General features: G+C 70.0%; 52 protein-coding genes and 1 tRNA gene (1 of these 53 running past the window's edge). 31 read left to right on the top strand and 22 right to left on the bottom strand.

Going from position 1 to position 57671, the window contains the following annotated elements:
* Positions 1-1605: the end of a S8 family serine peptidase gene (locus ACWDA7_RS20105; protein ID WP_450605608.1), read on the top strand. It extends 1698 nt beyond the left edge of the window; only the last 1605 of its 3303 coding nucleotides appear in the window; its start codon lies off the left edge, out of view; it ends in the stop codon at positions 1603-1605.
* 62 nt (positions 1606-1667) lie between these two features.
* On the opposite strand, the gene ACWDA7_RS20100 is transcribed toward ACWDA7_RS20105, so the two are convergent.
* Entirely contained in the window at positions 1668-2498 is an 831-nt protein-coding gene (locus tag ACWDA7_RS20100; protein ID WP_450605607.1) for a hypothetical protein, read from the bottom strand.
* A gap of 1 nt (position 2499) precedes the next feature.
* A complete protein-coding gene (locus ACWDA7_RS20095; protein WP_450605606.1) occupies positions 2500-3039 on the bottom strand; it encodes a sigma-70 family RNA polymerase sigma factor in 540 nt (179 codons plus the stop codon).
* A 338-nt stretch (positions 3040-3377) separates the two neighbouring features.
* Here ACWDA7_RS20095 and ACWDA7_RS20090 point away from each other — a divergent pair, with 338 nt between their 5' ends.
* Complete coding sequence (locus ACWDA7_RS20090) at positions 3378-4394, top strand: aspartate-semialdehyde dehydrogenase (RefSeq protein WP_432927771.1); 1017 nt, start codon at positions 3378-3380, stop codon at positions 4392-4394.
* 57 nt (positions 4395-4451) lie between these two features.
* Here the strand turns inward: ACWDA7_RS20090 and ACWDA7_RS20085 are convergent, their stop codons facing one another.
* Positions 4452-4799, bottom strand: a complete 348-nt coding sequence (locus ACWDA7_RS20085; protein WP_450605605.1) for a type II toxin-antitoxin system PemK/MazF family toxin — start codon at positions 4797-4799, stop codon at positions 4452-4454.
* A complete protein-coding gene (locus ACWDA7_RS20080) occupies positions 4786-5016 on the bottom strand; it encodes a ribbon-helix-helix domain-containing protein (RefSeq protein ID WP_450605604.1) in 231 nt (76 codons plus the stop codon). Before ACWDA7_RS20080 ends, ACWDA7_RS20085 begins: the two co-directional genes overlap by 14 nt.
* Before the next feature lie 100 nt (positions 5017-5116).
* On the opposite strand from ACWDA7_RS20080, the gene pepN reads away from it, so the two are divergent.
* Positions 5117-7699: an aminopeptidase N gene (gene pepN / locus ACWDA7_RS20075; protein WP_450605603.1), complete on the top strand. Its 2583-nt coding sequence runs from the start codon at positions 5117-5119 to the stop codon at positions 7697-7699.
* On the opposite strand, the gene ACWDA7_RS20070 is transcribed toward pepN, so the two are convergent.
* A complete protein-coding gene (locus ACWDA7_RS20070; RefSeq protein WP_450605602.1) occupies positions 7662-8666 on the bottom strand; it encodes an EamA family transporter in 1005 nt (334 codons plus the stop codon). The two genes, pepN and ACWDA7_RS20070, sit on opposite strands and share 38 nt — an antisense overlap.
* 128 nt (positions 8667-8794) lie before the next feature.
* Here ACWDA7_RS20070 and ACWDA7_RS20065 point away from each other — a divergent pair, with 128 nt between their 5' ends.
* A complete protein-coding gene (locus ACWDA7_RS20065; protein WP_450605601.1) occupies positions 8795-9352 on the top strand; it encodes a MarR family winged helix-turn-helix transcriptional regulator in 558 nt (185 codons plus the stop codon).
* Between the two features lie 293 nt (positions 9353-9645).
* Here ACWDA7_RS20065 and ACWDA7_RS20060 read toward each other — a convergent pair whose 3' ends face one another.
* The 3 genes from ACWDA7_RS20060 to ACWDA7_RS20050 all read right to left on the bottom strand — a co-directional run bounded on the left by ACWDA7_RS20060 (position 9646) and on the right by ACWDA7_RS20050 (position 12310).
* Positions 9646-9885 carry a hypothetical protein gene (locus ACWDA7_RS20060; RefSeq protein WP_359400708.1) on the bottom strand — a complete coding sequence of 80 codons (240 nt, stop codon included), beginning with the start codon at positions 9883-9885 and terminating at the stop codon, positions 9646-9648.
* A gap of 103 nt (positions 9886-9988) precedes the next feature.
* On the bottom strand, positions 9989-12070 hold the full coding sequence (gene malQ, locus ACWDA7_RS20055) for a 4-alpha-glucanotransferase (protein ID WP_450605600.1): 2082 nt from the start codon (positions 12068-12070) through the stop codon (positions 9989-9991).
* The gene (locus ACWDA7_RS20050) at positions 12071-12310 is read right to left on the bottom strand and encodes a hypothetical protein (protein WP_359400702.1); all 240 of its coding nucleotides are present in this window, start codon (positions 12308-12310) and stop codon (positions 12071-12073) included.
* Between the two features lie 261 nt (positions 12311-12571).
* Between ACWDA7_RS20050 and ACWDA7_RS20045 the strand changes: the two genes are divergently transcribed.
* Complete coding sequence (locus ACWDA7_RS20045; RefSeq protein WP_450605599.1) at positions 12572-13972, top strand: RNA polymerase sigma factor; 1401 nt, start codon at positions 12572-12574, stop codon at positions 13970-13972.
* A gap of 228 nt (positions 13973-14200) precedes the next feature.
* Here ACWDA7_RS20045 and ACWDA7_RS20040 read toward each other — a convergent pair whose 3' ends face one another.
* Positions 14201-14737 (bottom strand): HNH endonuclease, encoded by a 537-nt coding sequence (locus ACWDA7_RS20040; RefSeq protein WP_331267001.1) that lies wholly within the window; start codon positions 14735-14737, stop codon positions 14201-14203.
* A gap of 331 nt (positions 14738-15068) precedes the next feature.
* Here ACWDA7_RS20040 and ACWDA7_RS20035 point away from each other — a divergent pair, with 331 nt between their 5' ends.
* From ACWDA7_RS20035 to ACWDA7_RS19960, 16 genes are all read left to right on the top strand, one after another.
* Complete coding sequence (locus tag ACWDA7_RS20035; RefSeq protein ID WP_450605598.1) at positions 15069-16163, top strand: mechanosensitive ion channel family protein; 1095 nt, start codon at positions 15069-15071, stop codon at positions 16161-16163.
* 291 nt (positions 16164-16454) lie between these two features.
* On the top strand, positions 16455-16625 hold the full coding sequence (locus tag ACWDA7_RS20030; RefSeq protein ID WP_450605597.1) for a hypothetical protein: 171 nt from the start codon (positions 16455-16457) through the stop codon (positions 16623-16625).
* Between the two features lie 271 nt (positions 16626-16896).
* The gene (locus tag ACWDA7_RS20025) at positions 16897-18105 is read left to right on the top strand and encodes an ROK family transcriptional regulator (RefSeq protein WP_450605596.1); all 1209 of its coding nucleotides are present in this window, start codon (positions 16897-16899) and stop codon (positions 18103-18105) included.
* Positions 18106-18192: 87 nt separating this feature from the next.
* Positions 18193-19524: an ABC transporter substrate-binding protein gene (locus ACWDA7_RS20020; protein ID WP_450605595.1), complete on the top strand. Its 1332-nt coding sequence runs from the start codon at positions 18193-18195 to the stop codon at positions 19522-19524.
* 2 nt (positions 19525-19526) lie between these two features.
* A complete protein-coding gene (locus ACWDA7_RS20015; protein ID WP_450605594.1) occupies positions 19527-20468 on the top strand; it encodes a carbohydrate ABC transporter permease in 942 nt (313 codons plus the stop codon).
* 2 nt (positions 20469-20470) lie between these two features.
* Positions 20471-21364: a carbohydrate ABC transporter permease gene (locus tag ACWDA7_RS20010; RefSeq protein ID WP_450605593.1), complete on the top strand. Its 894-nt coding sequence runs from the start codon at positions 20471-20473 to the stop codon at positions 21362-21364.
* A gap of 6 nt (positions 21365-21370) precedes the next feature.
* Entirely contained in the window at positions 21371-22636 is a 1266-nt protein-coding gene (locus ACWDA7_RS20005) for a 6-phospho-beta-glucosidase (protein WP_450605592.1), read from the top strand.
* Positions 22627-23601: an N-acetylglucosamine kinase gene (locus tag ACWDA7_RS20000; RefSeq protein WP_450605591.1), complete on the top strand. Its 975-nt coding sequence runs from the start codon at positions 22627-22629 to the stop codon at positions 23599-23601. The genes ACWDA7_RS20005 and ACWDA7_RS20000 overlap by 10 nt, the downstream gene beginning before the upstream one ends.
* Positions 23602-23897: 296 nt before the next feature.
* The gene (locus ACWDA7_RS19995) at positions 23898-25295 is read left to right on the top strand and encodes a hypothetical protein (protein WP_450605617.1); all 1398 of its coding nucleotides are present in this window, start codon (positions 23898-23900) and stop codon (positions 25293-25295) included.
* A 14-nt stretch (positions 25296-25309) separates the two neighbouring features.
* Positions 25310-26314 (top strand): glutamate ABC transporter substrate-binding protein, encoded by a 1005-nt coding sequence (locus tag ACWDA7_RS19990; protein ID WP_450605590.1) that lies wholly within the window; start codon positions 25310-25312, stop codon positions 26312-26314.
* Positions 26315-26400: 86 nt separating this feature from the next.
* Positions 26401-27723: a hypothetical protein gene (locus tag ACWDA7_RS19985; RefSeq protein WP_450605589.1), complete on the top strand. Its 1323-nt coding sequence runs from the start codon at positions 26401-26403 to the stop codon at positions 27721-27723.
* Entirely contained in the window at positions 27720-30329 is a 2610-nt protein-coding gene (locus ACWDA7_RS19980; protein WP_450605588.1) for a tetratricopeptide repeat protein, read from the top strand. The genes ACWDA7_RS19985 and ACWDA7_RS19980 overlap by 4 nt, the downstream gene beginning before the upstream one ends.
* Positions 30330-30332: 3 nt before the next feature.
* On the top strand, positions 30333-31670 hold the full coding sequence (locus ACWDA7_RS19975) for a protein phosphatase 2C domain-containing protein (RefSeq protein WP_450605587.1): 1338 nt from the start codon (positions 30333-30335) through the stop codon (positions 31668-31670).
* A gap of 118 nt (positions 31671-31788) precedes the next feature.
* Positions 31789-33135: a vWA domain-containing protein gene (locus ACWDA7_RS19970; RefSeq protein WP_450605586.1), complete on the top strand. Its 1347-nt coding sequence runs from the start codon at positions 31789-31791 to the stop codon at positions 33133-33135.
* Positions 33136-33228: 93 nt separating this feature from the next.
* Positions 33229-34635 (top strand): FHA domain-containing protein, encoded by a 1407-nt coding sequence (locus ACWDA7_RS19965; RefSeq protein ID WP_450605585.1) that lies wholly within the window; start codon positions 33229-33231, stop codon positions 34633-34635.
* A 499-nt stretch (positions 34636-35134) separates the two neighbouring features.
* Complete coding sequence (locus ACWDA7_RS19960; RefSeq protein ID WP_359400643.1) at positions 35135-35548, top strand: globin; 414 nt, start codon at positions 35135-35137, stop codon at positions 35546-35548.
* 72 nt (positions 35549-35620) lie between these two features.
* Here the strand turns inward: ACWDA7_RS19960 and ACWDA7_RS19955 are convergent, their stop codons facing one another.
* The 4 genes from ACWDA7_RS19955 to ACWDA7_RS19940 form a co-directional block, all read right to left on the bottom strand.
* Positions 35621-36310 carry a hypothetical protein gene (locus tag ACWDA7_RS19955; protein ID WP_450605584.1) on the bottom strand — a complete coding sequence of 230 codons (690 nt, stop codon included), beginning with the start codon at positions 36308-36310 and terminating at the stop codon, positions 35621-35623.
* Positions 36307-36717: an acyl-CoA thioesterase gene (locus tag ACWDA7_RS19950; RefSeq protein WP_450605583.1), complete on the bottom strand. Its 411-nt coding sequence runs from the start codon at positions 36715-36717 to the stop codon at positions 36307-36309. The genes ACWDA7_RS19955 and ACWDA7_RS19950 overlap by 4 nt, the downstream gene beginning before the upstream one ends.
* A 2-nt stretch (positions 36718-36719) precedes the next feature.
* Entirely contained in the window at positions 36720-38384 is a 1665-nt protein-coding gene (gene ettA, locus ACWDA7_RS19945; RefSeq protein ID WP_360999239.1) for an energy-dependent translational throttle protein EttA, read from the bottom strand.
* Between the two features lie 204 nt (positions 38385-38588).
* A complete protein-coding gene (locus tag ACWDA7_RS19940; RefSeq protein WP_450605582.1) occupies positions 38589-38888 on the bottom strand; it encodes a hypothetical protein in 300 nt (99 codons plus the stop codon).
* A gap of 980 nt (positions 38889-39868) precedes the next feature.
* Here ACWDA7_RS19940 and ACWDA7_RS19935 point away from each other — a divergent pair.
* Together ACWDA7_RS19935 and ACWDA7_RS19930 are read left to right on the top strand one after the other, a co-directional pair.
* On the top strand, positions 39869-40345 hold the full coding sequence (locus ACWDA7_RS19935) for a DUF6924 domain-containing protein (protein ID WP_450605581.1): 477 nt from the start codon (positions 39869-39871) through the stop codon (positions 40343-40345).
* A 187-nt stretch (positions 40346-40532) separates the two neighbouring features.
* On the top strand, positions 40533-40778 hold the full coding sequence (locus ACWDA7_RS19930; protein ID WP_450605580.1) for a hypothetical protein: 246 nt from the start codon (positions 40533-40535) through the stop codon (positions 40776-40778).
* A gap of 351 nt (positions 40779-41129) precedes the next feature.
* Here ACWDA7_RS19930 and ACWDA7_RS19925 read toward each other — a convergent pair whose 3' ends face one another.
* The 5 genes from ACWDA7_RS19925 to ACWDA7_RS19905 form a co-directional block, all read right to left on the bottom strand.
* Positions 41130-41396, bottom strand: coding sequence for a hypothetical protein (locus tag ACWDA7_RS19925; protein ID WP_450605579.1), 267 nt, complete (start codon positions 41394-41396; stop codon positions 41130-41132).
* Positions 41397-41550: 154 nt separating this feature from the next.
* On the bottom strand, positions 41551-42960 hold the full coding sequence (locus tag ACWDA7_RS19920; RefSeq protein ID WP_450605578.1) for a Cys-Gln thioester bond-forming surface protein: 1410 nt from the start codon (positions 42958-42960) through the stop codon (positions 41551-41553).
* Between the two features lie 290 nt (positions 42961-43250).
* Positions 43251-43739 carry a single-stranded DNA-binding protein gene (locus ACWDA7_RS19915; protein ID WP_450605577.1) on the bottom strand — a complete coding sequence of 163 codons (489 nt, stop codon included), beginning with the start codon at positions 43737-43739 and terminating at the stop codon, positions 43251-43253.
* 262 nt (positions 43740-44001) lie between these two features.
* Positions 44002-45975, bottom strand: a complete 1974-nt coding sequence (locus ACWDA7_RS19910) for a GTP-binding protein (RefSeq protein ID WP_450605616.1) — start codon at positions 45973-45975, stop codon at positions 44002-44004.
* Between the two features lie 392 nt (positions 45976-46367).
* The gene (locus tag ACWDA7_RS19905) at positions 46368-47993 is read right to left on the bottom strand and encodes a dynamin family protein (RefSeq protein WP_450605576.1); all 1626 of its coding nucleotides are present in this window, start codon (positions 47991-47993) and stop codon (positions 46368-46370) included.
* A gap of 305 nt (positions 47994-48298) precedes the next feature.
* Here ACWDA7_RS19905 and ACWDA7_RS19900 point away from each other — a divergent pair.
* Positions 48299-48374 (top strand) — tRNA-Arg (locus ACWDA7_RS19900).
* A gap of 175 nt (positions 48375-48549) precedes the next feature.
* Here ACWDA7_RS19900 and ACWDA7_RS19895 read toward each other — a convergent pair.
* Entirely contained in the window at positions 48550-49341 is a 792-nt protein-coding gene (locus ACWDA7_RS19895) for a tyrosine-type recombinase/integrase (RefSeq protein ID WP_450605575.1), read from the bottom strand.
* A 16-nt stretch (positions 49342-49357) separates the two neighbouring features.
* Here ACWDA7_RS19895 and ACWDA7_RS19890 point away from each other — a divergent pair, with 16 nt between their 5' ends.
* The gene (locus ACWDA7_RS19890) at positions 49358-49747 is read left to right on the top strand and encodes an SUKH-3 domain-containing protein (RefSeq protein WP_450605574.1); all 390 of its coding nucleotides are present in this window, start codon (positions 49358-49360) and stop codon (positions 49745-49747) included.
* Positions 49748-50668: 921 nt separating this feature from the next.
* On the opposite strand, the gene ACWDA7_RS19885 is transcribed toward ACWDA7_RS19890, so the two are convergent.
* Positions 50669-51742, bottom strand: coding sequence for an IS110 family transposase (locus ACWDA7_RS19885; protein WP_450605573.1), 1074 nt, complete (start codon positions 51740-51742; stop codon positions 50669-50671).
* Between the two features lie 408 nt (positions 51743-52150).
* On the opposite strand from ACWDA7_RS19885, the gene ACWDA7_RS19880 reads away from it, so the two are divergent.
* The 4 genes from ACWDA7_RS19880 (at position 52151) to ACWDA7_RS19865 (ending at position 54498) form a co-directional block, all read left to right on the top strand.
* The gene (locus ACWDA7_RS19880; protein ID WP_450605572.1) at positions 52151-52402 is read left to right on the top strand and encodes a hypothetical protein; all 252 of its coding nucleotides are present in this window, start codon (positions 52151-52153) and stop codon (positions 52400-52402) included.
* A gap of 539 nt (positions 52403-52941) precedes the next feature.
* On the top strand, positions 52942-53241 hold the full coding sequence (locus ACWDA7_RS19875) for a hypothetical protein (RefSeq protein WP_450605571.1): 300 nt from the start codon (positions 52942-52944) through the stop codon (positions 53239-53241).
* 374 nt (positions 53242-53615) lie between these two features.
* Positions 53616-54017: a hypothetical protein gene (locus ACWDA7_RS19870; RefSeq protein WP_450605570.1), complete on the top strand. Its 402-nt coding sequence runs from the start codon at positions 53616-53618 to the stop codon at positions 54015-54017.
* Positions 54018-54249: 232 nt separating this feature from the next.
* Positions 54250-54498, top strand: a complete 249-nt coding sequence (locus ACWDA7_RS19865) for a hypothetical protein (RefSeq protein WP_450605569.1) — start codon at positions 54250-54252, stop codon at positions 54496-54498.
* Between the two features lie 87 nt (positions 54499-54585).
* Here ACWDA7_RS19865 and ACWDA7_RS19860 read toward each other — a convergent pair whose 3' ends face one another.
* Entirely contained in the window at positions 54586-54969 is a 384-nt protein-coding gene (locus ACWDA7_RS19860; protein ID WP_450605568.1) for a hypothetical protein, read from the bottom strand.
* Positions 54970-55272: 303 nt separating this feature from the next.
* On the opposite strand from ACWDA7_RS19860, the gene ACWDA7_RS19855 reads away from it, so the two are divergent.
* Entirely contained in the window at positions 55273-55659 is a 387-nt protein-coding gene (locus ACWDA7_RS19855; RefSeq protein ID WP_450605567.1) for a hypothetical protein, read from the top strand.
* Positions 55660-55937: 278 nt separating this feature from the next.
* Here the strand turns inward: ACWDA7_RS19855 and ACWDA7_RS19850 are convergent, their stop codons facing one another.
* Positions 55938-56834 carry an RNA polymerase sigma-70 factor gene (locus ACWDA7_RS19850; protein WP_450605615.1) on the bottom strand — a complete coding sequence of 299 codons (897 nt, stop codon included), beginning with the start codon at positions 56832-56834 and terminating at the stop codon, positions 55938-55940.
* Positions 56835-57343: 509 nt separating this feature from the next.
* Here ACWDA7_RS19850 and ACWDA7_RS19845 point away from each other — a divergent pair.
* Positions 57344-57671 (top strand): PAS domain S-box protein (locus ACWDA7_RS19845; RefSeq protein ID WP_450605566.1); only part of this gene is annotated, 328 nt, incomplete at its 3' end.

Raw genomic sequence — 57671 nt, 5'->3', positions numbered from 1 at the left:
GTCGCCGAGGCGGGCTACTCGCTGCCGGCCGGCTACTCCATGCTCCAGGGCACCTCGATGGCCTCCCCGCAGGCCACGGGCGCCTCGGCGCTGCTCCTGTCGGCCGCCAAGCAGAAGGGCATCGACCTGACGCCCGCGAAGCTGCGCACGGCCCTCACCTCGACGGCCGACCACATCCCGGGTGCTCAGGCGTACGAGGAAGGCGCGGGCAGGATCAACATCGTCGACGCCTGGGACGCGATCCGCGACGACGCCACCTCGCACGACTACATGGTGAAGGCCCCGGTCGACACCGCGATCGACTTCGCGCTGAAGACCCCGGGCTTCGGCACCGGCCTGTACGACCGCGAGGGCGGCCTCAAGGCCGGTGACAAGAAGACGTACGACATCACGATCACGCGTACGTCCGGCCCGGACAAGGCGCTCCGCCACGAGCTGCACTTCGCGAACAACTACGACCGCACCTTCCGCCTGCTCGGCTCCGACGAGGTGAAGCTGCCGCTGAACCAGCCGGTGACCGTCCAGGTCCAGGCGTCGCCGACGGCCGCGGGCATCAAGAGCGCGATCCTGGAGGTCGACGACCCGAGCACCGTGGGCGTCGACAAGCAGATCCTCACCACGGTCGTGGTCTCGACCCCGGTCAAGTACACCTACTCGGCCAAGAGTTCGGTGCAGCGCAACAGCACCCGGTCCTACTTCGTGACCGTGCCCGAAGGCGCGAAGTCGCTGGAGGTCGCGATCGGCGGGCTGAAGGACAAGAGCCAGACCCGGTTCATCGCGATCCACCCGTACGGCGTTCCGGTCGACAACACCTCGACCCCGTTCTGCTACAACAACTACCTCGACGGCAACGGCTGCAAGCCCGACGTGCGCTCGTACGCGGACCCGCAGGCCGGTGTCTGGGAGATCGAGGTCGAGGCGCGCCGGACGTCCCCGCTGCTCGACAACCCGTACAAGCTCGACGTCAGCGTCCTCGGCGCGACCTTCGACCCGGAGACCGTGACCGTGCCCGAGGCCAAGGTCGGCACCCCGGCCACCGCCTCCTGGAAGGTGACGAACGGCTACGCGGCCCTCGACGGCAAGCTCAAGGGCGGCCCGCTCGGCTCCTCGAAGACGGCACGGCCGACCATCAAGGGCGGCGAGACCCAGACCAGCACCGTCGAGGTGCCCGCAGGCGCCACGTCGCTGGACGTGGCCATCGGCAATGTCTCCGACACGGCCGCCGACCTCGACCTGACGGTCTACGACGCGAGCGGCCAGCAGGTCGCCCAGTCCGCCGACGGCGACTCCGAGGAGTCGGTGCACATCGCCTCGCCCGCCGCCGGCACCTACACCATCGAGGTCGCGGGCTACTCGGTCCCGTCCGGCTCGACGGCGTACGACTACCGCGACGTGTTCTACTCCCCCTCGCTCGGCCAGGTGACGGTCGACGAGTCGGCGCCGGTGAAGCTCGGCACGGGTGACACCGCGATGGTGTCCGGCTCGGTCACGGCGGCCGCGGCCGCTCCCGAGGGCCGGGAGTTCTTCGGCCAGGTCCAGCTCGTCAACGCGCGCGGCACCGTCGCGGGCGTGGGCAACGTGAAGATCGAGAAGGTCACGCCGTAGTACATGGCACGGCGGTGAGGGCGGGCGTCCGTACGGGCGCCCGCCCTTCGTCGTCGCAGAGGTCAGGAAGGCCCGTCGGACGGCAGGCCGGAGGGGCACGCGGTGTGCAGGGAGCCGGGCAGCGCTCCGGTGATCCAGGCACGGTTCGCGGCGACGCGCTCGCCGCCCACGGCCCACAGGGTCGGCCCGTCCGCGCCCTGCGGGATGCGGATCAGCACATGCTGGCCCCGGCGCGGCTGCGGCTCGGCCCCGCGATCGAGGAGGAAGGTGACACGGGCCGGGCCGTGGTCGGGCCGGTAGTACCGCGTGACGGTCAGAACCACCCGGATCCGGGGATCGCCGAGCGGTCCCACCTCGGCCACCGTCCCCTCCACGACGAGCCGGGAGCACGCGACTTCCCGCTCGGGATCGGACGGTACCGGCCCGTCGCCGTCCGTCTTGCCGGCCGCGCCCGCGCTCTTGGAGGCGACGTCGGCACTGCCCTTGCTGTCGCTCTGCGACCCGCTGAGCGACAGGAGCCGGCCCAGCCCGACGACGACCGCCAGGGCCGCCACGGCCGCGAGCGAGCCGAAGGCGATGCGCAGGGCACGGCCCCGGCGCGCACGCCGCACCGGACGGGGGACGTGCGGGAAGTCCCGGTCGGTGACTCGCCCCGCCTCGTCCGGCGCGGCGTCCTTCCGGGAGGCCCGTACGGCGGCCGGCGACGACGCCTCGCCCGGCGGCGCCGCCAGGGCGTCGCCGATGATCCCCAACTGCTCCCGCAGCACCGCCACATCGGCCAGTGCCGCCCGGTGCCCCGCCATGAACTCGGCGTCGGCCCGCGCGGCGTCGGGCAGCGGCTCGCCCGTGATCGCGGCCATCAGCGCGTCAACGCCGTCGTACTCGGCGGCCACGTCACACCACCTCGTCCTCGTGCAGACGGTCGCGCAGCGCGCGGACCGCCGAGTGGAGCCTGCTCTTGACCGTGCCCTCGGGAATGCCGAGCTCCTCCGCGATCCCCCGGACGGGCAGATCGGCGTAGAAGCGCAGCACGAGGACCTGACGCTGGGCATCGGGCAGCTCGTCCAGGCCCTGGGCCACGGCGAGCCGGAGGAGACGGGAGTCCTCGCCCGGAGCGTGCTCCGGCTGCCGCAGGGAGGCCAGCCGCTCACCGAGCCGCTCCTGGCGGCGCTTGGCCCGGTGCCAGTCCATCGCCAGGTTCGAGGCGACCACCGCCGCCCACGCCGAGACGTCCCGCGGTGCCTCCCGGCCGCTCGCGGCCCGCTCCAGCAGCCGCAGGCGGACCTGCTGCACCCCGTCCGGCAGGTCCGCCTGCGGCACCCCGCCGAGCGCGAGCACCGCCCGCACCCGCCGTTCCTGAGCCGCGTCCAGGGGGTCGTCCACCGCATGGTCCGCCCCCGGCCCGCGGCGGGCCATTCTGCGCAGCACAGCCACCCCTCCCCTTGCGCGTTTCCCCTACGACGCCGCAGCGGGCCGAAACGTTCGGCCGGTTTCCGCGGCAGAGGGCAGAGGCGTACGTCACACCGTCGTATGGGCCCGGAGGCGGTGGGCAGGCACCCGGCGGCACAGCTTGTCGCGCGGAGCCTTCGCGGGATGAATTTCTCCAGCTCAGCGGGGGGGAGGCAGGAGGTCCGCAACCGGCGTCCGCGCCGTCACGTCCCATTCCTCGGGCACACAGCGCAAAGAATTGGACAGGCGGCCAGGGGTCGGCCGCATGATGGAGAAGCCTCGGCCGAGCAGCACACACGTAAAGACACGCAGAGGGAGTCGCCGTGAGGGTCGGAATCGTCGGAGCCACCGGTCAGGTCGGCACGGTCATGCGCAGGATCCTCGTGGAACGGAACTTCCCGGTCACAGAGCTGCGCCTGTTCGCCTCGGCCCGTTCGGCGGGGACGGTCCTCGACGGTGTGACGGTGGAGGACGCGGCGAGTGCCGACTACACCGGCCTGGACATCGTGCTGTTCTCCGCGGGCGGCGCGACCTCGAGGGCGCTGGCCGAGAAGGTCGCCTCGCAGGGCGCCGTCGTGATCGACAACTCCTCGGCCTGGCGCAAGGACCCGGACGTGCCCCTCGTGGTCTCGGAGGTGAACCCGCACGCGGCCGTGAACCGCCCCAAGGGCATCATCGCCAACCCGAACTGCACGACGATGGCCGCGATGCCCGTGCTCAAGCCGCTGCACGAGGAGGCCGGCCTGGAGGCGCTGGTCGTCGCCACCTACCAGGCGGTCTCCGGCTCGGGCCTCGCGGGCGTCGCGGAGCTGCACGGCCAGGCCCAGAAGGTGGTCGCCGACGCCGACAAGCTGACCCACGACGGCGAGGCGGTCGACTTCCCCGAGCCGCAGGTCTACAAGCGCCCGATCGCCTTCAACGTGGTGCCCTTCGCGGGCAACCTGGTCGACGACGGCCTGAACGAGACCGACGAGGAGCAGAAGCTCCGCAACGAGTCGCGCAAGATCCTGGAGATCCCCGGGCTGAAGGTCTCCGGCACCTGCGTCCGCGTCCCGGTCTTCTCCGGGCACTCCCTCCAGGTCAACGCCCGCTTCGCGCGTCCGCTGCCGGTGGAGCGCGCCACGGAGCTGCTGGCCGGTGCCCCGGGCGTGGCGCTCTCCGACATCCCGACCCCGCTCCAGGCGGCCGGCAAGGACCCGGCGTACGTGGGTCGCATCCGGCGCGATGAGACCGTGGAGAACGGCCTGGCGCTGTTCATCTCCAACGACAACCTGCGCAAGGGCGCGGCGCTCAACGCGGTGCAGATCGCGGAGCTGGTGGCGGCGGAGCTGAGCGAGTAACCAGCGGCACGAAGACGGGGCGTCCACCGGTGACCGGTGGACGCCCCGTCTTCGTGTTCAGAGCGCCAGATGCCGCCGTAGCGCGGCGTCGATCTCGGCCAGGCGCCGGCGCGGAACCGTGCCGATCGGCCGCAGCAGCCTCTCCGCGGCGAGGGCGCGTACTTGCTCGCACTGCACCTTGGAGTCCTTCGCAAGGCCGCACTCCTCTGCCGGCAGCAGGACCTGAAACGGGTAGACGCGGGAGGTGTTCGTCGTCAGCGGCACCAGCGTGACGACGCCGCGGCCGGTTCGCTCCACGGCCGCGTTGGCACCGTTGTTCGAGACGATCACCGCCGGGCGCGCCTTGTTGGCCTCGCTGCCGCGCGTGGGCTCATAGTCGACCAGGTAGATGTCACCGCGCTTCATCAGCGAGCCCGTCCCCCGAGAACTGGTCCCAGAACCCGGCGTCCTCGCTCCCCTCCCACTCGGCGAAAGCCTCCACGTACTCCTGCTCCAGCTGTGCTTGCCGCAGCAGTTCGATCGCGGTGTGTATCACGGCCGACCGGGACTCGGCGTCGGTGCGCGCTGCGTACTCGTCGACGAAGGCGACATCCTCCTGCGGCAGGCTCACACTGATCTTCATACGCTTGATGCTACCAGCGGTAGGAACGTAAAGGCTACCGCAAACCGAGGCCTGCTCATGGAAGGATGGCGCAACCCACACATAACGAGGAGATGACCGCGTGCCTGGCACAAACCTGACTCGCGAAGAGGCACAGCAGCGGGCGAAGCTGCTCACCGTTGACTCGTACGAGATCGATCTCGACCTCTCCGGCGCGCAGGAGGGCGGAACCTACCGGTCCGTGACCACGGTGCGCTTCGACTCCGCCGAGACCGGCGCGGAGTCGTTCATCGACCTGGTGGCCCCGGCCGTCCACGAGGTCACCCTGAACGGCGACCCGCTCGACCCCGCCGAGGTCTTCAAGGACTCGCGGATCGCGCTCCCCGGCCTCCTCGAGGGCCGCAACGTGCTCCGCGTGGTCGCCGACTGCGCGTACACCAACACCGGCGAGGGCCTGCACCGCTTCGTCGACCCGGTCGACGAACAGGCCTACCTCTACACCCAGTTCGAGGTCCCGGACGCCCGCCGCGTCTTCGCCTCCTTCGAGCAGCCGGACCTCAAGGCCACCTTCCAGTTCACCGTGAAGGCGCCCAGCGGCTGGACCGTCATCTCCAACTCGCCCACGCCCGAGCCCAAGGACGACGTCTGGGTCTTCGAGCCGACGCCGCGGATCTCGACGTACATCACGGCGCTGATCGTGGGCCCGTACCACTCGGTGCACAGCGTGTACGAGAAGGACGGGCAGTCCGTCCCGCTCGGCATCTACTGCCGGCCCTCCCTCGCCGAGTTCCTCGACTCGGACGCGATCTTCGACGTGACCCGGCAGGGCTTCGACTGGTTCCAGGAGAAGTTCGACTACGCGTACCCGTTCGAGAAGTACGACCAGCTCTTCGTGCCCGAGTTCAACGCGGGCGCGATGGAGAACGCCGGTGCGGTGACCATCCGCGACCAGTACGTCTTCCGGTCCAAGGTGACGGACGCGGCGTACGAGGTGCGGGCGGAGACCATCCTGCACGAGCTGGCCCACATGTGGTTCGGCGACCTCGTGACCATGGAGTGGTGGAACGACCTGTGGCTGAACGAGTCGTTCGCCACCTACACCTCCATCGCGTGCCAGGCGTACCACCCGGCGTCCCGCTGGCCGCACTCCTGGACCACGTTCGCCAACTCCATGAAGACCTGGGCGTACCGGCAGGACCAGCTGCCGTCGACCCACCCGATCATGGCCGAGATCAACGACCTGGACGACGTCCTCGTCAACTTCGACGGCATCACCTATGCCAAGGGCGCCTCGGTCCTCAAGCAGCTCGTCGCCTACGTCGGCATGGACGAGTTCTTCCGCGGCGTGCAGGCGTACTTCAAGCAGCACGCGTTCGGCAACACGCGCCTGACCGACCTGCTGGGCGCCCTGGAGGAGACCTCCGGCCGCGATCTGAAGACCTGGTCGAAGAAGTGGCTGGAGACGGCCGGTATCAACGTCCTGCGTCCCGCTATCGAGACGGACGAGAACGGCGTCATCACCTCCTTCGCCATCCGCCAGGAGGCCCCGGCGCTCCCGGCCGGCGCGAAGGGCGAGCCCACCCTGCGTCCGCACCGCATCGCGATCGGCCTGTACGACCTGGACGAGGGCACCGGCAAGCTGGTGCGCACCGAGGACGGCCGGATCGAGCTGGACGTCGACGGCGAGCTGACCGCCGTACCGCAGCTGGCCGGACGACGCCGGCCGGACGTGATCCTGCTGAACGACGACGACCTCTCGTACGCGAAGGTCCGACTGGACGAGAAGTCCCTCGCGTTCGTCACCGAGCACCTCGGCGACTTCGAGTCGTCGCTGCCGCGTGCCCTGTGCTGGGCCTCGGCCTGGGACATGACGCGGGACGCGGAGCTGGCGACCCGCGACTACCTCTCCCTGGTGCTGTCGGGCATCGGCAAGGAGTCCGACATCGGCGTCGTGCAGTCGCTGCACCGCCAGGTGAAGCTCGCGATCGACCTGTACGCCGACCCGTCCACGCGCGAGGCGCTGCTGACCCGGTGGACGGACGCCACCCTCGCCCATCTGCGCTCTGCCGAGCCGGGCAGCGACCACCAGCTGGCGTGGGCGCGCGCCTTCGCGGCGACCGCCCGTACGCCGGAGCAGCTCGACCTGCTGGAGGGCCTCCTGGACGGTTCGCAGACCGTCGAGGGTCTGGCCGTCGACACCGAGCTGCGCTGGGCGTTCGTGGAGCGGCTGGCGACGGTGGGCCGCTTCGACGAGACGGAGATCGCCGGCGAGCTCGGGCGGGACAAGACGGCGGCCGGTGAGCGGCACGCCGCCACCGCCCGCGCCGCGCGCCCGACCCCGGAGGCCAAGGCGGAGGCCTGGGCCTCGGTCGTGGAGTCCGACAAGCTGCCGAACGCCGTGCAGGAGGCCGTGATCGGCGGCTTCGTCCAGACCGACCAGCGCGAGCTGCTCGCCCCCTACACCGACAAGTACTTCGAGTCGGTCAAGGGCGTCTGGGACTCCCGCTCGCACGAGATGGCCCAGCAGATCGTGGTCGGCCTCTACCCATCGATCCAGGTCTCCGAGGACACGTCGGCCAAGACCGACGCGTGGCTGGCCGCCGCCGAGCCGTCCCCGGCACTGCGGCGTCTGATCCTGGAGTCGCGGGCGGGCATCGAGCGCGCGCTCAAGGCGCAGGCCGCGGACGCCGCCGCGCAGCGGTAGGAAGGGTGAGGGCGCCCGGCCTGTGCCGGGCGCCCTTCGCCGTACTCAGGCGCCGTTGGCGCTGGCCGTCGTCCGTGGCCGCGCTCGTCCTGACGAGGCCTGCCGGTGCGGCGGCGGCACGCGAACGGAGCTGACCGAGGACCGTCGCTCCGAACGCCAGCGCCATGCCGGAGAGTTGGACGGGAGTCAGCGCCTGGCCGAGCGCCGTCCAGCCGACGACGGCGGCCGTCAGCGGGGAGAGCGGCCCGAGAAACGTGACCTGGGTGGCGCTGAGGCGCCCGATACCCCGGAACCACAGCCAGTAGGCGACCGCCGTGTTCGCCAGCGCCAGATAGAGGTAGCCGCCGACGGCCGACCCGTCGAGCGCGGGCGGCGCCCCCTCCACGAGCAGGGCGATCGGCGCGATCAGCACCCCGCCCGCGGTCAGTTGCCAGCCGGTGAGCGCCAGCGGCCCGACACCGTCCGGGCGACCCCAGCGCTTGGCCAGCACGGTACCGACGGACATGGACGCGGTGGACGCGAGCGCGGCGAGGACACCGACCGGGTCCAGGGCACCGGCCGCCTTCAGGACGACGAGGCTGACGCCGAGGGCCGCGGCCACACCCGCCAGCAGCGTACGAGCGGCCGGCCGTTCGCCGAGCAGCAGCGCGGAGAGCCCCGCCACGAAGAGCGGGCCGACCGACCCGACCACGGCCGCCATCCCGCCGGGCAGCCGGTAGGCGGAGAGGAACAGCAACGGGAAGAAGGCGCCGATGTTCAGCGCGCCGAGCACCGCCGCCTTCCACCACCAGGCGCCGCGCGGCAGCGCCCGCCCGAGCGCGAGCAGCACCAGCCCGGCGGGCAGCGCGCGCATGAGTCCGGTGAACAAGGGGCGGCCATCCGGCAGGAACTCGGTGGTCACGGCGTATGTGGTGCCCCAGGAGACAGGGGCGAGGGCGGTGAGCAGGACGGTGGCGTACCGCTTCATGACGGGCTCCGTTCCACAGGCAGGGGGCCGCGACGGAGCCCCCGTTCACTCCAATTAGCTTACTTCTAAGCTACTTTTAAGCAAGCTACTTTCTTGCGAGCGACCGAGACGGGGCGGATACTCTCTCCATGGCCAAGGACAACCGCGAGGGCAACGGCGCGGCCGGGGGCGAGGGCGAGGCCCCCAGGGATCCCGTCGACGCGATCATCGGGCAGTGGGCCGGCGTGCGGCCCGATCTCGACACCGCCGGGATGGAGGTCTTCGGGCGCATCTTCCGGCTGTCGCGCACGATGGGCGACCGGATGGAGAAGGCGTACGCACCGTTCGGCATCTCGCGCGGCGAGTTCGACGTCCTGGCGACCCTGTGCCGGTCCGGCGAGCCGTACACGCTCGCGCCGCGCCAGCTCTCGGCGTCCCTGATGCTCACCACGGGAGGGATGACCGGCCGCCTGGACAAGCTCGAGCGGGCGGGACTGCTGCGCCGCTCACCCGATCCGCACGACCGGCGCGGACTCCAGGTGACGCTCACGGAGCGGGGGTTGCGGCTGATCGACGAGGCAGTGGGCGCGGGCCTCGTCCTCCAGACCGAGGCGCTGAGCTCTCTGAATCCCCAGCAGGCGGCCCAACTGGCCGAGCTGCTACGTCAGTTGCTCGCCGGTACGGTCGGCTCCGGCCCGTCGAGCTGATCAGCTCCGCCCCGGTCCCGCCGGGGCATCCGGTGCCCGGCGAGGTACTCCCCGTGCCGCGGGCAGGGCCGCCTGCGCCGAAGCATCACCCCGGGCAGCATGACGTCGTTTGCAGCCGAACGAGTGAACCGGATGCATCCCCCGGCCCGCCACCTCATGGGTGACAGACGTCGAGGGAGTCCACGCGCCGCACGGTGTCGTACGGGTGCGCGGACTCCCTCGACGGAAGTGCGAGAAGGATTCGGTCAGGGCGATGACCCGGGCGGACCGGGCCCACCGCTTCGGGAGCGGCGTCAGCCCTGCTTGGCCTGCTTGCGGGTCTTGTCCGTGATCATGACCAGACCGGCGATCACCCCGAACAGCACAAGCGGCGCCAGCACGAAGAGCCCCAGCGTCTCGGCCACGCTCAGGCCCGTGCCGGGGTCGTCGCCGTCGTCGCGGGTCAGCGCGAGCGCAGGGGACGACATGAGCAGCATCATCAGCGTCGTACCGGCGGCCAGGGCGCCGGCGCGCAGGGCGTTCTTCTTGTCCACGGTGCCAAACTAGCGAACGCCCGATCGGTCCGCGCGCCCGGGGTGGGCTACGGGCCCTGGGATGCGACACCGGCCCGGCGACGCGGCACGGGCCGGGTCCCGGTCAGCCGCCCCTTCCCCGCATCACGTCCACCAGCGCGTACAGCCGCGGTGAGGCCGCCAGATCCTCCAGCGACAGCGGGTGGCCCTCCGCGTCCGCTATCGGCAGCCGCCAGTTCGGGTACTCGTCCCAGGTGCCCGGCAGGTTCTGCGGGCGGCGGTCGCCCACCGCGTCCGGGAGCCATACCCCGACCAGCCGGGCGGGCGTGCGCAGCAGAAAGCGGTGGACGGCCTGGATCTCCCTCTCCTCCGATACCGTCGAGACCCCTCCGCTGGCCCCCTTCAGCATCCCCAGCCGGGAGAGCAGGGCGAGCCACTCACCGGTGTCGGCGGCCGCAGCGGCCCGCTCCTGGTCGAGCGGGCGCGCCAGCAGCCCGAGCCGGTCGCGCAGTTCCACGTGTTCGCCGGTGAGCCGGGCGGCGGTCGGTGGCAGGTCATGGGTGGTGGCGGTGGCCAGGCAGTCTGCCCGCCAGCGCTCGGGCGGCAGCGGTCGCCCGGTGCCCTCCCAGTCGCGTTCGAACCACAGGACGGACGTACCGAGCACGCCGCGCTCGTGGAGCGCCTCGCGCACTCCGGGCTCCACCGTCCCGAGGTCCTCGCCGATGACCAGGGCCCCGGCCCGCGCTGCCTCCAGGACCAGGACGGCGAGCATGGCCTCGGCGTCGTACCGGACGTAGGTGCCCTCGGTGGGCGGCTGTCCCTGCGGCACCCACCAGAGCCGGAACAGGCCCATGACATGGTCGATGCGCAGGGCGCCCGCGTGCCGCAGCAGGGCACGAAGCAGCCGGCGGTAGGGGGCGTAGCCGGAGGCGGCGAGACGGTCGGGGCGCCACGGGGGCAGGCCCCAGTCCTGGCCGCGCGCGTTGAAGGCGTCCGGCGGCGCGCCCACCGACATCCCGGCCGCGAGGTACTCCTGCTGGGCCCAGGCGTCGGCGCCGCCCGGGTGCACGCCGACGGCGAGGTCGTGGATCAGACCGACGGCCATCCCCGCGTCGCGCGCGGTGCGCTGGACGGTGCCGAGCTGGGCGTCGGTCAGCCAGGCGAGCTTGCTGTGGAAGTCGACGCGGTCCATCAACTCGGCGCGCGCACGCGCGGTCTCGGGCGAGCGCGGATCGCGCAGCCGGGGGGCCCAGCTGTGCCAGTCCGAGCCGTAGACCTCGGCGAGCGCGGACCAGGTGGCGTGGTCCTCCAGCACCTCGCCCTCCTGGGCGAGGAAGTCGGCGTAGGCGGCACGGCGTCCGGGGCCGAGAGGGACGGCGTGGATGAGTTCGAGCGCCTCGCGCTTGATCTCCCACACGGCATCGCGGTCGATCAACTGGCCCTTCTCGAGGACCGATTCCCGCGCCCCGGCGGCTCGCTCCAGCAGCATGCGCAGGCGGTCCTGGTCCTCGACGTACGGGAACTCGGGCACCTCCTCGACACGCAGGTGCACGGGGTCCGGGAAGCGGCGGGAGGAGGGACGGTACGGGGACGGGTCGGTGGGGGCGCCCGGTACGGCCGCGTGCAGAGGGTTGACCTGGACGAACCCCGCGCCGAGCGCCCGACCGGCCCAGGCGGTCAGCTCGGCGAGGTCGCCGAGGTCGCCCATGCCCCAGGAGCGGCGGGAAAGCAGGGAGTACAGCTGGACGAGCAGTCCGTAGGAGCGGGCCGGCGGCGCGGGCAGCCGGGCGGGCGCGGCGACGAGATGGGCGTCGGCGGTGCGTCCGTCGGGTGCGGTGACGCGTAAGGCGTGGACGCCGGGTGGGAGTTGTTCGGCCGAGGCCCGCGTCTCGCCCTGTTCGGTCTCGATGCGCAGCCGGGTGCCCTTCGGCAGGGAGGCCAGCGCGGCGGGCGGCTGTCCGCCCCAGCAGACCACGGTCGGCGGCAGCAGCCGCTCCCGCAGTTCGGTCTCGCGCGCGGCGAGGGCGCTGCGTACGACCTCCGGTGTGCTCGCGTCCACGCCGAGTGCGGCCAGCGCGGCGGTGACGGCGGTGTCCGACGCGGCGACCGTGCGGTCCGGGGAGGGGCGGTAGGAGGTGGCGACGCCGTGCAGCGCGGCGAGCCGGGCCAACGGCGTCCCGTCGGGCGCGGGGTCGGCCGGCGTCATCTAGTACCCCGTGGGGTCCGGGCCGGCGGCCGCGGGCTCGCTGGTCAGAGGCGTCAGGTCGGCGAGCGGAGGTTCGCTGGTCAGGGGCTCGGCGTCGGGCAGCGGCGGTTCACTGGTCAGCGGCGCCTCGGCACAGGCGCTTTCGGCGCTGAGGACGCACAGCAGGAAGTCGGGGTCGGCGGACGGTTCCGCGTCGCGTTTGGACAGGGCCGGGAGCAGGGGGTGTGCCGGTGCGGCCACGAGGGCCTCCTTGTCGTCGTACGACGGATGCGGGCGAGAGCAGGCCTACCCAGTGGGCGCGTCCGCAGACGTACGAGGACGAACAACGTGGCACTGCTCACATTTCGTCCCCGTACACCTCACCCAAGAGGGGCAAAGCGCCACAACAGCCACTCCCGCCGGCACTCTAACGAGAGGAACGGCAAGTCCGGCGCTTCTTTCGACGCTCACCACCGCCCCGGGTGCCGAACCGGCGACTCCGGCGGGACCGATAGAGGGGGTGTGAGACTGTTCCGCCCCATGGGGGGCCACCGGGAGAAGGACACGGACGCGGCCTTGCTGCGCGCCGTCGCGGACGGCGACTCGACCGCGATGGCCACGCTCTACGACCGGCACGCGGGCTGGCTGCACGCGCGGCTGACGCGCCGCTGCGCCGATCCCGAAGTGGTGCGGGAAGTGCTGCAGGACACCTCTTTGACCGGTTCCGCCAGGCGCTGGCAGGGCGGCTGGGACGAGACGGCGGCGCAGCTGCACAACGCCTTGCTGGTCGTCGTCCCGCTCGCGGTGGCCGCCGGTTGCCGGCAGGGCGGGCGGGAACGGCGGCGGCACACCGAGGAGTTGTGGCGGACGGCCGCACGGGGACCGCTCGTCCGGTTCCTGGCCTCGGCGCTGCCGATCGGGCTGTGGATGGCCGCCGGGTACCTGATGGCGGCGGCCCTGGCCCTGCTGGCCACCTGGCCCTATGCCCAGGGCGGCCGCCCCTGGCCGATCGCGCTGCCGGGCGATGCGGTGGCGCTGGCGGCCGCCGCGCTGATCGGTCAGGTCGTCGGCCGGCTGGTGCCCTCGCGGCTCGCGGCTCCGCTGCTGGCCGTGGCCAGCTACCTCGGTCTCGGCTTCGCGCTGGACCGCTTCGGCTTCTGTCGCTCGCTCAATCCGGCCTTCCCGGTCCCGGACACCTGGGTACCGGTGTGGTGGCAGCCGGTGGCGATGGCGGTGTGGGCAGGCGGTCTCGCGGCGGCCGCGGTGCTGGTGCACACCCTCCGCCGCCGGTCCACGGCCCTGCTGCCGCTGGCCGTCGCCACGGCCGCGGGAGCACTGCTGGTGCAGACCGGGGACGGGCTGTGGCACGACGACCCGGTCGCCCGGCGGCAGGTGTGCGACACGTCCACCACGCCCGCCGTCTGTGTGAATACCCGCTACGCCGGACTGCTCCCGCAGGTCACGGATGCCCTGTCGGGCATCACCGGCCGGCTCAAGGGCGTACGGAACCTGCCCGTCCGATGGGAGGACCACCCGGGTTCGCCCCGGCCCGACGAGGCGGAACTGCCGATGGTCACGCCGTTCGGGCGGTCGGTCGTACGGGGGCGGCTGACCGACCCGCAGCAGTACGCGTGGGAGGCGGTGGCGGCGCTGCGGCTGCGCGGCGACTGCCGGGAGAGGACGAACGCACGCGTGCTCCGGGCGGACGACGCGGTGGAGAACTATCTAGCGCCCAACCCGCTGCGGAAGGCCTTCGACGACGAGGACGCCCGGGGCGACGAAGCCCATCGTGCGGAGCTGAGGAAGCGCCGCGCGGCCCGGGCCCGTCTGGCGGCGATGGACGAGGAGGAGCGCCGCGTCTGGCTGTCCGCCTATTTCGCGGCCCGGGGCGCCTGCGACGTGGGCGGGGTACCGGAGCTGTGACGGGCCTCCGGGACCCCCGCCTGGGACCCCGCGGTAGCCGGAGGCGGGCGACCACCTAGGCCCCGGCCCAGGTCGGACGGTCACGGTGTGGGCGCGGGGCGGCCACGGTCGGTGCGGCTAGGGTCGGGCGGCGGGCGCTTCACGTCGTACGTCGTGGTGCTCAGCCGGAAGGGCCCCGTGGCCATGAGTGCCACGGGGCATGCCCCGGGTATGCAAAAGCCCGGATCGTCAGGCTGAAATGCCGTCGATCCGGGCCAAGGCGTCGTCCGCGCCGTACGGCTGCAGGTATGGCAGCCAGCGCGGGTCCCTATGCCCGGTTCCGATGATGCGCCAGGCGAGCCCGGTCGGCGGCGCCGGTTTGTGACGCAGCCGCCAGCCCAGCTCGAAGAGATGCCGGTCGGCCTTGACGTGGTTGCAGCGGCGGCAGGACGCCACCACGTTGTCCCAGACGTGCTGACCACCGCGGCTGCGCGGAATGACGTGGTCGACGCTGGTTGCGACGCCACCGCAATACATGCACCGGCCGCCGTCACGTGCGAAGAGCGCGCGCCGGGTAAGAGGAACGGGCCCCCGGTAGGGAACCCGAACGAATCGCTTCAGCCGGACCACGCTCGGTGCGGGGACAGTGACGGTTGCGCTGTGCATGAAGGCGCCGGACTCCTCGAGGCAGATGGCCTTGTTCTCGAGGACGAGGACGAGCGCGCGGCGGAGCGGTACGACGCCGAGTGGCTCGTACGACGCATTGAGGACCAGGACATGCGGCACGGATGCCTCCTTGTACGCCGGCGGCGCGTGGCTCGCGCCGGGACGATCTGCAGTCAGTTTCCCCTCATGCCTGGTGGAAGCGCCACCATGTCCCGGTAACGGGCTGGGAGTGTTTTCGACCACACCCGATGCATCCCCCGTTGCGCACCCCTTTACTTCCCCAGGTGAGCACGGTCTCTCCGCGGAACATCGGCACGATCCCCACGCGATGCCCCGTTAGTGTGGTGCCCTGCCCTTCCGGTGACCCTTCCGTGACCTCGATGGCCCCGATGGCCCTGCCCACCTTGACCGCCCGCACCGGAGGCAGACGCTGCACCAGGAGGTACCTGCCGTGTCCCTGCCCGCGCTATCGGCCGCCGGCGTCACCCCGTATCCGTCGCCCTCGCAGACGACGTCTCCAGCGGTCCCCACGTTCCAGGACGCCCAGGAGAGCGCGAACAACGCCGCCAGCTGGGTCGAGCAGAACTGGTCCACGTGGCTCGCCATCGGCCTGCGGGTTCTGCTGATCCTGGTGATCGCGGCGGTACTGAGAGTGGCGGTGCGGCGGGCGATCACCAAGCTGATCGACCGGATGAGCCGCACGGCCGAGGCGGTGGACGGGACGGCCCTCGGCGGGCTGCTGGTGAACGCGGAGCGCCGCCGGCAGCGCTCGCAGGCGATCGGCTCGGTGATGCGGTCGGTGGCGTCGTTCATGATCATAGGTACGGCCGCGCTGATGGTCCTGGGGAGCTTCCAGATCAACCTGGCGCCGCTCCTGGCGTCCGCCGGTGTGGCGGGCGTGGCGATCGGTTTCGGTGCGCGCAACCTGGTGACGGACTTCCTGTCCGGCGTGTTCATGATCCTGGAGGACCAGTACGGCGTTGGCGACACCATCGACGCGGGGGTGGCCTCCGGCGAGGTGATCGAGGTCGGCCTGCGGGTGACGAAGCTGCGCGGCGTGGGCGGCGAGATCTGGTACGTCCGCAACGGCGAGGTCAAGCGCATCGGCAACCTCTCCCAGGGCTGGGCGACGGCCGGGGTCGACGTGACCGTCCGCTCCGTCGAGAACCTGGACCGGGTGAAGTCGACCCTGGACGCGGTGGCGGAGCGGATGAGCAAGGACGAGCCGTGGAACGAGCTCCTGTGGGGCCCGATCGAGGTGCTCGGGCTGGACAGCGTGCTGCTGGACTCGATGGTCGTCCGCGTCTCGGCGAAGACGATGCCGGGCAAGGCTCTGGCAGTGGAGCGCGAGCTGCGCTGGCGCATCAAGCTGGCCTTCGACGAGGCGCACATCCCCATCGTCGGCGGCCTGCCAGCCGAGCCGGGGCCGCAGCCCCCGATCGATCCGACTGCGGTGGTGGCGGCGCCGTCGGTCCTCTCGAATCCCGAGTCCCCGCAGGCGCAGGCGGCGTCTCCGATCGTGCCGCCACGGCCGGCGACGAGGTGACAGGTCGTATGTAAGAGGCGGCGTCCGGATGCTCCGGGCGCCGCCTCTTGGCGTGTACGAGAGGGCGGAACGGTTCGGCACGCTCGTTCGAGTGAACGGAACGACTTTGCAGGTCAGCGGCCCGACCGGATCGTCGCAAGGCGTCCAGGTCGGACGAGTCCTACCGCCGGGCCCACAAAGGCTGGTACCCCATCGACATGCTCGCTCTGGTCGGCGAGGTCACGTCCACGAACCACGAGACGGACACCGGGCCCAAGCTCCGCGCCTACGCCGCCGGCGCCCCTCTACGTGTTGATCAACCGCGACACGAAGACCGCTCACCGCTCCACCGACCCGGTCATGCCCGGGGACGACCCCACCAAGGCGTACTTCGGCGACGAGTCCGAGGTGCACCTGGGCGAGCCCCTCTCGCTGCCGGCCCCGTACCCGACGCTGGACACCGCCCCGTTCCTGGAGAGCTGACCACACGCACTCCGTCCGAGGCCGCCGGGCATACGGTCGGCGGCCTCGGCCGTTCCCGGTGGCTCCGTACGTAACGAGTTGATTGCCACCAGTGGCCGGTATTGACGCCTCCCTTGCGGCAGGCCTAACTTCCTCTCACCCAATAGGAAACTTTCCTAACAGTGATCTTCGGGACCGCCCGAACACGGGAGGACACCCGGAAGATCATCCGGTGGACTTCCCGGCGGCCACGCTGGGAAGCTGGGCTGTTGAGAGGCAGGTGGCGACAGACATGGCAGGATCCGCCGGCACGCCGGGCACCCCGCGCGTGCTGCGCGCCATGAACGACCGCGCCGCCCTCGATCTCCTCCTGGAGCACGGTCCGCTCAGCCGTACCCGTATCGGCAAGCTCACCGGCCTGTCGAAGCCCACCGCCTCCCAATTGCTCGCCCGCCTCGAAGCCGCCGGCCTCGTCCTGATGACCGGCACCAGCGAGGGGCGTCCGGGGCCGGGCGCCCAGCTCTACTCGGTCAACCCGGCCGCCGCCCATGTCGCCGGCCTCGACGTCACCCCCGAGCGCATTCTCGCCGCCGTCGCCGACATCACCGGCAGGTCGGTGGGCGAGTACGAACTGCCCACCCCCGGCCGCCGCGCGCAGCCCGTGGTACGCCAGGTCACGGACGCTCTCGAGGGGGCGGTGAAGGCCGCCGGGCTCGCGGTTTCCGATGTGCACCGGGTGGTCATCGGCACTCCGGGGGCCTTCGACCCCAACACCGGACGGCTGCGCTACGCCTCCCATCTGCCCGGCTGGCACTCCCCCGCGCTGCTCGACGAACTCGCGGCCGCTCTGCCGATGCCCGTCGAGTACGAGAACGACGTCAATCTCGTCGCCCTCGCCGAGCAGCGGCTCGGCGCCGCCAGGGGCCACAACGACTTCGTCCTGCTGTGGAACGAGGGCGGTCTCGGCGCCGCCCTCGTGCTCGGCGGCCGGCTGCACCGCGGCTGGACCGGGGGCGCTGGCGAGGTGGGGTTCCTGCCGGTGCCCGGCGCGCCCCTGGTCCGCCAGGTGACCCGGGCCAACAGCGGTGGCTACCAGGAGCTGGCCGGCTCCCAGGCCATCCCCCGGCTGGCCCGGGATCTGGGCATCAAGGACGTGCCCACCGGCCCGTACAGCGAGGTCGCCGCCGCTCTCGTCGCCCTCGGCGCCGACAGCACCACCGGCCCCCACCGGCGGCTCCTCGAGACATACGCGACCCGGCTGGCGACCGGCCTTGCCGCGCTGGTCTCCGTGCTCGACCCCGAACTCGTGGTCCTCAGCGGCGCCTTGCTCACCTCCGGGGGCGAGCCGCTGCGCACCCTGCTCCAGGCCGAACTCGAGGAGCTGGCCGCGTCCCGGCCGCGCCTCGTGGTCGGCGACGTACGCGAACACCCCGTGCTGCGCGGCGCGTTGGAGAGCGCGCTGGCAACCACCCGCGACGAGGTCTTCAACACCTCGCGCTGAACCCCGGCCGATCCACTCCGGTTCCACCCCGGCCCCGCACCCGCTCCGGCCCGTACCTCACCCAGCCCGTCCCAGGGAGACCCCGTCATGCCCGAAGTGATCCGAAAGACGGCTTTCGCCCTCACCGCGTCCCTCGCTCTTCTCACCACCGCCTGTACCGGGCAGTCCTCCTCCGGCGCGGACGACGACGCGTCCAAGGAGACCACCATCAACTTCTGGCACGCTTGGAGCGCGCCCTCGGAGACGAAGGCCGTGAACGCGCTGATCGCGGGCTTCGAGAAGGCGCATCCCAACATCCACGTCAACGTCGTCGCCAACATGACCGACGACAAGATCAACCAGGCGCTGCGCAGCGGCGGGGACAAGGCGCCCGACGTCATCTCCTCCTTCACCACGAACAACGTGGGCAAGTTCTGCTCGTCGGGAGCCCTGGTCGACCTCAACCCCTTCTTCAAGAAGTCGGGCATCGACCCGGACGCGACCTTCCCGAAGGCGATGAACGAGTACACCCAGTTCGACGGCAACCGCTGCACGGTGCCGCTGCTGGGCGATGCCTACGGGCTCTACTACAACAAGACGGCCTTCAAGAAGGCGGGCATCGCGAACCCGCCCAAGACCTGGTCCGAGTTCGAGGCCGACGCGAAGAAGCTGACCATCTCCGACGGCGACGGTTACAAGCAGCTCGGCTTCATGCCGGACTACCACGGCTGGGAGACGACCACCGAGCACTACTTCGCCCAGTTCTCCCCGACGTACTTCGGCAAGGACGGCAAGTCGAGCCTCGCCACCGACCCCGCGTTCACCGCCGGATTCACGCTCCAGAAGAAGCTCGTGGACGAACTGGGCGGCTTCCAGAAGCTGGAGAAGTACCGCTCCAAGCTGGGCGACGAATGGGGTCCCAAGCACCCGTTCCACACCGGCCAGGTCGCCATGCAGCTCGACGGCGAGTGGCGCCTCGGCATGGCCCTGGACGCCAAGCCCGGCTTCGAGATCGGAGTGGCCCCGCTGCCCGTGCCCGACGGCCAGGCCTCCCAGTACGGCAAGGGCTACATCACTGGCACCATCGCCGGTATCGCCGCCAACAGCAAGAAGCAGAACGCCGCCTGGGAGCTGGTGAAGTACATGACCACGGACACGGACGCCGTGGTCGGCTTCGCCAACGACATCCACAACGTGCCGTCCACGCTGGCCGCGCTCAAGTCCCCGAAGCTGAAGTACGACCCGCGCTTCAAGACGTTCCTGGACATCGCGGCGAACCCGGATTCGACCACGACTCCCGCGTCGATCAACGGCGGCCAGTACCTGGTGACGATCCAGCAGCTCGGCTACGACTACGAGAGCGGCAAGGTCAAGGACCTCACGTCGGGCCTCGAGAGCACGGCCAAGCAGATCGACACGGACATCGCGCAGGCCAAGTAGCGATGAGCACGATCACCCTCGCGTCCAAGCGCCGCCGGGCGGCGCTTCGGACGGTCGCCTTCCTGTCGCCCTGGCTGATCGGCTTCGCGGTCTTCTTCGCGTACCCCCTGATCTCCACGGTCTACTTCTCGTTCATGCACTACGACGGCTTCAAAGCGCCGACGTGGAGCGGGACGAAGAACTGGGCGTACGTCTTCCAGGACTACCCGCTGTTCTGGCCCGCGCTGCGCAACACCCTGTGGCTGGTCCTCGTGATGGTCAGCCTGCGGGTCGTTTTCGGGCTCGGCGTCGGCATGCTCATCACGAAGATCAAGACGGGTACGGGTGTCTTCCGCACCCTCTTCTACCTGCCCTACCTCGCCCCGCCCGTCGCCGCCACGATGGCCTTCGCCTTCCTCCTCAACCCCGGTACGGGACCGGTCAACTCGATCCTGGAGACGATCGGCTTGCCGGCGCCCGGCTGGTTCAACGACCCCGCCTGGTCCAAGCCCGCGCTCACCCTGCTCGCCCTGTGGGGTGTGGGCGACCTGATGGTCATCTTCATGGCCGCCCTGCTCGACGTGCCGAAGGAGCAGTACGAGGCGGCCGAGCTGGACGGGGCGTCGGCGTGGCAGCGCTTCCGGTACGTCACCCTGCCGAACATCTCGCCGATCGTGATGTTCGCGGTGGTCACCGGCGTGATCCAGACCATGCAGTACTACACGCAGCCGCTGATCGCGGGAAAGGTCGCCTCGGGTGTGATCCAGGGCGCCGGCACGCAGTTCGAGCCGGGCTATCCCGAGAAGTCCACGCTCACCCTGCCCCAGCTGGTCTACAACCTCGGCTTCCAGCGCTTCGACTACGGCTCCGCCTGTGTGGTCGCGCTCGTGCTCTTCGCCCTGTCCATGGTGTTCACCGCGTTCCTGATGCGGCGCCGGGGCGGTCTCAACCTGGCAGGTGACTGACCATGACCCAAGTACTCGACAAGCCGGTGGAATTGAGAGCACCCGTCTCACCGGCCGAACGCACCGCCCGCCGCAAGGCCCTCCTGGAGTGGATCGCGGTCCACTCCCTCGGCGTGGCCGCCGCCCTCTTCTTCACCCTGCCCTTCGTCTTCGTGTTCCTGACCTCGCTGATGAGCGACACCCAGGCGCTCAGCCGCGATCTGATCCCGCACACCTGGGAGTGGGCCAACTACAAGAAGGTCTTCGACACACCCGGCTTCCTCACCTGGTGGAAGAACACGCTGATCTACGCGGGTCTGGGCACCGTCCTGACCGTCGTGTCGTCGATCCCGGTCGCCTACGCCCTCGCCAAGTTCCGCTTCCGGGGCCGCAACCTGTCCCTGATGCTGGTGATCTCGATGATGATGCTCCCACCACAGGTGATCATCATCCCGATGTACCTGTTCTGGGCGAAGCAGCTGGACCTGTCCGGCACGCTGTGGCCGCTGATCATCCCGATGGCGTTCGGCGACGCGTTCTCCATCTTTCTGCTGCGCCAGTTCCTGATGACCATCCCGAACGAGTACCTGGACGCGGCGAAGGTCGACGGCTGCGGCGATCTGCGCACCCTGCTCAAGGTCGTCCTGCCCATGGCGAGGCCGGGCATCGCCGCCGTCGCGCTCTTCCAGTTCTTCTACGCCTGGAACGACTACTTCGGCCCGCAGATCTACGCCTCGGAGAACCCGGGGGCGTGGACCCTCAGTTACGGCCTGGAGTCGTTCAAGGGCGCGCACCACACCGACTGGAACCTCACCATGGCCGCGACGGTGCTGGTCATGGCCCCCGTGATCCTCGTCTTCTTCTTCGCCCAAAGGGCGTTCGTCGAGGGCGTCACGCTCACCGGAGTGAAGGGCTAGCAACACATGAAACTCACCGTGGTCGGCGGAGGCTCGACCTACACACCCGAACTCGTCGACGGGTTCGCGCGGCTGAGGGACACCCTGCCCGTCGAGGAACTCGTCCTCGTCGACCCGGCCGCCGAACGCCTGGAGCTGGTGGGCGGACTCGCCCGGCGCATCTTCGCCAAGCAGGGGCACCCCGGCCGCGTCGTGACGACGAGCGACCTGGACCAGGGGGTCGAGGGCGCCGACGCCGTACTGCTCCAGCTGAGGGTGGGCGGCCAGGCCGCGCGCGAACAGGACGAGACCTGGCCGCTGGAGTGCGGCTGCGTCGGCCAGGAGACCACCGGTGCGGGCGGTCTCGCCAAGGCGCTGCGCACGGTCCCGGTGGTCCTGGACATCGCCGAACGGGTCCGCCGCGCCAACCCGCAGGCCTGGATCATCGACTTCACCAACCCGGTCGGCATCGTCACCCGCGCGCTTCTCCAGGAGGGCCACCGGGCGGTCGGTCTGTGCAACGTGGCGATCGGCTTCCAGCGCAGGTTCGCCGCCCTGCTCGGTGTCACTCCGCTCGACGTCCACCTCGACCATGTGGGCCTCAACCACCTCACCTGGGAGACCGGTGTGCGCCTGGGCGGCCCCGAGGGCGAGAACGTGCTGCCGAAACTGATCGCCGAGCACGGCGACTCGATCATCGAAGGCATGGGTCTACCGCGCGCCCTCCTCGACCGGCTCGGCGCGGTCCCGTCGTACTACCTGCGCTACTACTACGCGCACGACGAGGTCGTACGGGAACTGAGGACGAAGCCGTCGCGGGCCGCCGAGGTGGCGGCCATGGAGCGGCAACTGCTGGAGATGTACGGCGACCCGGCACTCGACGAGAAGCCCGCGCTGCTCGCCAAGCGCGGCGGTGCCTACTACTCGGAGGCCGCGGTCGACCTCGCCGCGTCGCTGCTGGGCGGAGGAGGATCGCCCTACCAGGTGGTGAACGCGTACAACAAGGGCACGCTGCCCTTCCTGCCCGACGACGCGGTCATCGAGGTACAGGCGGCCGTGGGCCCGCACGGACCGACGCCCCTGCCCGTGCCCGCCGTGGACCCGTTGTACGCGGGCCTGATGGCGAACGTGACGGCGTACGAGGAGCTGGCTCTGGAGGCGGCCCTGCTCGGCAGCCGGGACCGTGTCTTCCGTGCCCTGCTCGCCCACCCGCTCATCGGCCAGTACGAGTACGCCGAAGCCCTCACCGACCAGCTGATCGCGCACAACCGGGAGCACCTCGCGTGGGCCTGACCGCAAGTGTCCTCGCCATCGACGCGGGCAACAGCAAGACCGACGTCGCCGTCGTGGCCGAAGACGGCGAGGTCCTCGGAACCGCTCGGGGCGGGGGCTTCCGCCCACCGGTCGTGGGTGTCGCGGCGGCCGTGGACGCCCTGGACGAGGCCGTCGGGCAGGCCTTCGCCCGGGCCGGGGTCACGGCGGCCGGCCATGTCTCGGCCTGCCTCGCCAACGCGGACCTGCCGGTGGAGGAGGAGCAGCTGGCGGCCGCGCTGCACGCGCGCGAGTGGGGCACGACCGTCGAGGTGCGCAACGACACCTTCGCCATCCTGCGGGCCGGTGTCGCCGAGCCCCGGGGGGTGGCGGTCGTCTGCGGCGCCGGGATCAACTGCGTCGGCATGCGCCCCGACGGACGCACGGCGCGCTTCCCCGCGATCGGCCGTATTTCCGGTGACTGGGGCGGCGGTTGGGGACTGGCGGAGGAGGCCCTGTGGTGGGCGGCCCGCGCGGAGGACGGCCGGGGCGGGCCCACGGAGCTGGCGCGCACCCTGCCGGCGCATTTCGGGCTCGAGACCATGTACGCGCTCATCGAGGCGCTCCACCTGGAGCACATCGCCCACGACCGGCGCCATGAGCTGACGCCGGTGCTGTTCGCCACGGCCGTGCAGGGCGATCCGGTGGCCCGCGCGATCGTCGACCGGCTCGCGGAGGAGGTGGTGGCCATGGCGGCGGTCGCGCTGACCCGGCTCGACCTGCTCGACGAGGAGGCACCGGTGCTGCTCGGCGGCAGCATCCTCGCCGCCCGCCACCCCCAACTCGACGACCGCATACGGGAACTGCTGGCCGGCCGGGCCCCCAAGGCGGTCCCGCGGGTGGTCACGGCCCGCCCGGTGCTCGGCGCCGCCCTGCTGGGCCTGGACCACCGACACGCCCCGAAGGAGGCACACGCGCGCGTACGGACGTACTACGAGGACGCATGACCCTTGCCCCGGCGCCCTGTACGGCCGCCGGGCCCCCGGGAACCGAACACAGACACTCCGCGTATTCATGGACAGGGTGGGGCGACGACCGGCGTGACCGGCGTCCGGCACAAACGCTGCGATCCGGAAACAAGATCGTATAAAGGCCTGTGCGGATACCGGTCCCGGCGGCGATACTTGCCGCCGTGCGCCTGCGTCCGCTCCCACGCTCCGGACGGAGGTGACGGACGGATGACCATGGGGGAGGTCAAGTGACACAACCGCAGCAGGGCGGCGCGCCACCTGCGACGCCCACGATGCCCGCCGTACCGCGGCAGGCCACGTCCGCGGTACGGACGGCCCCCGTGTCACCGGGCCGCCCGGCCCCGCCGCGCCGCACGGCCTTCGCCGAGGGGGTCGACCGGTTGCGCACCGCCGCGACCACCGAGCCCGGGCGGCTGCGCGTCATCGGTGCCGTCCTCGCCCTCGTCGTCGTGGCGTTCGGGGCCGTCACCGCCTGGCAGACGACCGACCGGGCGAACGCCGCGGACGACGTGCTGCACGGCAGCCAGCCGCTCAGCGCGGGCGCCGCGGACATCTATCGCTCCCTCGCGGACGCCAACACGACGGCTTCCAGCGGATTCCTGTCGGGTGGTCAGGAACCCGCCGCGACCACCGCGCGGTACGACAAGGACATCAGGACGGCCGCCGCCGGGCTCGTCACCGCGGCCGCGAGCACCGACCCCGGCTCCCCCGCAGCGACCACCATCGCCAAGCTCAACGAACTGCTCCCTCAGTACAAGGGCCTCATCGAGCGGGCCCGGGCCAACAACCGGCTGGGATTCCCGGTGGGCGGCGCCTATCTACGGGCGGCCAACGAGTTGATGCAGCAGGAGATGCTGCCGAAGGCGCAGGACCTGTACACCAAGGAGAACCAGCGGCTGCGCTCCGACTATGCGGACGCGACCCCGTACCCCTGGTTCGCCATCGCCCTCGGCGTGCTCACCCTGGCCGCCCTCGGCTGGGCGCAGCGGCGCCACTTCCTGCGTACGAACCGGTTGCTCAACCACGGACTGGTCGCCGGCACGGCTACGACCGCGGTCCTGCTGGTGTGGCTGGTCGTGGGCCACAGCGTCGCCCGCGCCGGGCTGGACTCCTCGTACGCCCACGGCGTCCGCTCGCTGGACGTGCTGCACGACGCGCGCATCGCCTCCCTGAACGCGCGCGGCAACGAGAACCTCACGCTGGTCAGTCGCGGCGCCGAGACCAAGCAGCTGCCCGACGGCACGGTCGAGGACGCGTACGACTACGCCTTCCAGCAGGACATGAAGACGCTCTCCGCCGGCCTCGCCAAGGCCGTGTCCCTGGCCGACGACCGGGCGGGCGAGCAGCCCGTGACGGCCGCGACCGGCAACATGAAGGTCTGGCAGCAGCGTCACAAGCAGGCCAGAACCGCCGACGACGACGGCGACTACCAGGCCGCCCTGAAAAAGATCATCGGCTCCGGGGCGGACCAGCCGACGGGCGAGTGCTTCGACAGCGTGGACGCGAACCTGGCGAAGGCACTGGGGCACGAGGAGAGCGAGTTCCGCCAGTCGGCGAGCGGTGGCCGGAATGCGATGACCGGGCTCCCGGCGGGCGCGGCGGTCCTCGCACTGCTGGGCGCTTCGGGCACGCTGCTGGGTATCGGACGCAGGCTTTCGGAGTACCGGTGAGAGGGGGAGCGGCGATGATCACACGGCGCCTGAGGGCGAGCCTGAAGGGCTGGGGCGGTGTGGGGGCGATGCTGGTCGCCTGTGTCCTCACCGCGGTCTTCGCGCTGCTTCTGCCGCTGAGCGGAGCGGGCGTGGACGGGTCCACCGGGACGGACGGCCAGGGCCTCGCCGAGGGCACGCAGGCGAAGGCCGACTCCTGCGGCGGCCACCCGGAGCGGCTGAGCCCGCCGCCGTCCGGCGACGAGAGCGGCCGGGCGGTCACGGCCATCAAGACGCGCGGCTATCTGTCGGTGGGCGTGGACCAGAACAGCTACCGCTGGGGCTACCGGGACCCCAACGCCAAGGGCGGCGACCTCGAGGGCTTCGACATCGACCTCGCCCACGAGATAGCGCGGGCGATCCTCGGCGATCCGAACGCCGTGCGTTTTCACGCCATCCCCACCAACCAGCGCATTCCGGCGATCAAGAGCGGGCAGGTGGACATGGTGGTGCGCACCATGACGATCACCTGCGACCGGCTGCGGGAAGTCGCCTTCTCGGACCCGTATTTCACCACCGGCCAGCAGGTCCTCGCCCCGAAGGGGTCCGGCATCACGGGCTACGACAAGTCGCTCGCCGGCAAGAGGATCTGCTCGGCGGAGGGGTCGACGGCCAACACCAGGCTGGCGGACGACAAGAAGGCCGGCCGGCTGGCGGCGTCCACCGATATCTCCACCACCGTCCCCAACCAGCTCGACTGCCTGGTGCGGCTGCAGCTCGGCGAGGTCGACGCGGTCGTCACCGACGGCGCGCTCGCGGCGAGCCAGGCGGCTCAGGACCCGACGGTCGAACTCAAGGGGAAGCCCTTCACGACCGAGTACTACGGCGTGGCGATGAACAAGGACTCCAAGGATCTGGTACGCCGGGTCAACCAGGTGCTGGTGGACTACCGCAAGACCGGCTGGCAGACCTCGTACGACAAGTGGTTGTCCCAGACGCTCGGCGCCGACTCGGCGTCGTCTCAGCCGCCTTCCTCCTGACCGAGGCAACCGACCTGATACCACTGGAGAGTTACCCCGGCGCACCGGACAGCGCGCACTGGGCACGACGAGACGAGAGGTGATCGATGGGCGTCGCGGGACCCACCGGGCCGGTGATGGACCGGGACGAGGTGGACCGTGCGCTGGCGCGGCTCGGCGCGGAGCACGAGGCCATAGAGACCTCGCTTCTCGCCCTGCAGGACCACGCGGGCCGCAGACTCCTCGAGGGTGCCGAGCTGACGGGCGTCACCAAGGAGCGCTGGACGTCGACAGAGGCGTCGATCACCCTGCTCTGGACGTACTTCGACGCCTATGCGGACGCTCTGCGCCGCGCGCGGGAGATCCGCGCCCGCCGCCGCTGGTCCAGCCGTGAGGACCTGGTCGAGCTGACCGACCTGCTGCGCGGTTCCGGCGTCACCGTGGCGGGCAGCGAGTCGGCGACCGCGAACGCGCCGACGCTCGCGGGTTCCGGCAGGCTCAGCGAGCAGTTCACGCTGGCACAGCTCGTGGAGCGGATGAACGAGCTGTACGCGGCCTCGCTGGACATGGTCGTCGCCGCGGACGCGGTGTGGTCCGCGCTGCCTGCCCGAATCGATTTACTGGCCGCGGAGTTGCAGCGCACCCGCCGACTGGCGCACTCCGTGGGCGTACGACCGGGTGAGCATCCGGCCGGCGACGACCTGGAGCGCATCACGCGCACGTTGACGAACCTGCGCGAGCAGGTGGTCTCCGACCCCCTGGCGTACTGGGTCCCGACGCAGGGGAGTTCAGCACCCGGCGGCGGCCGGCCGGACACGACGACGTACGACCGCGAGGCGCGCGCCCTGGAGGACGTGCGGCGGGAGATCGACGCGATCCTGACGGTCCGTCAAGATGCCGAGACCCGTCTCGTCAAGCTGCGCGACCTGCTCAGCCGCGCCGATCGCACACTCTCAGAGGCCCGCAGCGCGCGCGGTGAGGTCCTCGCGAAGATCGCCGCCTCGGAGGTGCCCGCGGTCAGCGGTCCGCCGACCGTGCTGCAGGAACAGCTGGCGACTGCCGCCGAGTACCGCAGAAACGCCCAGTGGCACCGCCTCTCACCGCTCCTCGAGTCGCTGGAGCAGAGGGCCGAGGACGAACTGCTGCGGGCCCGCGAGTCCCTGACGGCGGTCACCGCGCCCCTGGCTGTGCGCGCCGAGCTGCGCGGCCGCCTGGACGCGTACAAGGCGAAGGTCGCCCGGCACGGCCTCGCTGAGGACCCGGTACTGGTCGAGCGGTACGACGCGGCGCGCCGCATGCTGTGGAGCGCGCCCTGCGACCTCAGAGTCGCCGAACAGGCGGTGCTGCGCTACCAGCAGGCGACCGCCGAGCTGCTCGGTCCGGGCGTGCCCCAGCAGGGCGAGCCGGCCGACCGGAGGGGGGAAGCATGAGTCAGGCAGGACAGAAGTGCCAGCGGCCCGGCTGCGAGGGATCGTACGAGGACGTGGGCGGCGGCGAGCTGTACTGCGACACGTGCGGGCTCGCGCCGGTCGTCTCGGTGACGGGCATGGTCGGCCCGTCCGCCACGGGTGTCACCGCGGGCGGCAAGGGCTCGCAGGGCTCGGAAAGCGCAGGATCGGGGGCCAGCTCCCGCACCTCGTCGCGGTCCTCTCAGTCCCGCCGCTCGGTCTCGGGACGGCTCACGGGCCGCTCTTCCAGCCGCTCGGTGTCGGTCCGCAGCTCCGGTTCGACGAGCGGGACTTCGGGGCGCAGCCGGCTCGGCCTCGGCCTGGTACAGGTCCCGGACGTGCCGCGGCCCGACCCCCGTGCCATGGTCCTCGAGAACCCCGAAGTCCCCGAGCGCAAGCGGTTCTGCTCGCGTTCCGACTGCGGGGCCCCCGTGGGGCGGTCGCGCGGCGAGAAGACCGGGCGCACCGAAGGGTTCTGCACCAAGTGCGGCCACCCCTACTCGTTCGTGCCCAAGCTGCACGCCGGGGACATCGTGCACGGCCAGTACGAGGTCGTGGGCTGCCTCGCGCACGGCGGGCTCGGCTGGATCTACCTCGCGGTGGACCGCGCGGTCTCCGACCGGTGGGTGGTCCTCAAGGGCCTGCTCGACACCGGCGACCAGGACGCGATGGCCGCGGCGATCTCCGAGCGGCGCTTCCTCGCGGAGATCGAGCACTCCAACATCGTGCGCATTTACAACTTCGTGGAGCACCTCGACCAGCGCACCGGCTCACTCGACGGCTACATCGTCATGGAGTACGTCGGCGGCAAGTCCCTCAAGGAGATCGCCAACTCCCGCCGCACCCCGGACGGAAGCCGCGATCCGCTGCCGGTCGAGCAGGCGTGCGCATACGGCATCGAGGCCCTCGAAGCCCTCGGCCATCTGCACAGCCGCAACCTCCTGTACTGCGACTTCAAGGTCGACAACGCAATCCAGACCGAGGACCAGCTCAAGCTGATCGACATGGGCGCGGTACGCCGGATGGACGACGACGAGTCGGCCATCTACGGCACGGTCGGCTACCAGGCGCCGGAGGTCGCGGAGGTCGGCCCGTCGGTGGCAAGCGACCTCTACACGGTCGCGCGCACCCTCGCCGTGCTCACCTTCGACTTCCAGGGCTACACGAGCGTCTACGTGGACTCCCTGCCCGACCCGGACAGCATCGAGGTCCTCCGCCGGTACGAGTCCTTCTACCGCCTGCTGGTGCGCGCCACCGACCCCGACCCGGCCCGCCGGTTCGCGTCCGCGCAGGAGATGTCGGAGCAGCTGACGGGAGTGCTGCGGGAGGTCGTCGCCCTCCAGACGAACCGCCCGCGGCCCGCTCTGTCGACGCTGTTCGGGCCCGAAGTCAAGGTCACGGACACGGAACTGTTCCCGAGGCTGGACGGGGACGTGTCGCGGCTGGGGGCCAGAGTGGTGGCGCCCCGGCGCCGCCGAGGGACCGCAGAGGGCTCCGGCGCTCTCGCGTCCACCGGCTCTGTGGTCCCCTCTTCGCTCTCTCCTGCCGCCCTGTCCTTCGCCGTCACGGGTTCCGGTGGGGGCGGATGGCCGGGCGCCGCAGGCGCGGGCGGACCAGCCGCCGACGGCTCCGCCACGCCCGCTGTCGTCAAGACGGTGGGCGCCTCCGCCGCCGCGCTCGCGCTGCCGGTCCCTCACGTCGACCCCGGCGACCCCAACGCCGGTTTCCTCGCCGGTCTCATGGCCTCCGCGCCCTCGGAGCTCATCACCGCGCTGCACGCCGCGCCCGTGAACTCCCTGGAGCTGCGCCTGCGCGAACTGCGGGCCCGGCTGGAGATGGGCGAGGCGGACGCCGCCGGACGGGCCCTGGAGGCGCTGGAGGCGGACCACCCTGACGACTGGCGGGTCGTGTGGTACCGCGGTGCCACCGCTCTGGTCACCGGCGACCACGAGGGTGCCGCGCTCTCCTTCGACGCGATCTACGACGCCTTCCCCGGCGAGCCCGCCCCGAAGCTCGCCCTCGCTCTGTGCGCGGAGGTCCTCGGCCAGCTCGACAACGCCGCCGAGTACTACGGACTCGTATGGACGACCGACCCCAGCTACGTCAGTTCGGCGTTCGGCCTGGCCCGCGTCCAGCTCGCCTCCGGCGACCGCCGCGGTGCCGTTCGCACCCTGGAGTCCGTGCCCGAGGCCTCCATCCACTACACCGCCGCCCGTGTCGCCGCCGTGCGGGCACGGCTGCGGCACCGTACGGGCCAGGGCCCCGACCCCGCCTTTCTGGACGACCTCGTGGCCGCCGCGGGGCAGGTCCAGGCGCTGGAGGCGTACGGCCTGGACGCCGTGCGGCGCGAGCAGTTGTCCACAGAGGTCCTCGGTTGCGCCCTGGACTGGGTACTCTCCGGTAGCCAGGCCTCCGAGCCGGCGGCGCCGGGTGGGCGGGCGCTGCTCGGCAGCGACCTGGACGAGCGCGGCCTCCGCTTCGGCCTGGAGCGTTCGTACCGGACGCTGGCCAGGCTCGCGCAGGGCGGCGAGGAGAGGATCGACCTGGTGGAACGTGCCAACCGTTACCGCCCCCGGACGTGGGTGTGATCGATGTCGCAGATGCCCCAGCCGACAGCTCTTTCGAGGTGCCCCAGTTGTGAGGAGCCCCTCGAGTCGGGCGACCGCTACTGCGGGGCCTGCGGGTACGACCTGTCGGTGGTGCCCGCCCCGCCCCCGGACACTCCGACGCTCACCATGAACAGCACGGCACCGCACCCGCGTTCGGAGGCGGATTCCGTGGACTGGCCCGCCGCACCCCCGTCGGGCGGCCCCGGTGTGCCCGCACCGGTGCATCTGCCGACCGACATCCAGGGCACCGACTCGGGCGGCTCGCAGCTGCCCGCCGTGTCCACGGCGAAGGACGTCTCCAAGGGCGTGCGGTTCGACCGTCCGTCGGAGCCCGACGACTACCACCTCGCGGCCCCGCAGCCCGTCGACCCGCGCACCGCCGTCCCGGCGACTCCGCCTTCCGGCACCAAGGTCTGCGTGGCCTGCCGCGCGGGGAACGTGGACGACGACGGCTACTGCGAGAACTGCGGCCACGCCCAGCCGCGCGAACGCGACCACTCGGAGCAGGAGTTGGGGGCGGTGGCCGCGGTCAGCGACCGGGGCCTGCGCCACCACCGCAACGAGGATGCGTTCGCCGTCTCCTCGACCGCGCTGCCCGACGGCTCGCCCGCCGTCGTCGCGATCGTCTGCGACGGCGTCTCCTCCGCGACCCGCCCCGACGAGGCGTCGCTCGCCGCCGCCCGCGCGGCGAACGAGGAGCTGCTGGACGCCCTGCCGCGCGGCACCCACCCCCAGCAGGCCATGCACGAGGCCATCGTGACCGCCTCGCACGCCGTCAACGCACTGGCCACCGAGCCGGAGACGGCCCAGGAGCACACCCCGCACCAGAACGCGCCCGCATGCACCCTCGTCGGCGCGGTCGTCACCAGCAGCCTGCTCGTCGTCGGCTGGGTCGGCGACAGCCGTGCCTACTGGATCCCGGTCGACCGCTCGGCCCCGCCGGCCCGGCTCACCGAGGACGACTCGTGGGCCGCGCAGATGGTCGCCGCGGGCCTGATGAGCGAGGCCGAGGCGTACGCCGACGAGCGCGCCCACGCGATCACCGGCTGGCTCGGCGCGGACGCGTACGAACTGGAGCCGCACACCGCTTCCTTCAAGCCGGACCGCCCGGGTGTGGTCGTGGTCTGCACGGACGGGCTGTGGAACTACGCCGAGGCCGCCGAGGAGATGGCCGAGGTGGTGCCGGCCGGCGCCGAACTGCGGCCGCTGCACACCGCGCAGGTGCTCGTGGGGCACGCCCTGGACGGCGGGGGCCACGACAACGTAACAGTGGCCGTGCTCCCGTTCCCCGCCCCTCCGCAGGGGGCAGGATCCGCCTGAGGCGTGCCCCGTGGGCACACCCGCGGCCGGCGAGAACGGCCCAAGGACCGGAGGGGACCGGTCCGCAACCAGTCATCACCCCACGGCGGTGGGGTCCTCTAGGGGGATCAGAGAAGGCATGGCCAATTTCTCGAAGTCGAACGTGCCGCAGTTCTCGGTGGACGTCTACCAGAACGAGTACCTGCCGGAGGGCGGCCGGGAGGTCAACGCCATCGTGACGGTCACGGCGACCGGCGGCGGCACGACCGGAAGCGCTGTCACCGCGCCCCACCTCTACACGCCCGGGCACGGCCCGAGCGCCGCCGTGGCGATCATGGTCGACTGCTCCGGGTCGATGGACTACCCGCCGACCAAGATGCGCAACGCACGCGACGCGACGGCAGCGGCCATCGACACCCTGCGCGACGGTGTGCACTTCGCGGTGGTCGGCGGCACCCATGTGGCCAAGGAGGTCTACCCGGGCGGCGGGCGGCTCGCCGTCGCCGACGCGACCACTCGCGACCAGGCGAAGCAGGCGCTGCGCAGGCTCAGCGCCGGCGGCGGCACCGCGATCGGCACCTGGCTGCGCCTCGCCGACCGGCTGCTGTCCTCGGCCGATGTCTCCATACGCCACGGCATCCTGCTCACCGACGGCCGCAACGAGCACGAGTCGCCCACCGACCTGAAGGCCGCGCTGGACGCCTGCGCCGGCCGTTTCACCTGTGACGCGCGTGGAGTGGGCACCGACTGGGAGGTCAAGGAGGTCACCGGGATCGCCTCCGCGCTCCTCGGCACCGCCGACATCGTCGCCGACCCGGCCGCCCTCGCCGCCGACTTCACGCAGATGATGGAGACGGCGATGGGCAAGGAGGTCGCCGATGTCTCGCTGCGGCTGTGGACGCCTCTCGGGACGGAGATCAAGTTCGTCAAGCAGGTCGCGCCCGCCGTCGAGGACCTGACCGCCCGCCGGACCGAGGCGGGCCCGCGCGCCGGGGACTACCCCACCGGCTCCTGGGGCGACGAGTCCCGTGACTACCACGTGTGCGTCCGGGTCCCGGCCGCGAACATCGGCCAGGAGATGCTGGCCGCACGGGTGTCCCTGGTGATACCGCAGGGCGACGGCAGCGCCCAGAACCTCGGCGCCCAGGGGCTCGTACGGGCCGTGTGGACCGACGACATGACGGCATCCACGTCGATCAATCCCCAAGTCGCGCACTACACGGGCCAGGCCGAACTGGCACAGGTCATCCAGCAAGGACTGGATCTACGCAAAGCGGGTGATTTCGATGGCGCAACGGCCAAGCTGGGCCGCGCCGTTCAGCTCGCCAGCGTCTCGGGAAACGCGGATACTGCGAAACTGCTTGCGAAGGTGGTGGACGTGGTCGATGCCACGACGGGTACTGTGCGACTGAAGACAAAGGTCGCGGAGGCCGACGAGATGACTCTCGAGACACGGTCCACAAAGACTGTTCGTGTAAAGAAGTGACCTGAAGGTCCTGCCAGCAACAAGCCCGACCCCGCGGGGTCGGAGAACCACACCGGCCCCAGCGGCCGGAGAAGGAGAGGGGGAAGCGCCGACATGCCGACCTGCCCGAACGGACACCAGTCGGGTTCCGACGACTGGTGCGAGGTCTGCGGTCACCGTATGGCCGGTGCCGTGCCCCCGCCGCCTCCGCCGCCGCCCACCACCGGTTACGGCTATCCGCCGCCGGGTTCGCCCCCGCCGCCTCCGGGCGCGGGCGGTCGGCCCGGTGGACGGCCGATGTCCGCCGCACCGGACTCCGAACCGGAACTCTGCCCGCAGTGCCGCACGCCCCGCGAGGGCGGCGCGCCGTTCTGCGAGGAGTGCCGGTGGAACTTCCTGACCAACACGGCGACGTCGTACACCCCCGCCGCACCGCGCCCGTCGACGCCGAACCCGGCCCTGCGCTTCCAGCAGGGCGGGCAGACCGTGCCCGGCCCCGACTCGTTCGACTACGAGAGGTCCCGCCCCTCGCAGGTGAACCGGCCCGCGGAACCGATTCCTCCGGGGCCGGCCTTCGGCGACGAGCCGTCCGGTCCGGCCGGCTTCGGCGGAGGGGGCTCGCGCCAGTCCGGGTACGGCGGCGATTCCCCGCGACCATCCGCCTTCGGCGGCGACTCCCCACGCCCGTCTGTTTTCGGTGGCGACTCCTCGTCCCCGTCCGCCTTCGGCGGCGAATCCGCACGCCCGTCCGTCTTCGGTGGGGATCGCTCGAATCCGGCTCCGCCGCCGCCCGGGCCCACGACAGGTGGCCCCGGCGGTCCGCGGACCGGTGCCCCGGAAGCGCCCTCGGCCTTCCAGGGCGGTGCCCCCTCCGCCTTCCAGCGGCAGGCCCCGCCTCCCCCGCCGCCGACCCAGGGCTTCCCGCCCGCTCCGCCGCAGCCCGGCGGTCCGTCCTTCGGCGGCGGTGACGACGACTGGGTGATCTCGCCTCCGTCGTCCTCCCCTGCCACCGGGGCGGCCGGCGGTCCCGCGGGCCCCGGTGCCGGTCAGGGCGGGGGCTACGGCTACCCGCAGCCCGGTTCCGGCCAGGCCCCGCCTCCCTACGAGCAGCAGCCGCTCACCTGGATCGCGACCATCGGTCCGGACCGCGAGTACTTCATGGCGATGATGCAGCGCTCCGGCCCCGAGGCCGCGGGCCTCAACCTGCCGGCGTACTCCCCGGAGCAGCAGCGCACCCTCACCGGCAACCAGGTCACCATCGGCCGCCGGCGCCACTCCACCGGTGACACCCCGGACATCGATCTGTCGGTGCCGCCGGAGGACCCGGGCGTCTCGCACCAGCACGCGCTCCTGGTCCAGCAGCCGGACGGCTCCTGGGCCGTCGTCGACCAGAACTCCACGAACGGCACCACGGTCAACGGTGGCGAGGAGCCCATCCAGCCCTTCGTTCCGGTGCCGCTCCAGGACGGGGACCGGGTGCACGTGGGCGCGTGGACGACGATCACGATCCGCCGGGGCTGAGCACTCAGGGCCGCGTGCGCGTACGGGACTCCTCACGGGCTCTCGTACGCGTGCGCGGCCGTGGCTTCTCACCTGTTCTTCTCTGCTCTTCTGCGGCCGGTCTCCACGGGCTGGCGTTCCGGGCCGGTGTTTTCAGGCCGGTGTTCCGGCATGGCGTTCCCTGACGGCGTTTTCGGGCCCCTTGTACGGCTTTCGCGCGCGCGGTTCCGGTTGCCATCGAATCGTGCGGCATTCGCGCGCGATGTTCTTGGATGGGGTTACCCGTGCGGCCTTGCGGTCCGGTGGTCAGGGGCGTGGCCAGGTGTGCGGCTCTGCGGGTCCTGAGGCGCACTCCGGCCCCCTCCCGCCCCCACGCGCCGTCGCCTGGGACCACGCGGCCGGCTGCCCGGTACGGGGAGGTCCCGGCTGCCCGATCGTGGGCGCCACCGGCTGCCCGGCCAGCGGGCGGTTCAGAGGGGTGGTCCTAAGCCTTGGGACCTCGGTCGTCGCGTCTGAGACCATGGACGACGTGAGAGAGATTCGGCGCGGCACGCTGCAGGAGCAGACCTTCTACGAGCAGGTCGGCGGTGAGGAGACCTTCCGCCGTCTCGTGCACCGCTTCTACGAGGGGGTGGCCGAGGATCCGGCCCTGCGGGCCATGTATCCGGAGGAGGACCTGGGTCCGGCTGAGGAGCGCCTCACCCTGTTCCTGATCCAGTACTGGGGCGGCCCGACGACCTACGGCCAGAAGCGCGGCCATCCGCGCCTGCGCATGCGCCACGCCCCGTTCACCGTGAACCAGGCCGCCCATGACGCCTGGCTCAAGCACATGCGGGTCGCCGTCGACGAACTCGGCCTCTCCGAGGAGCACAGCACCACGCTGTGGAACTACCTGACGTACGCGGCGGCGTCGATGGTGAACAGCCCGGAGTGAGTCCGAGAGGTCCGGGCCGGGGCCAGGGACTCCCGGCCCGCAGGCTTGCTGCCCGGCGGCGGATCCCTGCCGTCAGCGGACACTGACGTCGAGGGCGCCGAGCCCGGCCCGCCGCACGGCGATCGAGCCGTACGGTGTCCGCAGCCTCAGCCACGTGCCCGACGAGAACAACCCCAGCGGCTCGGTGCCGGACGCCGACCGCGGTACGGGGCGGAGGAAACCGAGCGACTGCGCCGCGTGCGCGGCCCGCACCGGGAGCTCGGTGTCGCCGATCGCGCGGGACCAGATCTCTCTGCCGATCCGGTCGAGTTCGGTACGCGTGCGCCGCTCGGGGGCCAGCTCCTCCGTACGCGAACGGAATTCCGCGACCGCGGCGGCCACGGTCGCCCGCAGCACGTCGGGGGCGGGCAGTCCCGGCTCGGGCCGCCAGCCGCTGCGCGGCGGGAGGACCCCGGCCCACGGCGGCCCGGTGACGGCCGCCGGTACGCCGGATGTGGCCGCCGACTCATCGACGGATTCCAGGAGTTCACCGGCCGAGACGGTCACGTCGAGCCCGACCTCCAGGCCGTTCTCGTACGGCTTGGCCAGCCGTACCGCCCGGACGGCGAGCACCTCGAACGACGGCGGCCGCCCGAACACGGCCAGCGTCGTCCCGGTCGACTGCACACGCACCACCGCACCGCGGTCGTAGTGGATCAGCCTGGCCAGGAAGGCGGCGAGGTCCGCCGCCTCCCCGTCGTCCTTGAGATGGAGCACCGTCATGCGGCGACGGCCTCCTCCTCGTCGTCCTGGTACCCCGCGAGGAACTCCCGCTCCTCGGCGGTGAGCCGCCGCGGCCGCTGTGCCTCGAAGTCGAACGGCACTATCACGGTCGAGGCCCGGACGTAGACCTGGTCCGGGTCCTTCACTTCGTAGCCCAGCGTGAAGGACGCGGCCTTGATCTCCATGACCCACAGCTCGATGTCCACCGGCGCGTGCCGGTGGACGAGCTGGCGTTTGTAGTCGATCTCGTGGCGCGCCACCACGGACCCCTGCTTGAACTGCTTGTCCGGGCGGAACAGGAAGTCGATACGGGCTTCCTCCAGGTAGCGGAGGAACACCACGTTGTTGACGTGGCCGTATGCGTCCATGTCCGCCCAGCGCAGAGGGCAGCGGTAGATGTGCCGCAAGATCAGCCCCGGGTCAGCTTCTTGTAGGTGGCACGGTGCGGACGGGCCGCGTCCGGGCCGAGCCGCTCGATCTTGTTCTTCTCGTACGACTCGAAGTTGCCCTCGAACCAGAACCACCTGGAGTCGCCCTCGTAGGCGAGGATGTGGGTGGCGACGCGGTCGAGGAACCACCGGTCGTGGGAGACGACCACGGCACAGCCCGGGAACTCGAGCAGCGCGTTCTCCAGCGACGAGAGCGTCTCGACGTCGAGGTCGTTGGTCGGCTCGTCGAGGAGCAGCAGGTTGCCGCCCTGCTTCAGCGTGAGCGCGAGGTTGAGGCGGTTGCGCTCACCACCGGAGAGGACACCCGCGGGCTTCTGCTGGTCCGGGCCCTTGAAGCCGAAAGCCGACACATAGGCCCGCGACGGCATCTCGACCTGGCCGACGTTGATGTAGTCGAGCCCGTCGGAGACGACCTCCCACAGCGTCTTCTTCGGGTCGATGTTCTCGCGGCTCTGGTCGACGTACGAGATCTTGACGGTCTCGCCGACCTTGATCGAACCGGAGTCGGGCTCCTCCAGCCCCTGGATCATCTTGAACAGCGTGGTCTTGCCCGCGCCGTTCGGACCGATGACGCCGACGATGCCGTTACGCGGCAGGGTGAAGCTGAGGCCGTCGACGAGGACCTTCTCCCCGAAGGCCTTGTTGAGCTTGTCGACCTCGACCACGACGCTGCCCAGACGCGGGCCCGGCGGAATCTGGATCTCCTCGAAGTCCAGCTTCCGCATCTTGTCGGCCTCGGCCGCCATCTCCTCGTAGCGGGCCAGACGCGCCTTGGACTTGGCCTGCCGCCCCTTGGCGTTGGAGCGGACCCACTCCAGCTCTTCCTTCAGACGCTTCTGCCGCTTGGCGTCCTTCTGGCCCTCGACCTTCAGACGCGTGGCCTTGGTCTCGAGGTACGTGGAGTAGTTGCCCTCGTACGGGTAGGCGCGGCCGCGGTCGAGCTCGAGGATCCACTCCGCGACGTTGTCCAGGAAGTACCGGTCGTGGGTGATGGCCACGACGGTGCCCGGGTACTTGGCCAGGTGCTGCTCCAGCCAGTTCACGGACTCGGCGTCGAGGTGGTTGGTGGGCTCGTCGAGCAGCAGCAGGTCGGGCTGCTCCAGCAGGAGCTTGCACAGGGCGACGCGGCGGCGCTCACCACCGGAGAGGTTGGTGACGGGCCAGTCGCCGGGCGGGCAGCCCAGGGCGTCCATGGCCTGCTCCAGCTGCGCGTCCAGGTCCCACGCGTTCGCGTGGTCGAGCTGCTCCTGGAGCTTGCCCATCTCGTCCATGAGCTCGTCGGTGTACTCGACCGCCATCTGCTCGGCGATCTCGTTGAACCGGTCGAGCTTGCCCTTGATCTCGGCGACACCCTCCTGGACGTTCTCCAGGACGTTCTTCTCCTCGTTCAGCGGGGGCTCCTGGAGCAGGATGCCGACGCTGTAACCGGGAGTGAGGAAGGCGTCACCGTTCGACGGCTGCTCAAGACCGGCCATGATCTTGAGGACGGTCGACTTACCGGCGCCGTTCGGACCGACGACGCCGATCTTCGCACCCGGCAGGAAGCTCAGGGTTACGTCGTCGAGAATCACCTTGTCGCCGTGCGCCTTGCGCGCCTTGCGCATGGTGTAAATGAACTCAGCCAAGAGAAACCGTCCGGCAGCTTGAAATCTGGCAGTGGGCAGATACACCCCATCTTGCCTGACCGCCACCCCTGAGCGGAAACCCGTTACGCCTGGGGCCTCTGACCTGGGCTTTCACTGGTGGCGGCTGTGGCTCGTCTGTCGCTGTCGGTCGCCGTCGAGTGCCCTTGGGCGCCCTCGCACGGCCCAGAGACGGCCCGGGAGTGATCAACCGGGCAGCCGAACCTTCACCTGGTGGTTGTGGTGAGCATGATCAATCACTTCGCCCTCCACGTAGGCGCCCATGGCGGGCAGCTCCATCCAGCGCGGCATGGCCGTGATCTCAGCCAGCGCCACAGCGTTCGGGACACCCTCCATACGGAAGAAGACTCCGAAGCGCTGGCGACCGATGACCTCCCCACCGACGCGAGTGCCAACCGGTAGAGCGACGACGGTCGCCTCCCAACACCGCCGAACCGCCTCGGCCGCCGGCGCCTTGCGGCCCGTGGGCCACACGTACTCGTCCATGGGCAGATCATGACTACCCAGAGCCGTGGCACGCGCCAAAAGGTTGAGGGATACGGCGACGTCCATTGCTGTTGCCGTCAAGGACTGCCGTCAACTGTCGGCCGGCACGAAGCTCCCTCTGTAGCACCAGCCGGTGCCACGTCGCACAGGCGTTCGATAGCGGCATCGGCTGCAAGAGCGTTCAGAAGCGCTTGAAGGACACCGGCCTGCCGGCCCGATCGAGAGGTTGGGGTGTGTCGAGTGCCGTTCCCTCCGATTTCGTCGGCCAACCGGGCGGCCTCACGAACAGCCAGAACCTGCCGTCCGGCAGCCCGTGCCCCCTCGGAAAGGGATAGGTCTTGACCACCTGGTTCGTGGCGATTCTGATCGCTGTGGCATCGAAGACAACGGGTCGAAGGTGAGCCATCGTGCATCGGCTCCTGCAGTCCCCGGGACCGGGCCGGTGAGGCAGTAACTGCCGTCCGCGGGTCCGCATTGAACCCGAAGCCACCCGCATTCCAGTCCCAGGAAGCAGCGGCGTCAGGCCCCTTCGGGGAATCCACTCGCATGCACAACCCACTGCTATCTGGTTGTGCATCCAGCTGCCAGTGAATTCCGTTGGTCACCGCTCGGGTAAGTACCGTGTTCCGTATCCCGCTTTGCCGCGATCTGGCCGGGTCATAGTCTTCAGCCGATGACAGAGATGCCGCCCGCCGCGCCCAGCCCTCGACGTCAGAGTTGATGACGCTCCTGCTCGACCCACACAGCGCCGAAACCGCCGCCCGCAACCCCGCCATCCCTGTCGCCGTGCTGCACCGCATGGTCACATTCGCGACCCCGCACATCAAGACTCCACATCGCCCCTCACGGAAGTAGGGCCGCGAGGACCAGAGCCTCCGGAGCTTGATCAACGGTGCTCACGCGAGCGCGGTCAGAGCCTCGAAAACGGCCCGTGAGACAGTCGGGCACGGCTCACCGATCGTCACCGAGGAAAAAGATCCATGAGAGCGCTGCCCGCCGTCACCGGCCGTGATGAGTTCGACGTCCTGGTCGTCAGGACCGACTACCACGACGACCAGGCGTGGCAGGACGTGACAGCGGCGCTGATGGAGCCCTGGGGGGACAGGCAATACGAGGCTCACGTCCACCTCGTAGACGACCCGGCCTGGGCAGGAGCGACCGTTGACGAGGTGCTGAATGCGGTCTGCGCCGACGAGAACCTGGCCGTTGTCTTCCTCGCCGACCGGACAACCATGCAGGCCGAAAGCCACGCGTTGCTGGCGGTCACCACGCTGACGCGGGAGGAGTGCGTGGACGACGAAGACTACGAGCAACTGACCGAGTTCGGCCGCGAGTTCCGCACCATCCCCGCAGGGGTTCACGACGTCCACGCAAATCTGAGCATCGGCAACCTGGGCTTCGAGGAGTACGCCGCATGGGCTCACGATGATCCCGAAGGAATCTACCGGTCCTTCTGAAGAAGCCTCACGGAACGGCGGACAGAGCCAATTTCAGGAATCCTCATCAGCGACGGGTAGTCCGCAGAGGTGTGCGGTTGTCCGCCGCTGTCCGTGGGCGTTGTCACGCAGTTAGACACTCACCCACCCAGGAAGCGGTGTCGTAAGAGTCGGCTAGGTTGCACGGATGACTGCCATGGATCCGCTCGTGCCGGCACTTACCGGTCTACTCGTCGATGTCGTGTGGTGGCTGGATAGTTGCGGGGACGAGGAAGTGGATCCCGACTCCGCGGTGAAGATGATGGAGAGCGTCGGCTGGGTGCTGCTGCAACAGCCCATGGACCAACGCCACCGCCTGTTGCAGGTGTTCGCGGACTTGGCCAAAGCTGAGCAAGATCCTGCGCGGCGCCAATTCCTGGAGTCGTTCCCCTTCGCCATCGGCATGGTCGAGTAGCAAGAGAGCTGAGTGCAAGGCCGACCGGTAGGCGCCCGGCTGCCGGCTCAGCCATGACTGGTTACGGGTGGCCTAACCTGCGGCCGCCAAGTCAATCAGAGCGCCCTTCTACGGCCGCAGGCTTCGCCCAGTTGGCGCTGGGTCAGCCCTAAAGCTTTCCACCTCAGCTTGATGACTCGGCCGTGGTCGCCGTCTCGTGAGGCGTCTCGGAGTCCACTGGCCAAGATCGCTGGAGACGTCATCGACGAGATCCTCACCGCGCAACCCACGCCTCGTGGTCGCCGTGGCCTCGCGTGAGCAGCGCTACGTACTCCGTTGCGGGGACAGAGTTCGGGAACGCGGCTGAAGGCTTCAGTGTTTGTCGGGGCAGATCGCCTTGGCCACTTCGCTCAGATCGTTGTTCAGCTGATGATCGCGCCCGGGCAGCCGGTGCACCTTCGCCTGTGGAATCACGCGGGCATAGAGGTCGGCATGCGACGGTAGGGCGGTCTCGTCCTCGAGTCCGTGGAACACATGCACCCGCGCGCCGTGCGGCAGCCTCGCGCCAAGGTCGCCGGGCAGCTCGAACTCGTCGCCTGGCCAGCCGCCCTGACCGACGAATGGGGCGGCGATCAGCACGATCGCCGCTAGCCTGCGCTCCGGGGGCTGCTCGGCGAGTGCGTGGATGAGGATCGTCCCCAGGCGGCTTGAATGAGGTGCCGTCGGCCGCCGTCGTCCACAGGGCGTGGACGACGGCGGCCGATGGAACAGCCTGGAGGCCGGCCGCGTGGACTCAGTCGACCGTCGGCGTCTCTTTCTTGCGGAGCAGCACGAGCGTCGCGCCGCCGATCACGACGAAGGCGATCGCCGTGCCCGCGATGATCGGGGTCGCGCTCGATGTGCCGGTCTCGGCGAGGTTGGTGTCCGTGGGTGCCGTACCGCCCACCGTCGCCGGGCTCGGCTCAGTGAGGAGCTGGGCCGCCAGTCCACCCGTGCTGCTCTCGGTCTTGCAGTCCAGGACGCCCTTGAACCACTTCCCGAAGCCGCCCGCACCCTTGATCGAGAAGTCGTAGGCCTGGTCCTCCTGCAACGGGACCGTCACGGTCCGCGTCTTTCCCGCCGGAACGGAGTGCGAGGTGCCCATCAGCTCGAACGTGAACGGCGCATCGCCCGTGTTCGTCGCGGTGATGTCCAGGCCGCCCTTGGCACAATTTTTCTCGGCCGACAGCGCGGGTATCGCGCCGGTGAAGGCCCAGCTCGCCGTCGCCGTCGCCGAGACGGTCGACTCGCTGGAGCCGGCGAGTATCTGCGTCTGGCTCCGGGTCTCGGAGGCGAAGGCCCGGCCGACCGGCACGGTGGTCGACGCCTGCACGGTCAGTTCGGCCGAACCGTCCTGCGCCTTCTTCGGCACCTCGAAGTAGATTCGTGCGCCATTGGCGGCGGACGTCACCTCCTTGCCGTCCTTGTCGACGATCTTGACGCCGGACATCGTGGGGTCAACCGGCGGTGTCACCGTGACGCTGTCGGCGTTCGTGTGGACCGTCACCGGGCCGAGCCGCTCCCCGGGATGGCCCGAGACGGCGGGCGGGTCCAAGGTCAGGGACGCCGAGGGCTCAGGGAGGTCCTGGGCGCTCTTCTCCAGGTAGTCCGCGAGCTTTTCCGCCCGGGGGGCGACCGCGTCCACGTGAGCGCCGTCCGAGTAGCGCCAGATCGCCACCTGGGTGCCGGCCGCCGCGTCCTGTTCGGTGAGGCCGCTCGCACCGGCCTTGGCCGCCAGTGCCGCCAGGTTGTTCACCTGCGGGTAGGAGTTGCGCAGAATCCAGCGGATCTTGCCCGCGTTCTTGTTGCCGTTCAGAGACGTGCCGCTCCAGGGCGTCTCGTGATACTTGGCGTCCTTCTGCGCGGGGTTGTGAATGTCGATGCAGTACGTCTGCAGGGTGCCGCCGTTGTCGACGGACATCTCGAACAGCCCTGCGGACACCTGCTCCTCCGTGCCGCCGTCATGGACGACGGCGGCACCGTATGTCTTGAGGCCGCCTATGGTCGCGGTTGCGCCACCCTCGCTCTGCGGTGTCCCGTCGGCGACCGCCACGCCCGCGGTGGCCAGCAGGCCTGCCGCGACGAGTCCGGACACCAGCGTCGCGGCGGCGAGGCGGGCGACCCCTCGCCTGCGTGCGGGCGACGCGGACAACGAAGAAAACACAGAATTCCCCTTCGAGCAGGACCCGTTGACGTGGGGGGTGCGGTCCCACCAGCAGAATCAGAAGCCCCGAGAACTACGTCCGGCATCCTATGAACGCGGCGCACCCCCCTCCCCAGTAATGTCATCCGATAACCGATCCGACTCGGAATCGTTATCGCTCACACAGCCTGTGAGCTGCGCTTATCGATGAGTTACATAAGGATCCTTGGGACGTTGTCCGATGGATGCCTCGATAAGCGGCAGTTGGGCCCAAGCTCAGGCGGAGCGGGCTTGAGCGCACCTGCCTGACGTCACGTCACTCCCGCAGGCTCGGGCTCAGGTAGGGCCGCCGCCCCGGATTGGTCAGGTTCCTCGGGCCGACCCGGCGACTCCGTCTCCCAATTGGGCTCCGGTTGCGGTGACGTCCCGCCCTGTGCCTCGGGCCTGGTCGACCGCCGGAAGGCCGAGGTGCTCCGCGACAGATCATGACCGATCGCCACCGCGTCGAGGTCGGCCGACAGCCAGCCTTGGCCCTCCCGCTGCTCGGTCCGTACCTTCAGCCGCCCCTGGACCACGAGCGGATCGCCCACGGCCACGGACGCGGCCACGTTGGTGGCCAGGGAGCGCCGGGTCCACACCGTGAAGAAGTTGGTGTGCCCGTCCGTCCACGTGTTCTTCTCCCGGTCCAGATACCGAGCCGTCACCGCCAGCCGGAAGCGCGCCGTCGGACCCGTCGGCGACTCCCGGTACACCGGCTGAGTGGCGACGTTGCCGACCACGCACACCGTCGTCTCGTTCATGCGGAACCCCTCCCTCGTCCCGGCTCACAGGCCGGGTGGTACACGTACGGGCCCGTCCCGTACGGCTGCGTCTGCGGCGGCGGACCTGCCAGGTCGCATACCGCCGCCCTACGACGACCGCGTTCGCTGCGATCGCCGCGGGATCAGACTGCCTCCGCCGGGACGAGCCCGCTGAGCGCTGTGGGCTACCGGCCGGTTGTGGACAAATCGGCCACCCGAACGAGTCCGTCCGCCCATCGTCGGCATCTCCGCCGACCGGGCTTCACCTCACTCGTGCTCCCGCCTCGACCCCCGTGACCTTCGCGTACTCCCCCCGCACCTCCCCGTACCGCAGCAACTCCGCCGCCAGCGGATCCAGCACCCGTGCCCGTCCGCACCCGGCCGCCGCCTCCCGCAGCCGCCGTTCCGCCTCCAGCCCGTACCTCCGGGCCGGTCCGCGCGCACCCATCCGGCAGCTCCACTCGACGAACGGGCCACCGACGACGCCGGCCAGCACCAGCAGCGCCGGCGTCCCGAGGCCGGTCGGCATGAACCCGATGATCTGGCCCAGGACCCAGAGCACCCCCACGACCTGGAGGAGTGTCATCGCCACCTGGGCCATCACGGCGGCGGGCCACCACCCCGGGCGCGGCGGCCGGTCCGGCGCCTTGGCGACGTCCACCGCCAGTTCGTCGAGGGCCTCAGGCAGTCCCTGCGCGCCACGCACCGCGGCCTCACGCACCGCCTGGGCCCAGGGCGTGGGAAGCCCGGTCGCGGCCCGGTCCGCCACCGTCCGTACCGCCTGCTCCACGCGCTGCCGTGCGGTGGCTTCCTCATCCGCGGGGGTGCGCTCGGAATCGGCGGGCGCACGCACGGGCAACCGTCCCGTAGAGGGTTCTCGCCGGTCCCGGCACCGTCGCCACAAGCGCAACCAGGGCGTGCCGCAGGCTCGGTTGGCGTTGCGCAGCCACACACGCTCGGCGGCATCGCCCGCCGCGGTGGCTCCCACCGCGTCCGCGAGGCGTGCGGTGAACTCCTCGCGCGCCTCCTCACTGAGCCCGCCGCGGCCACCGGCCGCATAAACGGGCCGGAGGCGGGCCGCGGCCGCGTCCACATCGGCGGAGATGCGGCGCGCCGCCGCCCCGCGCTCCGCCACGAACTGACCGAGCAGTTCCCTCAGTTCGCCCACGCCCTCGCCGCTGAGCGCGGACAGGGCGAGGACCGTCGCCCCGGGCTCGCCGTACTCACCCAGCGCGATACCGTCCCCGTCGAGCAGCCGCCGCAGGTCGTCGAGCACCTGCTCCGCGGCCTCCCCGGGCAGCCGGTCGACCTGGTTCAGGACGACGAACATGACCTCGGCGTGCCCTGCCAGCGGCCGCAGGTACCGCTCGTGCAGGACTGCGTCGGCGTACTTCTCGGGATCGACGACCCAGATGACCGCGTCCACCAGCGCCAGGATGCGGTCGACCTGCTCCCGGTGCTTCACGACCGCGGAGTCGTGGTCGGGCAGATCGACCAGGACGAGCCCCGCCAGCTGGGCGTCGTCCGGTGACTGCATCGGGCGCCGCCGCAACCGTCCCGGGATGCCGAGCCGGTCGATGAGCGCGGCCGCGCCGTCGCTCCAACTGCACGCGACGGGCGCCGCCGTCATCGGCCGCCGTACGCCGGTCTCCGAAATCGCCACACCGGCCAGCGTGTTGAAGAGAGTCGACTTGCCGCTGCCGGTGGCACCCGCGATGGCGACCACGGTGTGCTCCCCCGAGAGCCGGCGGCGCGCGGACGCCTCGTCCAGGACCCGGCCCGCCTCGGCGAGCGTGTCGCCGTCCAGCCGGGTCCGCGACAGGCCCACGAGCTCGCGCAGCGCATCCAGCCGCGACCGCAAGGGGCCGTCGTACGCCAGGGGCTCGGGTTGTCGAGCCACGGGAGAGCGGGGCTCCACGATCATGCCCCCCTCCTGATCGAGGGCCATCCCCAGCACGCGCCTCGCGATCAGTCCGTCGTCCCAGCCGGTGGTTCCGATGCCGTTCCCAGGCTCTTCGCGCTGCGCGCACGCACACAGCGGGTCGCTCTCCACACGCGCGTGCCGGGCTTCGTCATCCGCCCGCGCATGCGGGTCCTCGCCCGCGACAGGCGAGTGTCTTGGGCCGCCTTCCGCCCACGCGTGGCCTGGGTCGTTCCCCACGCGCGCGTGCCCTGCGTCATTGCCCGCGCGCCCGTGTCCGGGGCCGTTCCCCGTGCCGGCGTGCCTCGAGTCGATTCCCGCGTAAGGCCGGGCGTCCTCCTGCGCGCTCGCGGTCGCTCCGGCCGCTGGAGAACCCTCCCGGGCTCCGGGATCCGCGCCCTGGCCCCCCTTCGGGCGCGCCGGACTCCGCGGGCCTTCGGGCACGTGATCACCTTTCCTGCCGCCCCGGACGGAATCGCGTCTCGTACCCGCCCCCCCGAGTCCGCCCTCCGTGCCGGCCCGGTCGGAACCGCGCTCCACGCGCGCGTGCACGATGTCGTCGCCTGCCGTGCGGAGGGAGGGGACCCCCCGCCCGTCCCGGGCTCGCCGGCCGGCCGCGGCCACGGCGCCGTCCGAGCGCTCCTCCGCGGGCTCGGCCTTCGGATGTTGGACGTGACCCGTGCGGTCGCCGGCGGGAGTCACCACGGTCACCTCTCCTTCTGCAGTACGGACAGCGCGGCAATGAGTTCGGCCTGGGGCTCGACTTGGACGTCGAGGGCGTCCAGAGGGGCCAGACGGCGCTCGCGTTCCGTGCGCAGCGCCCGGTCGAGGTACTCGGACAGCACGCCTGCGGAGCGATCGCGCAGCCGTAGCGCCTTGTGTGCGCCGATCCGTTCGGCGAGTTCCTCGCCGGCGGGCCGCGCCCGGTCACCACCGAGGAGAGTGGTGGCAAGAAGGGCAGCCACCGCGTCGGAGTCCGGTGCGGCGCTCTTGTCGAGGTCGCGGACCTCTTCCTCGGCGTACTCCTCGAGGACGCGCCGCCAGCGTCGTACGGTCATCCCGATGCGGTGCTCGGCACTCTCCAACGTCGGATCACGGTTCGTCAACTCGGGAGCGGCAGCCGCGGGTTCTCGCCGCCAGGCATCGTCGATGCGTTCGTCGGCGGCCGTGACGGCGCACAACAGCAGGGCGGCCAGGCTCCCGGTCAATGAGTCCAGGAGTTCACCGGAAGTGCAGTCGAGGGGGTAGCTGCGCCACCGCTTCAGGGCGTCGCCGGCGAGCACCGCCCCGGACTCCAGACTGTGCCGCACGCGCGCGTACTCGCTGTCGTACGCCGTGTCGACGGCGGCAGTGAGCCGCAGAGCCGCGGCGTACTGAGCGGCGGCCGCGCCGGCCAGCTCAGGCATACGGGACCGCAGGGAGTCGAGGACTCCCCGGGCCGTACGCGCCATGGCGGCCTCCCGGGCGGCGGGGTCCTGCACCTGGTACGTCAGCCAGGCACGCAGGGGCGCGACCGCGGTGGCGGGCAGCAGACCCCCGCCCCAGGCGGACTCGGGCAGCTCGGGCACGGTGAACCGGGGCACGTGGCCAAGCCCGGCCTTGGTGAGCAGAGCGCCGTATTGCCGCGACACCTCGGACACGACCTGGTGCGGTACCCGGTCGAGCACGGTGATGAGGGTCGCCCGGTGCTCCTTGGCGGTCCGCAGCAGATGCCAGGGCACGGCGTCGGCGTAACGGGCGGCAGTGGTGACCATGACCCAGATGTCGGCGGCGCTGATCAGCTCCGCGGCGAGGATCCGGTTGTCCGCGACCAGGGAATCGATGTCAGGCGCGTCGAGCAGCGCCAGCCCGCGCGGCAGTGTGTCGGCGGTCTCGATACGCAGCACCGTTTCCTCACGCCCGACGGCACCCTGAAGCTCCTCTACATCGTGAAGATCCTCGCCAGGGTCCTGGTGCGGCAGCCACACGCGGGTGAGGCGGGGCAGCACCCGCATCCCACTGAACCAGTGATGGTCCTCGGGATGGCACACGAGGACGGGGGTACGCGTCGTGGGCCGCAACACGCCCGCCTCGCTGACCTTGCGCCCTACGAGAGAATTGACGAGGGTCGACTTGCCGGCTCCGGTCGATCCCCCGACGACGGCCAGCAAGGGCGCTTCAGGCTCTCTCAGCCGGGGCACCACATAGTCGTCGAGCTGCGCGAGGAGCTCGTCGCGGTTGGCACGCGCCCGTGGAGCCCCCACCAGGGGCAGCGGGAAGCGGGCGGCGGCGACACGGTCGCGCAGGGCAGAGAGTGCTTCGAACAGCTGAGGCCGTACGTCCAAGGTCACCACATGCGAAGAATGCCCAACTTTGTCAGCTTTCTGAAGCATATGCATGTGTCTGCGCGCCGACAGGACACAGTGGACGGAAGGGGCGACTGGGGCGCAGGCATAACGAGTACACAACACCCGGTGCGCGAGGCGCGAAAAGCGGTGCACGATTCGTACCTGCCTGCGATTATCGGAGCGCTTCACTGAACCTCCACATCGAGCCACGGAGGCGAAGCACGAGGGACACGGACCGGAGAGCCCTATCCTTGTCCCCGGCAAGGTCGCGGATCGGCCCATACCCGGGCACCAGACAGGCCACCACACCGGCCCCCGTAGCTCAGTGGATAGAGCAGGCGCCTTCTAAGCGCTTGGCCGCAGGTTCGAGTCCTGCCGGGGGCGCCACTGAGAGCCCTCCCACCGGGAGGGCCTTTTTGCTGGTCAGGGCGGATGCGGCCCGACACGGCGAAGCCCCGGGCGCTCCTCGACGATCAAGGGAAGGCTCCGGGGTTGTCCGGCTGTCACCGGGTTTTCGCGGGTGGCCGTGTCGAATACGTGTCGAAGTTCTCGGTCTGGAGAATCAGCTGACGCAAGGCGGCTCCGGAAGATCACCGGCGGCTTCGAGCCGCTTCTTCAGGTCGGAAAGCTGCCCATCGACACAGCGGGCGTAGGTGGCCAGGAGCACGGGGACGCTGTTCCCGGCCCACTCCGCCACCTGGGCGGGCGGAATCCCGTCGTTGAGCCACTTGGTCAGGCGCGTGTGCCGGTTGTCGTATACGCGCCTCCCCGTGGGCGAATCGAAGACGTGCGGAGATAACGCCGCCTTGCGCGCACTGTGCCATGCCCGGCGGATGACGGAGCCCGCGAGGATGCCACCCGCCTCCCCCTGGAACAGCAGATCCCCTGGTTTGAGCCGTTCGTCCTCGATGTGCTGCCGCAAGATCCGCGTCAGGGCGGGATGCCCCGGCACGGTGCGCGTCTCGCCCTCGGCCCGGCCCTTCAGGTCGCGTTCTTCGTGGATCTCCCCCGTGTCGGTCCACTGCTTTCCGATCTCCGGTGTCGCCGTGTGGATCAGCAGCTCGGACCACTGGTCGCCGGCATCGGAGGCGGGCAGCGTCACGTCCTCCACGCGCATGGCTACGACTTCCTCGGGTCGCGGGCCGCAGTAGTACAGCGTGGCGAAGAAGGCATGCAGCCGTTTACCTCCGCGGGGCCGCCGGCGGATCCAGTCGAGGAGCGCCGCCGCCTGCTCCGGGTTCATCAAAGATCGCTTGTCCACGGCGTCGGTGGTCTTGGTGACAGCGGTCGACTCCTTGCCCTTGGGGAGAGGGTTGGTCGCCTCGGGATGGGCACCTGGACGGAAGGTAGACACAGGCCGCTGGCGATCTATGTTCGAGCGAACCGGCTTGTCCATGCACGACGCCGCGGAGGCCTTCCTGCGCGAGTTCGGCGGTCTCGCGGTCAACGTCAGCGGGCCGGGGATCAGTCGTGCGCGACAGCCGTTCGAGCTGGACCCAGAGCTGACTTGGGGCAGCGAGGAAGGCCGGTTTCTGGAGTGGGGCGAGTCGATCGGGCGTCAGCTCTTCCCCGTGGGCGAGCATGATCACGGTCGATTCTTCCTGGCCATTGATGAGGTCAGCGAGATCTACCTGGTCGAGACCTGGGTAGCCAGCTTCGGGCCGATGCCGCAAGCCCTTGAGAACTTGATTCTCGGCGTAGCGCCACACGTGATCGATGACGGGTACGGACCGACGACGGATGCGAACGCACCCGTCTAGTCCCAGTTGATGCGCGACGCTTTGATCGCAGGTGACGTTTTGACGCTGGCGAGCAACCGGACTCACCAGAACGAATCGGTCGTTTCAATAACGCGGATGCCGCCGAGGGGCGACCTTCCACAGGCCTGAGTGCCCGCGAGCTTGCATCGGCTGACTCAGGGGGCGCACGCCTGCGAACCTCCAGAGCCAGCCGCCACCCGATGAAGTCGCCTCTGCCCTGGAGCAGTCGACCAGCTGGCCTACTCCGAAGATCAGGCCGAAGTGGCGTGGCCGCTGGTCCGATCGCCATCCGCGGTACCCCGGCCAATCCAGAGTCGGCCTCCCCTGCATTCCCGCCGGGAGCTTGGCCGCGTGATCCTCGGTGCGCGCCGCATGTATGAGCGCGAGCCCGCGGTGGGGTGTGGCGTTGCGACGAGCCAGCACGTCCAGATTGCCGAAGACCAAATGGCGCGCCCAGGGTTCCCGGACGGTCACGGCGCGAAGCGCAGCCTCCCACGATCGACGTTCTGCGCGACCTGGCATCATGACGCCCCTCCCTGCCCTTGAGAACGATCACAGACTTGAACCAACCGGTCACCGCCACTGCCAACCATCAGCTGGGACCGACGAGCGTCGCGCGTCTACCTGGACCGGACAGATGCGAACGCCCTGGCGGGATAAGACTTTCCCTACGTTCATCAAGCCCCGGCTGCGCCTCCGCGCGCCCACAGGTGGATAGGGCCAGCGGCCATGAGTCGATCACCCGCATAGAGCAGGCCACGGTCCAGGCAATGCCTCCGGCGGGGGATCGGCCGGCACCGGGATGGAGGGGCGCCGTTGCCGGCTGCGGGTCCGTAGTGGCGTGCGTGGTGGGCTCCCATCCCGTCCGCCGTCGACCCAGGCAGAGCCGAGCAGACGCGGCCCCTGGCGTCCAGGAAGCTCCTATAGATCGTCAAGCGGCTGTAGGAGGTGTAGTTGTGGGGTATTCATGCTGGTCAGATGCTTGTAGACCTCTCGAGCGATGAAGCGTTTGAGGCAGCGGAAGATGTCCTTCTTGGACATGCCTTCGGCAGTGCGTCGCGCGACGTAGAGCCGGGTGCGGGGGTCGTAGCGCATACGCACGAGGGCGATCGTGTGGAGGGCATGGTTGGCTTGGCGGTCGCCGCCGCGGTTGAGGCGGTGGCGCTTGGTCCGGCCGGAACTGGCAGAGATGGGGGCTGCTCCGCACAGGTGGGCGAAGGAAGCTTCGGACTTCAGCCGATCGGGATTGTCGCCTGCGGTGATCAGGAGTTGGGCGGCCGTCTCGGTGCCCACACCGATCAAATCCACCAGCCCGGGAGCCGCTTGCGCGACCAGGGGGTCGAGTTCGGCGTCGGCCTCGGCTATCTCCTGGGTGAGGTGCTGGTAGCGGCGGGCCAGACGCCGCAGCGCGGTTCGCACTGCGCAGGTCGGGTCGGCGAGGTCCGCGCCGGGGCGAGAACGGGCCAGCTGCGCAATCAACTGGTGGGTGGGCAGGCCGCGCAGGCGTTCGCGTACCTCTGCAGGGGCGGAGACGATGAGCGTGCGGATCTGGTTGATCGTCTGGGTGCGGGACTTGATGGCCGAGCGGCGGACCACCCGCAGGGACCGGATGGCCTCCACGATGCCGTCGCGGGTCTTGGGCCGGCCGTGGGCGCGGCCGGACAGGACAGCCGTCGCGGCGGCGTAGGCACCGACGGGGTCGGACTTGCCGTTGACCCGCCGGGCCCTGCGGTCAGGTCGGTCGACGTCGACCACGGTCACGGCGTTCGCCCGAAGGAACCTGGCGAGTTCGGAACCGTAGGCGCCGGTCCCCTCAACCCCGACGGCGAGCACGTCACCATGCAAGCGCATCCACTCCAGCAGGCTGCGGTAGCCGTCGGGGGTGGTGGGGAACGGAGCGGTGGCCAGGTGCCGGCCAACGCTGTCAATCACCGCTGCCTGGTGGAAGTCGGTGTGGGTGTCCACGCCGCCGACCACCGCGATCTGATCTGCCATGCTGGCTACTGCTGTCCTTCCGTGCGATACGCGAGGGATCGCACGGGCCGGTCGGGCGTCAGGACAAGACTGTGATGGGACCTTTGGCCGGGCTCCTATGAGGTCACAGGCGCCCGACCGGCCGCGTGCAGAGCGGCACCGCCCAGCCAGCCGACGATTCCTGGAAAGGACAGCCCGAAGCGTCAATCGTTCGGTGGGTCAGGCCGCCGAGCGATGCCGTGATCAATCCTCACAGTCGTTCGTACAGTGGCGCGCTCCACCTGGACGCCAGGAACCACGCCTGCTCCACGGTGTGTGGGTCGACGGCGGACGGGATGGGAGCTGGGGCGAGTAGTGGGTGGAGGAAGGGTGCAGGTGCCCGTGCCACCGCAACTCGCACTGGGCACGCGGCGGCGCTACAGTCCGCGCATGCAGCCACCTACCGTCAACCACGTGCAGCAATCAGGCAAGTTCACTGGCAGACTGCGCCGCCTCGCCCGGCTTTCTTTGCTGCTCGCCTGGTTTGTGGTCTTGGCAGTTCTCACGGTCGTGCTTCAATCCAAGATTCCTCAGCCTTGGTCTGGCCTGGTCTACCTTGTAGCCATGCCTGCCGCCATCCTCCCGGCCAAGCGCAGCTTCGGTCGAGGTCGCTCGGATCGAGAGAATCACTCCAAGATCTGAGATCGCGCCGCTTGCCTGTCCAATGGGACGGAACCGTGCCTGGGAGGCGAGGGGATGTGTAGGAAGGCGTCATGTCACGAGGGGTACGAGGGCTGATCGCCTTCGGCGGGATCGCGTTGATACTTGGGCTCGCGTGCGCGGCGGCCCGGTGGTGGGTGGGCGAATCGTGGACCACCGTGATCGCCCAGTGCTGTTTTGCGGTGGCGATCGGCGTGGCCAGCGCTGTGGGGGCGCGGCGCCGCAAGCAGTAGCGCCTCATCGCGGAGACCACTAAACGCCAGCGCAGCAAGCCTCAGGCGTTACCAAGCCGGGCCGTCCGGGGCACACAACGACGACCAACGCTGACAAGCAACGACAGCTAAGTCGCAGGTCGCAGCGTTGATCGTTCTCGCAGCCGCAGGTCAATGCCCCGGCCCACCACTTCTTCGGCTACTGAGATAAAGCGCAGGTCGCTGCGGCATGCCCGGAATAACAGGCGGTGGATCTTGTCGTCTGCAGCACGCGGTGCCACGATCGGGCACCTGGGCAAGGGGGGTTCGATGCTGCACGTCATCTCACTGGTCGCCGTGGCGGCTGTCGTGGTGCTCTATGCCGTGGCGGGTGTCCTGGCCATAACGACCGGCCGGGCCGTGCCATGGCAGCGGGGGTACATCCTGCGGCCGCGGCTGTGGGGTTCCGGAGCCCTGGTGTTCGGAGCGGGGATGGCGCTGGCCCGGTACAGCGGCACGGTGCGCGACCTCACCGCCTCCGAGGTCGTCTTCGCCTGCAGCTTGCTCATGCTGATCTGCGGTGGGGTGCTGCAGTACGTCGGCCAGCGCGTCGGCCGCCTTCGCGCATGACGGCTGCACGGCGCTCACCCTCCTGAAGAACGCGGTCCGACCTCCGCTCCCAGCCATACAGCGATCGGATGAGACAGCCCTCGCCAAGACCGCGTGCGGCGGCTGACACCAGTGGCTGACACCAACAAGCGCGAACGGCAGCGGACGAGGCCGGACCTCAGTGAACGATCGGTCGAGGCACAGGGGCAGTTGGTCGACGTGGCCGACCCCTGTGATCGACCTGATAAGGATGAGGCCATAGGTTCAAATCCTGTTAGCCCCACCAGCACAAAGACCCCCGGATCGGTCCGGGGGCCTTTGACGTCACTCGCCGACAGCTCCTGGCCAAAGTCGCTACGCCAACCTCGTGGTCCAATGGGCGCCGAGGGGGCCGAATGAGCGAGCAGAGGCTGTCCGAAGCAGGCGCGTGGAAGTACTTGATCGAGACACTCACGATGCTCGCTTTGGACGCGAAGGTCCAGACAGCATGGCTCGACAAGTACCGACTCGAAACCGACGACTTGGCGTTGGACTACGAGAACGCGCGAGCCTCCATCGTGCTCCTCGCCGAGGCCGGCCGTATCGACGTTGCGATGGAGTCGCGCCTCGCACGCATTGACGCGATCCTCGACGCGATGAGCGGGGCGGAGCAGGCTTCCAGGTGGACGTACGAGGCGCTGACGGCCGACGCAGGGTGGCTCAAGGTGCGCCAGCTGGCACGCGAGGCACTAACCGAACTAGCCGGTACTTGGCAGCAGCCGTTGCCCACCCTGGGGATCCACGGTGGCTTTCAATAACTGCCCGGGGCCGTCTCTGGGCCGTCCGAGGCGAACCGGCGTTGACAGATGATGACAACTAGTCCCGGCATCCCGGCAGGTCACAGGCGCAGCTACGGTGAGCCGCCGCACGTCGGAGACTCGGCTCATCACTTCCAGAAGAACTGTGTGCGACCTCCGAGGTCAGAGCACGCGGGCCGTGCCGGTAATGTCCCGGCTGGGCACGTAGGTCATCAGAAGCAGAGGACAAGACATGCAGGCCGCAGACTGGTACGCCCTCGGGCTGTGCGTTGGGATCGGCCTCATACTGGTCATCGCTCGCTTGGTGATGTCCGGTAACCGGATCCACTGGCGAAACAGCGCATGGTGGGAGCGGAGCTACGTCGCCATACTCACAATCTTTGCGCTCTCCGAGACGGACAAGGTCATCCGGATCGTCATGACGGTGACCGCGGTCTGTGCTGCCTACGCGCTTGGCCGGCGGAAACCGTCGCGCCCATAGTTCGCATCGAGGGGCCTGCCAGCTCAAAGCTCCGCGCCGCCGAGCGCGTAGCATCCTGCAAGTGACCACGGTCCCGTCTGAAGACCGTCAGCGCGGATTGGGCCGCGCCGCAGATCCGGATGGCGTTGCTGTCAGCCGAGAAACGGCGGTGAAGGCGACGATGGCCACCGTCGCGCCGACGGCCGTGGCGAGTGCGTCGCCATACATGTTCCCGAGATGCCGACGGGTCAGATCGACGAGGAAGCCAACGCCGAGGCTGCCTGCGAGAGTCGCGGCGATGCCTGCGACCCAGTAGCGATGCCGTTCCCAAAACCACCGGGTCAGCACCATTACGACGGGCGCGGCGACGGGCAGACCGTCCTCCATGCCTCCAAAGAGGCTGAGAATAACGGCTACGACCGCGCACAGCGCCCAGCAGAACCCCGTCTTGCGGGCGGCCTCACGCCATGGAACCCCCCGGACGTTGTCCATTGATACCTCTCCAACCGTCCAGGCAAGTGGACGCGGGGGCCCGGACCCATGTCAAGATCATGTAGCCGTTCCCTCAGGGCACGCGAGGGCACCCAAGCACCACGGACCATGGCGGATGCCAGAACGTGTGGGAGAGCACCGTTCCGCCCATAGTTCACCGGTCAGAGCGGCACTCGCCCCACCTGACTCCTAAAGCGAGTGTTACAGGTTCGAACCCTGCCTGAGATGCAAGGGAACACGTCCGTCGTCGTATGCCAGGCGGGGCGGGAAGGGGCTTGACGTGGGCAGATAGCATCCTGTCCCGTGAAGAGAGCGATCTCCATTGCCGCTGGCACTGTGGGTGCAATCGTGTTTGCTGCAGGCGGGTACGCCGCCGGGGCAGCGAGGGGGACCGGTTCGGCCGAGCTATCGGTGCAGTGCGAGCCAGCCAAGGAGACGTTTACGCGTCTTGCGGGTCAGGTGCGCAAGCAACTGCAGCCGGAAGCAGACACGGACAATCGGAGCACTTCCATAGAAGAAGCGCGGGTGAAGATCCTCACAGCGACTGTGACTCAGAATCCCGCATGCTTCGATGCCGGGATCCGCGCTGAAGCAACGGTTCTGACGCACAACCTGCCTGAGGGACAACGGGATGCTGCCGTGTGTGAACTCATCGATCTCCGGTCCCCCTGTTTCGTCGCGGTCAGCTGACATCGACCCTCGGCGCCTGCCCGCGGAGGAACAGGGTGACATCACCAGCTGACATCAACGTCGCCGGATGGTGATGGATCGGGCTGGACGCGGGAGAACCTGGGGCCACCCAAGGTTGTGCGTTTCCGCAGCCAGTATTCGCCCGGGATCGAACTTGTAAAGCGACGGTCTGCTGCGCTGGGTGGAAACGTCGAGGGTCCGAGTAGACCAGGGGCATCCTGAGCTGCGCCAGCCCGCTTGCGGGCACGCGAACGCAGAACCGACGGAAGGGGGTTGCCTCAAATGTCTAGTGAAGCTACGTAGGGAGCCAGTTTGGCTGGGCTCACCACCCACATAAGGCGCTCGATGCCTCGCTCCGACACATCGGCGGTCACCAGAGCCACCGCGTTTCCGTGGGCCGTGACCAGCGCAGCCGGCCTGCCGTTGGCCTCGACCCAGCGGATGTCCGTCTCAGGCCAGAAACGCGGGGCGTAGGCGACAAGGGTCTTGGAGACGCGTGAACGCCCGACGACCGGAATCTTGGATGCCCCGCGCTTCCCTTCACCGTCGGCGTAACTGACCACGTCCGCCGTGAGAAGCTCCTCGAGCGCCGACAGGTCACCGGTCTGCGCCGCGGTGACGAACGCTTCCAGCAGGCGTCGGTGAGCGCTGGAGCTGACCGGCTCCCTGCGTTCCGCCGACAAATGCTTGCGGGCGCGGCTGACCAACTGGCGCGTATTGGCTTCGCTGGTCTCCAGGATGTCCGCGATCTGCTCGTACGGATAGTTGAAGGCTTCCCTGAGCACGTAAGCAGCACGAGCCACAGGGTTCAGCTTCTCCAGGAGGAAGAGAACCGCCATGTGGAGTGCCTCTGCCCGTTCCGCTCCCAGCTGCGGATCCGTGCTGGTGTCCACCGGCTCCGGAAGCCACGGCCCGATGTAGGACTCGCGCCGCGTCTTGGCGGACTTGGCGCAGTTGATCGCCAGGCGGGTGGTGACCGTAGCCAGGAACGCTGCCGGTTCCTGGATGTCGGAACGGTCGGTGGTCTGCCACCGCAGCCACGCCTCCTGGACGATGTCCTCGGCCTCCGCGGCAGTGCCGAGCACGCGATATGCAATGCCGAAGAGTCGGGGACGCGCAGCCATGAAATCCCTCGCTGCCCGCTCAAGGGAGTCTGCGTCATCACCGGCGCGCATGGGAGCCCTCCAACTCTGGATCATCAGGCTACAAGCCGTCACAGCAGGACGCGCGCCGTGATGGGCGGGCACGAAGCAGCCCTACCGCGGCTCCTTCTGCGATCACCCCCGGAGCGAGATCCCCCGCCTGGTGGCCGCCCCAGCGGATGCCCTTCTCACTACGAATGCGGGCGCGCTCGCGCCGTTGGGCGGCCAGCACGTCGGGAGGTCGGCCGCTGCCTTGCCGGATCTGCGGTGCCCGCGTATTCCACCCCTCCCGCGGACCTGCGGCGGCCGGGGTGGACCGCGTTGATATCAGCCACGGCTGCAGCCCTGTCACAGATCGGAGCCCTGCCCTGTCGACCACCCAAAAGGTACAAATTTAAACGACTTGATCTCAGCGGGACCCGGCCGAGGTCGTCCACGTCCCGCCGGGACACATGCTGCTCCAGCCGTCCACCCCGCCGTGGTCCTGGCCGCCGCAGCCGACCCGCGTGAGAACGAGTCACCTAGGTAAGGAGGACAGCTCGATGACCAACACGGACAGGATGACCCTTGGTAACCGAGCGAACACACGCGAGGTATCCGAGTCGGCGGTCGCGATGCTCGACGAGCGTGGGACGGTGGTCGCATGGACGCAGGCCGCCGAGCAGCTTCTCGGGTACTCCGCCGGGGACGTGGTGGGTCGGTCCGCCGCACTCGTGCTGCTGCCTTCCGAGGAAACGCCGACGATATCGGCGCTCATCGAGCAGTGCCGTGCCCGCAATGACTGGTTGGGCACGATGACGGTGCGCCACCGCGATGGCCGCATGCTCGACATCAACCACCGGATCTCGATGTTGGGGGGGCAGGACGGAA

It is taken from the genome of Streptomyces sp. NPDC001156 (genome assembly GCF_053598275.1).
Note: the sequence above shows the minus strand (reverse complement) of the source record. Positions and strands in the feature narration are given on the sequence as shown.

Coding starts and splice junctions, on each gene's coding strand:
- ACWDA7_RS20085 (WP_450605605.1), bottom strand. CDS start 4,799: ATGAAGCGCGGTGACATCTACCTGGTCGACTATGAGCCCACGCGCGGC.
- ACWDA7_RS20080 (WP_450605604.1), bottom strand. CDS start 5,016: ATGAAGATCAGTGTGAGCCTGCCGCAGGAGGATGTCGCCTTCGTCGAC.
- ACWDA7_RS20070 (WP_450605602.1), bottom strand. CDS start 8,666: ATGAAGCGGTACGCCACCGTCCTGCTCACCGCCCTCGCCCCTGTCTCC.
- ACWDA7_RS20065 (WP_450605601.1), top strand. CDS start 8,795: ATGGCCAAGGACAACCGCGAGGGCAACGGCGCGGCCGGGGGCGAGGGC.
- malQ (WP_450605600.1), bottom strand. CDS start 12,070: ATGACGCCGGCCGACCCCGCGCCCGACGGGACGCCGTTGGCCCGGCTC.
- ACWDA7_RS20025 (WP_450605596.1), top strand. CDS start 16,897: ATGGCAGGATCCGCCGGCACGCCGGGCACCCCGCGCGTGCTGCGCGCC.
- ACWDA7_RS20020 (WP_450605595.1), top strand. CDS start 18,193: ATGCCCGAAGTGATCCGAAAGACGGCTTTCGCCCTCACCGCGTCCCTC.
- ACWDA7_RS20015 (WP_450605594.1), top strand. CDS start 19,527: ATGAGCACGATCACCCTCGCGTCCAAGCGCCGCCGGGCGGCGCTTCGG.
- ACWDA7_RS20010 (WP_450605593.1), top strand. CDS start 20,471: ATGACCCAAGTACTCGACAAGCCGGTGGAATTGAGAGCACCCGTCTCA.
- ACWDA7_RS20005 (WP_450605592.1), top strand. CDS start 21,371: ATGAAACTCACCGTGGTCGGCGGAGGCTCGACCTACACACCCGAACTC.
- ACWDA7_RS19995 (WP_450605617.1), top strand. CDS start 23,898: ATGCCCGCCGTACCGCGGCAGGCCACGTCCGCGGTACGGACGGCCCCC.
- ACWDA7_RS19990 (WP_450605590.1), top strand. CDS start 25,310: ATGATCACACGGCGCCTGAGGGCGAGCCTGAAGGGCTGGGGCGGTGTG.
- ACWDA7_RS19985 (WP_450605589.1), top strand. CDS start 26,401: ATGGGCGTCGCGGGACCCACCGGGCCGGTGATGGACCGGGACGAGGTG.
- ACWDA7_RS19980 (WP_450605588.1), top strand. CDS start 27,720: ATGAGTCAGGCAGGACAGAAGTGCCAGCGGCCCGGCTGCGAGGGATCG.
- ACWDA7_RS19975 (WP_450605587.1), top strand. CDS start 30,333: ATGTCGCAGATGCCCCAGCCGACAGCTCTTTCGAGGTGCCCCAGTTGT.
- ACWDA7_RS19970 (WP_450605586.1), top strand. CDS start 31,789: ATGGCCAATTTCTCGAAGTCGAACGTGCCGCAGTTCTCGGTGGACGTC.
- ACWDA7_RS19965 (WP_450605585.1), top strand. CDS start 33,229: ATGCCGACCTGCCCGAACGGACACCAGTCGGGTTCCGACGACTGGTGC.
- ACWDA7_RS19960 (WP_359400643.1), top strand. CDS start 35,135: ATGGACGACGTGAGAGAGATTCGGCGCGGCACGCTGCAGGAGCAGACC.
- ACWDA7_RS19955 (WP_450605584.1), bottom strand. CDS start 36,310: ATGACGGTGCTCCATCTCAAGGACGACGGGGAGGCGGCGGACCTCGCC.
- ACWDA7_RS19940 (WP_450605582.1), bottom strand. CDS start 38,888: ATGGACGAGTACGTGTGGCCCACGGGCCGCAAGGCGCCGGCGGCCGAG.
- ACWDA7_RS19935 (WP_450605581.1), top strand. CDS start 39,869: ATGAGAGCGCTGCCCGCCGTCACCGGCCGTGATGAGTTCGACGTCCTG.
- ACWDA7_RS19915 (WP_450605577.1), bottom strand. CDS start 43,739: ATGAACGAGACGACGGTGTGCGTGGTCGGCAACGTCGCCACTCAGCCG.
- ACWDA7_RS19890 (WP_450605574.1), top strand. CDS start 49,358: ATGTTCGAGCGAACCGGCTTGTCCATGCACGACGCCGCGGAGGCCTTC.
- ACWDA7_RS19885 (WP_450605573.1), bottom strand. CDS start 51,742: ATGGCAGATCAGATCGCGGTGGTCGGCGGCGTGGACACCCACACCGAC.
- ACWDA7_RS19880 (WP_450605572.1), top strand. CDS start 52,151: ATGCAGCCACCTACCGTCAACCACGTGCAGCAATCAGGCAAGTTCACT.
- ACWDA7_RS19875 (WP_450605571.1), top strand. CDS start 52,942: ATGCTGCACGTCATCTCACTGGTCGCCGTGGCGGCTGTCGTGGTGCTC.
- ACWDA7_RS19870 (WP_450605570.1), top strand. CDS start 53,616: ATGAGCGAGCAGAGGCTGTCCGAAGCAGGCGCGTGGAAGTACTTGATC.
- ACWDA7_RS19865 (WP_450605569.1), top strand. CDS start 54,250: ATGCAGGCCGCAGACTGGTACGCCCTCGGGCTGTGCGTTGGGATCGGC.
- ACWDA7_RS19860 (WP_450605568.1), bottom strand. CDS start 54,969: ATGGACAACGTCCGGGGGGTTCCATGGCGTGAGGCCGCCCGCAAGACG.
- ACWDA7_RS19850 (WP_450605615.1), bottom strand. CDS start 56,834: ATGCGCGCCGGTGATGACGCAGACTCCCTTGAGCGGGCAGCGAGGGAT.